Genomic DNA, 57,671 nt, shown 5'->3' on the forward strand with positions numbered 1-57,671 from the left:
TGGTGTATGACCATGCGCGTGCTAGTTCCGATCGACGGCTCACCGCAGGCGGGCAACGCGCTCGCGGAGGCGCTCGAGCTCTTTCCCGACGCGACGATCACGCTGTTACACGTCGTCGACCCGATCGACGGTGACGGCGACGAGAACGCTTCGGTGGCCGCTCACCACGAGTCACAACGCGAACGGGCAGAACGGCTCTTCGACGCCGCGAAGAGCCGGGCCGATAGCCGGGAGGCGACACTCGAGACGGCCGTCGTCGCCGGGTCCCCGTGGCGGGAGATCGTCACCTACGCCGACGACCACGACATCGACCACGTCGTCATGGGGAGCCACGGCCGAGGCGGTGCGGCGCGGTTCCTCCTCGGGAGCGTCGCCGAACTCGTCGTCCGGCGCGCCTCAGTGCCGGTGACCGTCATCAAGTGATCGAGACCAGGACCGAGACCGAAACCGAGACCGTGGACCCCACCGACGAGATCGAAGCCGCCCGCGCGAGGGCTCGAGGGAGCGACCAGCGGCTCGTGCGCATCAGCCTCGTACTCTGCGGAGTCTCGCTCGCCTTCGTCGGCGTCGCCATCGGGTCGTTCGTCGTCGCGACCACGGGAGACACAGCCGGGAGCGCAGGGAGCGTCTACGCCGCCCTCGGCGCGCTGTTCGGCGCCGTCGGCGTCGTCGGAACGGTGCTGTTCGGGGGTCTCGTCCTCCTCCGGCGAGACTAGTGGCGTTCCAAACCTAAACTGATGGGTGAAACCGATGGTGGTCGTCCGGTTTCACTCATCAGTCGACGTTTGGGATGGTACTAGCCGAGCGCCTCCGGGTCGTCGATCCCGTCGGTCTCGAGCAGGGCCAGAATGTCGGCTTCGCAGGCTTGCTGGTTCGGGTTCGTCTCGAGCGTATCGCCGAAGCCGGGCGTCGCGACCTCGATGTCCTCGAACAGTTCGACGCTGGTCACGATGGGACCGTAGGTGAACTGACCGAACTCCTCGGTGGCCGAGATGGTCCGCTCGCCCGAGACGGGACCGACCGGTTCGGTGATCGTCCCGAGCTGACCCGCCTCGCTCCACCAGATCAGATCGAGGATGACGTCGTCGAACTCGCCGACGACGCGGACGGTCTCGCAGTCGAGAAACTCGACCGTCGGGTCCGGGTCTGGGTCGGGGTCGTCAGGGTCCGGCTCTGGCTCGTCTGGCTCGTCTGGCTCGTCTGGCTCGGGGTCCGGGTCGGGGTCGTCGGCCCGTTCTCGTTTCTCCGTCGGCACTTCGTCGGTCGGCTCCTCGTCGTCAGTCTCGAGCGCGCTCACCAGGCGTGCGAACGCCTCCGTCCGCTCGTCGTCAGTTCGCCGTCCCGCCGCGAGGAGGTCGCCCGCAGCCGTCTCACAGACGCTGGTGACGACGCTCGAGCGGTCGTCCTCGAAGAACGTGCGCTCGGCCGTCCCGACCCAGCCGCGGTTCTCGCGGGCACCGCCCGCAACGAGGTCGTCACCGTACTCGAGCGCGTCGAACAGCGGCGTCTCGGGGAGGGTCTCGAGTGCCGTCTGCTCACCGGCGTCGGTGTAGGAAGCCAGGAAGCCGTCGCCGTCGATGACCGGGTCGAACGGCTGGCCGAACAGCCGCTGGCCGCGTGGGACGTTCGGGCCGGCCGCACCGACGACGGCGAGTTCGCTCTCGCCGCAGTCGCCGCGGACCAGCACGTCGTAGGCGCGCGTCGACCCCGGCGTCTCGAGGGCGAAGCGGTCGTCCCAGTGGACGTCTCCGTCCTCGTCGATGCCGACCACCCAGGCCCGTTCGGCGGTGCCAGGACTCTCGTCTTCGGGGTCGAAGTGGCCCGCGAGAGCGTAGCCGCCCGGCGTCTCTGTGATCGCGCGAAAGACGTCCTGTCTGGAGGTCTCCTCGAGGTTCCGGTCGGTCGCCGGATAGCGTCGGTGCCAGTCGACGTCGCCGTCCTCGTCGACGGAGACGACCCAGCCGGCACCACCCAGCATGATGCCGGGCGACTCGATTCCACAGAGCAGGTAGCCGTCGTCGGTCCGGACGCCGTTGGCCAGGAAGCTGTACGCCGAGGCGTCCTCGAGGTCGGCGAACGAGCGCTCCCAGAGCACCGCACCGGCCGGATCGATTCGCACGAGACGCGCGATGTAGACCGCGGTGTTGTCGAAGTAGGTCCAGCCGACGAGCAGGTAGCCGTCCTCGGGACCGCCGGAGCCAGCCTCGAGCGCGAACGCGAGACCGTCCTGTGGGATGGGACCGATGACCTCCTGCTCGAGCGCATCCTGCTGGTCGGGTGAAACGTAGCGTCTCGACCACTCGAGGTTCCCCTCGGAGTCGAGTTTCAGGGCGAATCCCTGGCTCTCGCCGCTCTCGTCTCGGGCGGTGCCGACGAGCAGCGAGCCGTCGTCGACGCAGCGTGCGCTCGTGACGGAACTGAACGCGCTGTCGTCGTCGGTCCACTCCCAGGCGGCGTCGGGAAGCGTCCGCCGGTGGGCAGTGACACCGGCTACAGATCCGAGCGCCGCGACGGTGGCTGCCGAACAGAGAAAGTGTCGCCGGTCGAGTCTCGACATGGCCCGGCGTTCGACAACCCTCGGTAAGAACATTGTTTTCGTATGCCTGAGCGTCAGGCGTTTCGAGGGGAGTAGCCGCCGACTACCGCGCGCGTCAGCTACGACCACAGCGTCCGTGACGGAGACGGCTACGGGACGGTGTGAGCGTCAGCCACCCGGTGTAGGCCGCCCATTCGATCCGAGAAACCGTCTGCCCGGGACGGGCCAGCGCTCGAAGCGGACTCGAGACGTGGCACGGAACACCGGTCGGTGACGGGTCTCGAGCGGGTACCGTCTTCTCGAAGGAGAGCCGATAGTACAGTAGTGACAGGGTACAGCATCGAACCGGCAGACAATATCAATTTTCAATACATATTAGTTCCCAGATTTTTCTCCGAGGCTGCCAGGCGGACAAAGCCCGTCACAGACCAACACAGGCCGCAGGAGCAGCGCCACACCGGCCGAGCCGGGAGGTCTCGAGGGCGGGACCGGAGACGGGACGGACACCAGTCTCGAAAGTCGGGAGTGCCCTCGAGTGGCGGACTCGGCGGTGAACAGTCACTGGAGGCGTACCGAGACAGTGATCGTGGCAGAAAGTGAATTTAGTCTGATTGGTGGTAGAAAAGAACAGTGTTCGTATGTGACCGTCGGAACCTGAGCGGCCGTCAGTCGGCGAGCGGACGGTATTCGAACGCCGTGAACCGTGCGGGTTCCTCACAGTCGCTCCCGTGACCGGTCGCGTAGAGACCGACGTAGACGCCGGTGAACCCGCCAGCGACCTCCGTAGAGAGGTAGCGCGTCGACGCGCTCGCGAGGGACGTCCGCGAGCCGTTCGCTTCGAACCCGAACCGGTACGTCTCGGGCGTTCCCTCGACGGTCAGGTCGACCGCCCCCGCCGGGCAGTCGCGGTCGGCGACGACCGCCGTCGCGTCGCCGATGCGCAGGCGGACGACGACCCGGCGCTCGCCCTCGCGGCGAGTCAGCGCGAGCGCGTAGTGGTGGCGCTCGTCGTAGAAGAGGGTCAGGCCCGCCTCCTCACCCGCCCGTGGGTCGAACTCGAGACGCGCCCGGGCGGTACACTCGAGGTGTTGCTGGCGGCGGCCGACGAACGTGACGCCGCGCTCCTCGAGCGTCTCCGGCCCGCCCTCGAGCGAGAGGACTCCGTCGCCGACGGTGTAGCGCTCGCGGGCGTAGCGGCCGTTCCACTCGGGACCGAGGTCGGTGCCAGCGAAGGGGTCGGTCGTCGTCCAGTCGGCCCTCGGCGCACGCTCGAGGTCGGTGTCGGGCACCGATAGCTCCGGCGTGATGCGCTCGCCACCGTTGACGACGGGCCAGCCGTCGACCCACTCGACGGGTGCGAGGAACGTCTCCCGGCCGAGGTGGTGCCAGCCGGGGTAGCCGCCGAACTGACGGATGCCGAGGAAGACGAGCCACCAGGTGCCGTCGTGAGCCTCGATCAGGTCGCCGTGGCCGGTCGCCTGAATCGGCGTGTACATCTCGCTCACGCCGCGGTGGCTCAGAACTGGGTTGTCCGGGCAGGGTTCGAACGGCCCGTCCGGCCGGTCCGAACGGGCGACACAGACCATGTGTCCGGTGTGGGTCCCGCCCTCGGCGACCACGAGGTAGTAGGTGCCGTCGATTTCGTAGAGGTGCGGCGCCTCGGTGTAGTCACCCGCCAGTCGGTCGGCGATGACGCGCGACTCGCCGAGCGCCCCCGTCTCGAGGTCGAGTTCAGCCTGGGCGATGCCCGCCTCGCCCTCGCGGTAGGTGACGTAGACGGTGTCGTCGTCCCAGAACAGGTCCGGGTCGATTCCCGGGGCGTCGATCCAGGTCGGTTCCGACCACTCCCCGCGCGGGTCCGTCGCGCTGACGACGAAGTGGCCGCCGTCTGAGACGTTCGTCGAGATGACGTAGTAGGTTCCGTCGTGGTACCGGAGCGTCGGTGCGAAGATGCCCTCGGAAGCGCTCGCGTTCTCGAGCGGAAGCTGTGAGGGCCGTGTGAGACAGTGACCGATCGGTTCCCAGTCGGCGAGGTTGTGGCTGTGATACAGCGGAATTCCGGGGGTGTACTCGAAGGAACTCGTCGCGAGGTAGTAGTCCTCGCCGACGCGACAGACGCTCGGGTCGGGGTGAAATCCGGGCACGACCGGATTGGAAAACTGCATACCACTGCCTTCACCGCCACCCGTATAACTGTCCCCGAGGCGGCAGTCAACGACGCTCGAGGAGACACTCACGGGTTCCGCACGACGCAGTATTCTCCAGGACAGAACGTTAGACCCCTACGGCACCTGGTCGAAGCGCCGACAGTGGACTCAGCAGGGACGCGATTACAACCGTACGAGTGTAATCCACGTCCGTACCGCCGGCACACACGAGGTGAAGGCACGTAGCCCAACGGGTACCGGGTCGGCTGTAAATCAGTAATGGGGCATGTATGTTTTCTAATACAGAATTCGATTCTGTATAGGGGTATACCCGTGGTGTGATGCAGATGGAGGGAGTCAGCGACGGCAGGGTCGCACCCAGGGGGTGGAGTAGTTGATGTTGGCCGTTCAGACTTCGACGACCGGGTTCGAGAGCGTCCCGATTTCCTCGATGGTGATGTCGACGACGTCGCCTTCCTCGAGCGTAAAGCCCTCGTCAGGCACCAGCGAGGTGCCCGTGAGCAACACCGAGACGTCGGGAACGCGGTTGTGTCGGACGAAGTACTCGACGAGTTCGTCGACGGTGCGGACCATCTCGCCGGTCGAGGTCGAGTCCTCGTAGAGGACCTCGTCGCCACGGGTGATCGTCATCGACATCTCGAGGTCGTGGGGGTCGTCGATGGCCGACGCGGAGGTGATACAGGGACCGAGCGAGCAACAGCGGTCGTACACCTTCGCCTGTGGGAGGTAGAGCGGATTTTCGCCTTCGATCGAGCGACTGCTCATGTCGTTGCCGATGGTGTAGCCGACGATCTCCCCCTGGTAGAGGACGATGCCGAGTTCGGGTTCGGGCACGTCCCACTCGGAGTCGGCGCGGATGCCGACGCCGTCGTTCGGCCCGACGGTCCGCTCGGGCGTCGACTTGAAGAACACCTCCGGACGCTCGCTCTCGTAGACGTTCATGTACATCTCCGGCATCGTACTCTCGGCCTCGCGCGCCTCCTCGCTGATCTTGTAGGTGACGCCCGCCGCCCAGACTTCGCGCGCCTCGAGCGGCGGTGGAGAGGCGCTCGTATCGGCGTCGGCGTCGGCGACCGGTGCCTCCTCGAGGAGGTCTGCGGTCAGGTCGTCGATCGGTCGGTCAGCCGCCGAGGAGGCCTCGAGCAGGTCCTCGAACGTCTCGAAGTCGGCGTTCGCTGCGGTGAGATCGTAGACAGCCCCGTCGGTCTCGGCTGCGAGTCGGAGGGAGTCCCCCCCGTTACGTTGGTAGTAACGCATGTGAGTACTGGTAGTTCCGAGCCGAGAGTATTAGTTCTACTGTCTCGGCTCCACGGCGGTCGGCGAAGGCAGGTGGAGACGAGACGGCCGGGCGGTCACCGGAAGCGGTCGCGGCGTTCGAACGGATCTTCGTCTTCGCTGATGGTGTCGATCGCCTCCAGGTCTTTGAGCCGTCGTTTGTACTCGAAGTAGCCGCCGCCGCCGAGCAGTGCGAAGACGACGAAGCCGGTCACCGGCTCGCCGCGACTCGTGAAGAACCAGAGCGCGAGGAGACCGAGCAGTAACGACACCCACATCGCCCGCCGGGCGAGTTTCCGTTGCGGTTCTGCGGTGGCCATAGCCGCAGTTGGGAGACGAGCTATACAATCGTTACGCACCGTCGAAGCCGGTCAACCGCTCCGGGTATCCTCAGCTTTTATGAGCCTCGACGCGTGGAGTCGGGTGATGTCTGACGAACCAACACTCCGTACAGCGGCCGACGAGCGTGGCTTCAACCTGGGCGCTGCGGTCGACCCGAACGCACTCCGAAACGACCCGAGCTACTGGAAGACGCTTCGCTCGTCGTTCAACGCGGTGACGCCGGAGAACGCCCTGAAGATGGGACCGCTCCGGCCCAGCCCGAACACCTACGACTTCACCGACGCCGACGCCGTCGTCAACTTCGGCGTCGCGAACGACATGTACGTCCGCGGGCACACCCTCGTCTGGCACAACCAGACGCCCCACTGGTTCCAGGCCTGGGACTACACCGACGACCAGCTCCGGGAGTTCCTGCGCGATCACATCCACACCGTCGCCGGCCGCTACCGCGCGAAGATCGACACCTGGGACGTCGTCAACGAGGCCGTCGCCGACGACGGCACGATGCGCGAGACCGTCTGGTACGACGCACTCGGCGAGGAGTACCTCGACCTCGCCTTCCAGTGGGCGAGCGAGGTCGCCCCCGACGCCGACCTCTACTACAACGACTACGGCGCGGACGCCATCAACGAGAAATCCGACGCCATCTACGACCTGCTCGAGCGCCTCCTCGAGCGCGGCGTCCCCGTCGACGGCGTCGGTCTCCAGCTACACGCCCTCGGTGACCACCCCGACCCGGAGTCTGTCGCCGCCAACATCGAGCGCTTCCAGGCGCTCGGACTCGAGGTCGAGATCACCGAGATGGACGTCTCCTTCCCGGCCGACGACGTGCCCGACGACCCACTCGAGGTCCAGGCCGACTACTACCGGTCGATCGTCGAGACCTGTCTCGAGGTCGGCTGTGAGACCGTCGTCACCTGGGGCGTCAACGACGCGAACTCGTGGGTCGCGAACTTCAAGGACTTCCCGGAGCGCTTCACCACCGAACCGTTGCTCTTCGGCGGGCGCTACGAGGAGAAACCGGCCTACCACGCCGTCAGAGACGCACTCGAGAACTGACCGCCGGCGCGGTCTGCCCCCGAGTACTGACCGACAGCGCGGCGCTCCTGCGAGCGCGCGCCACTTACCACCACACCAACCGTCAGGACTTTCGTGATCGGTGTGAAACCCCTCGGCAATGGCATCTGAAAGATACGATTCGTGCTGGCTGCGCTACGAGGCGTCGATCGACGACGAGCGCCTCGAGTCCTACCGGCGGCGCTGTCTGCACGTCTACGCCTCCGACGGCGCACCCGAACTCGGCGTCGTCCGCGAGGAACTCAGACGCGGACTCGAGGGAGTCTTCGGGCGCGAGCCACACCTCTGGCACCACCCACCGCGGTCGGCCGACGGCTTCCTCGCGGTCGGTCTTCCCGACGAGATGCGTCCGATCACAGAGAGCGTCGACGTCGAGTTCGTCCGCTCGCTCGACGACGACGGCTACCTCATCCGGGCCGTCGAGTGGGAGGAGTCCGACTGTCTCGTCCTCACCGCCCCCACGGACACCGGTCTCGTCTACGGTACCTTCCACCTGCTGCGCCTGCTCGCGACCGGCGAACCGATCGACGACCTCGAGATCGTCGAGGAGCCTGCCAACGCCGAACGGATCGTCAACCACTGGGACAACCCGTTCCGTGGCCTGGTAGAGCGCGGCTACGCCGGCCAGTCGATCTTCGACTGGGAACGGCTGCCCCAGCTCGACGAGCGCTACGCCGACTACGCGCGCTTGCTCGCCTCCGTCGGTCTCAACGGTCTCTGCGTCAACAACGTCAACACGAAGATTCCGGGCCGTGAGGGGGCCAACGAGGTCGTCTCCCAGCAGGCGGGCTGGCAGCTGCTCGAGTCGGCGAACCTCGAGAAAGTCGCCGCGCTCGCCGCCCTCTTCCGCCGGTACGGCGTCCGTCTCTACCTCTCGGTCAACTACGCCTCGCCGATGCTCATCGGCGGTCTCGACACCGCGGACCCGCTCGAGCCAGCCGTCGAGGAGTGGTGGGCCGAGAAGGTCGCCGAGGTATACGACCTGATCCCCGACTTCGGCGGCTTCGTCGTCAAAGCCGACTCGGAGGGCCAGACCGGTCCCTACGACTACGGCCGCGACCACGCCGAGGGAGCGAACGTCATCGGCCGTGCGTTCGAACCCTACGACGGGCGCGTCTGGTGGCGCGCGTTCGTCTACTCCGACCACGAAGACCGGGCGGTCCAGGCCTACGAGACGTTCGAACCGCTCGACGGCGCGTTCGACGACAACGTCACCCTCCAGATCAAGAACGGTCCCATCGACTTCCAGCAGCGCGAGCCGGTCTCGACGCTGTTCGGCGCGATGCCCGAGACCGCCCTCGGCTGTGAACTCCAGATCACCCAGGAGTACACCGGCCAGGGCGTCCACGCCTGCTATCTGGTCCCGCAGTGGAAAGAGATCCTCGAGTTCGACACCCACGCGCCGGTCGAGGGGTCTCGCGTCGCCGACCTGCTCGCAGATACCCCCGGGCAGGGCATCGCCGGCGTCGGCGTCGTCGGCGACGACCCGAACTGGACGGGCCACTACCTCGCGCAGGCGAACCTCTACGGCTTCGGACGCCTCTGCTGGGACCCCGACCTCGAGAGTGAAACGATCACCGACGAGTGGGTGGCGCTGACGTTCGGGACCGACCCCGAGGTCAGAGAGACGGTGAGCCGAATCTTACTCGACTCCTGGCAGGCGGCTATCGACTACCACACCGGCGGCATCGGTCTCATCCACATGATGTACAACGGCGAGACCGCCCTCGAGAACCACTACGACCCCTCGCCCGAGGAGTGGCCGGAGTACACCGGTGTGAGCGAAGACGGCATCGGCGTCGACCGCAGTTCGAGCGGCAGCGACTACGCGGGTCAGTACCGCGAGCCGCTGGCCTCGCGCTACGACTCGCCCGAGACCTGCCCCGAGGAACTGCTGTTGTTCTTCCACCACCTGCCCTGGGAGTACGAACTCGCCGACGGCACCACCGTCATCCAGCGCCTCTACGACGGCTGCTTCGACGGTGTCGAGCGCGTCAGAGTGTTACGCCAGCGCTGGCGCTCGCTCGAGGGACGGATCGACGAGCGACGCTACCGCCACGTCGCCGAACGCTTCGACGAACACGCACACCAGGCGGTCCGCTGGCGCGACACCCTCTGTGCGTTCTTCTACGAGTACTCGGAAATCCCCGACGAAGCGGGACGCATCCCGATCGAGGAGTGCTAGCACGCACCAGTGCGTCGCTCGACGGTGGCGCCTACTCGAGACCGAGAGCGGTGTGAAGCCGGCCGTATTTTCGTCGATCGTCGAACTCATGATCGTCGAGCAGCGACGAATTGGGATAGATTTAATGTGTCGTACCAAGTTTGGATCGCTGATGGCAACGAATCACGAGTCCGGAGACCCAACCTATCGCTGTCCGCGCTGTGGCGGCGATGTGATCCGTCGGTTCGGTTCCTGGGAGTGTGTCGACTGTACGCACGTTCCCCTCCACGGCGCAGACTAGACTCGACGATCGATCACGGCGACGTGGCCGCTCGAGCGACGGCACCGACCGTCGTTCTCTTCGGCCGGGTTGCCCCCACAGCTCGGGGCAGCGCAAGCCGGCAGCGGTACGTTTAAGCGTCGGCCCTGAGTGTTCTCCTTCGGTACCACAGACAATGACACTCACAGCCGATCAGCGTGAGCGACTCGCACAGCTGCACAGCGCGCTGGTCAACGACATCACCGACGAGATGGGGATCGAGGACAACGTGATTCCGGGGACGCGAATCCGCCCGGTCTGGAGCCGTGACCCGGTCGTCGGGACCGCCCACCCCTCCCAGCGCGTCGAGATTGGCTACGCGGAGGAAGGCTCTGGCGACCCCGAAGACTCGCTGTTCTTCCAGTACCTGGAAGCCGTCGAGGAGGGAGATTTCGTGGTCATGGCCGCGCCGAAAGACACCGAGGTCGGTCTCTGGGGCGAACTGCTGAGTACGATCGTCCAGGAAAACGGTGCCGTCGGCGCGCTGATCGACGGCCCGACGCGTGACTCACGGCTGATCGAAGACCACGGGTTCCCGGTCTGGTCGGACGGCCACAGTTCGATCGAGTCCTTCGGCCGCGTCAGCTTCCGCGAGTACGACGTGCCCGTCACCGTCCACGGCGTGACGATCAACCCGGGCGACGTCGTCTTCGCCGACTACGAATCCATCGCGATCATCGACCCCGACGACGTCGACGAGGTGCTCGAACGCGGCGAGGAGGAACTCGAGACCGAGAACAACGTCCGGGCGGACATCCGCTCGGGCGATAGCGTCTTCGAAGTCTGGGAGCGCTACGAGACGCTCTGAGCCGCGGCTCGAGCCACTGAATCGCGCTATTCGACGCCGATACTACTGACCGCGAGTGACGACAGCGAACGCAACTCGAGTGCGCGCTCGCTGTGTCCGAAGCGGGTGAACCGCGTGTGACGGCGAGGGTGCCGTTCAGACGCCGGAGTTTCTGATCCGCCAGCGTCGGAGCACCTGAGTGCTGTACTTGAGTGAGAAGAGACCGATGTAGCCGATGAGACAGATGATGAGCAGGACCATCGTGTAGAGACCGAGGAAGCCGGAGACGGTGTTGTAGCCGGCGGTTTCCGCGACGACGCCGAGACCGAGCAACACTCCCGCGATGGGAACGAGCGCCAGCAGGTACGGGTGTTCGAATCGCTCCATGTACACGTCGAGCATACTCGAGAGATTCGTATCCATCCATATCAATCATGCGGTCGGTCGCGGACACCGGCTCACGGACCGGATACGGCGAAACTAGACCGATCACTACGCTTATTGGCCGGCGTTCCGTAGGTCGGCGAAATGATCCGTCGCCCACGCAGCCTCAGTCACCAACTGTGGATAACGATGTTCGCACTCAGCGCCGCGATGCTCGCGCTGCTCGGGTGGTCGTTTCTCTACCTGGATCCGGGGACGCCGTCGTACGTGATCGCCCAGTTCACCGCGATCGTGCTCGTCGCGATGGTCGTCGGAACCGGCGTCGCGCTGTTCTCGGGCTGGACACCGTTCTGAACGAGGAGCGGCGTTACGAGGAAGCTTCGTCGACGACCGAGCCGTCGTCGGACGGTGAGGCGGTCTCGTCGCTAACGGGGTCGTCGTCGGTGAGTTCCGTGCTCTGCCAGTACTCGTGGTCGTCGACGCTGCGGAAACACTTCGTGCGGTGGTAGGCCTCGCCGGTGCCGTCCTCGTAGAGTGCGGGGGTTTGCTCGCGGCAGGTCTCGCGTGCCTCCGGACAGCGCGTGTGGAAGCGACACCCCGTCGGTGGCTTCGTCGCGTCGGGGATGTCGATCTTTCTGACCGGTGGAGACTCCCGCATCGCCTCCTGGGCCTGTTCGGGGTTGAGTTTCGGCGTCGCCCACTGCAAGACCTTGGTGTAGGGGTGTTTGGGGTCGTTGATGATCTCGTCTGCCGTACCGATCTCGACGATCTCACCGAGGTACATCACAGCGATCTTTCCGCCCGATTTCCCGGCGAGATAGCGCGCGTTCGCCAGGTCGTGGCTGATGAAGACGAAGGAGGTGTCGAAGATCTCCTGCATCTCGAGGAAGAGATCCATGACGCCGATGCGAAGCGAGACGTCGAGTGCGCTGACGGCCTCGTCGGCGAGGATGACGTCGGGTTCGACGAGCAGCGCACGGATGAGCGCGACACGCTGTTGTTCGCCACCCGAAAGCTGGTGGACGTAGCGCTCTGCGTAGTCCTCGGGTGGGCTGATGCCCGTCCGCTTGAGCATGTTGAGGATGCGCGTCCGTCGCTCCTCGTAGTTGAGGTGGGGGTGCCAGCGTTTCAGCGGGACGGCGAGGTTGTCGAGCACCGACCGGTAGGGGTTCAACGCCGAGCCGGGGTCCTGGTGGATGATCTGGAGGGCGCGGCGGATCTCTTCGAACGTCATGTCAGTGTCGGCGTTGCCGTCGCGAACGTCCCAGATGTCGTGACCCCGGTACTTGATCGCGCCGCCGGTGGGTTTCTGGAGACCGACGATGGTCTTCCCGAGCGTCGTCTTGCCACAGCCACTCTCGCCGACGAGTGCGAGGACGTCGTTCTCGCCGAGTTCTAAGTTGATGTCGTCGACCGCCTGAACGGTCGGCTGTTCCTGTAAGCCGAGTCTGTCCCCCATCCAGGAGGGAACCATCGCGTTGAGCATCGACTGGTCCTCGAAGTGGACTTCGAGGTCCTCGATCGAGATCAACGGCTCGTCGGAACTCACTGCTCGTCACCTCCGAAGTCGAGGGGGACGGCGTCTGCGGCCTCGTCCCAGTAGTGACAGCGGACCTCGTGGCCCTCCTCGACGGGGCGGAACGCGGGGTCGTCCTGTGCACAGCGTTCGTCCGCGAGCGGACAGCGCGGGTGGTACGAGCAGCCATCGGGGTGGTTGACCGGGTCGGGACTCTCGCCTTCGATCGGACGCATCTCCGAGAGCGGGGTCTCGAGGTTCGGCGTCGATTTCAACAGTGCACGCGTGTAGGGGTGAGAGGCGTTGCCGAGAACGTCGTTCGCGCGTCCGATTTCGGCGAACTCGAAGGCGTACATCACTGCCAGTCGGTCCGCGAAGCCGGAGATGATCGGCAGGTCGTGGCTGATGAACACGAGGGTGAGATCGTACTTGTCCTTGATGTCGTAGAGCAAGTTGAGGATCGACCGCTGCATCAGCAAGTCGAGTGCGGCGGTCGGTTCGTCCATCACGAGCACCTCGGGCTCGAGGATGAGACTCAGCGCGATCAACGCGCGCTGTTTCTGCCCGCCGCTGAGTTCGTGGGGGAACGACCGGAGCATCCGCTCGGGGTCGAGGTGGAGGTCGGTGAACAGCTGGCGGGCACGTTCCATGCCCTCGCCTCTGTCCCAGCCGTGAGCCTCGAGCGTCTCCTCGAAGTGTTCGCCGATGCTCATCGTCGGGTTGAAGGCGCTCATCGCCCCCTGGAACACCATCGAAATCGTCTCCCAGCGGAGTTCTCTGAGCTCCCACGGCTTGAGACCCAGTACGTCGACGGGGTCGCCGTGTTCGGGGTGGTAGCGGATCTCACCGGTGAGGATACCGGGGTCGACGACGGCGTCGAGGAGCGCGTCGGCGAACATGGACTTGCCGCTACCGCTCTCGCCGACGACGCCGAGCGTCTCGCCCCGATAGATGTCGAGGTTGACGTCGTTGAGGACCGTCGAGGAACCCTTATCCATCTCGAACCGGACGCTCGCATTCCGGATGGTGATGATGGGGTCCTCCGGCGTTCGGGAGTCGGTTCCTGACGCACTGACCGCTTGGTGTGACATAACTGATCAGCCTCCGTAGTGTCCAGCCGGTGTAACGAGTGTCGGACGAGCGAGATACTGCGTACCAGGGACAGTCGGCATTCACGTCTATATCTGGACCATCATTATAAATATCCTTCCATCGATTGCCTCGAGTGACGGACACACGTGAGGTTCGAGTGACGGACACACGTGAGGTTCGAGTGACGGACACACATGAGGTGAGACGGGCCCGCGAGCGTCTATAGTGACAACTGCAACGGTTTACACACTGATCGCCGCCCCGTCTGGCGATCAGGTGTGCACTGACTTGCAGTGGCTACGATATCCGGGAGAGCGCTCACCCGGGGAGGAGCGGACCGCGGCGATTTATTATCTCCCGGAGTAACTCCCGAATATGGACATCGAAGCGGTCCGCGCGCATCTCGAATCGTTCACACACCGCGACTGGCAGGAATCGACTGACGGAGACGGGCCTGTCCGCTTCGCGATGGTCGGACTCGGCTGGTGGACGGTCGACAAGGCGATGCCCGCCGTCGAGAACTCGACGTTCTGTGAGACGACCGTCGTCGTCAGCGGCTCGAGCGAGAAAGCCCAGGAGGTCGCCGACGACCACGAGACGGTCGAGGCGGGACTTACCTACGAGCAGTTCCACGACGGCGAGGCGCTCGAGCACTACGACGCGGTCTACGTCTGTACGCCGAACGCGCTCCACCTGGAGTTCGTCGAGAGCGCGGTCGAACACGGGAAGGCGGTCCTCTGTGAGAAACCGATGGAGGCGACGCTCGAGCGTGCCGAGCGGATGGTCGAGCGCCACCGCCGGGCGGCGGACGCCCCCATGGCGATGGTCGCCTACCGGATGCACACGGAGCCCGCAGCGAGGTGCGCACGCGAACTAGTCCGGGCGGGAGCGATCGGTGAGCCGGTACACGTCCACGGCGACATGTCACAGGGGATCGTCGGCTGGGGACGAGACCAGTGGCGACTCGACCCCGAGCGGGCCGGGTACGGGGCGAGCGTCATGGACCTCGGGATCTACTCGCTCAACACGACGCGGTTCGTCCTCGAGCGCGAACCGGTCGCGGCCCAGTCGATGATGCACTCGACACACGAGTACTTCGAAGACGTTCCCGACGAGGTCGCCGCGTTCACGGTCGCGTTCGAAGGGGACGTCTACGCGACGTGCACGGCGAGTCAGAACGCCGGCATGAACAGTCACTTACAGATCCTCGGCACCGACGGCTGCCTGACGATCGATCCGGCGTTCCACATGGGCAGTTCGTTGCAGGTGACCGTCGACGGCTCGACGGTCGACGCAGAGACCGCGTCCATCGACCAGATGGAAGAAGAGTTCGACTACTTCGCCGACTGTCTGCTCGCCGGACGGGCACCGTACGCCGACCTCGAGCACGGACTCGTCGACATGCGTGCGCTCGAGGCGATTTACGACGCGGCGGACAGCGGCGAGACGATCGACCTGTGAGTCGGTGACCGCCGAGCGGTGGGCGACACTACACACAAATAGAACTTCGTTCAGCGTGTGAAGGTTGAGTTTCGGCATTACAGAACATCGATGTGAATTACTGCGGTGTGGAGGGGCAGTTTCCCCATAATTACATTCATACGATTGTAATTTTTCGCGTGAAAAATAGTCGCGTGGTTTCGAGACCGATCCTCACAGGTGATACCGTATACCGTGCAGACGCCCAATTCCGGTCAGACTGGGGACCTGGCGCAGGTGAGTCGGCGAGAGGCAGACTCGAGACGACGGGGCTGATAGGCGTCACACGTCCGTTCTCTACGCCAGAACGAGAACGATCGCGAGCGACGGTACGGGTGTGTACTGGTCGTGCGCGTGTGCGATTCAGCGGCTCGAAACCGGTCGGTCGTCGTCTCCAGACGTTCCGGTGAGGTGGAGTATCGAAGAGACCGTGCGGTCCGAAACCTTTATCATTTATTATACTCCACTTTCAGGGGATGCCAAAGAAGCAACAGTGGCATGGAGCCATCTCTCGACGACAGGCAATCGCACTGACTGGTGCTGCAGGTGTCGGTGCGCTCGCCGGGTGTACGGGCAACGGTGACGACGACGACGAGTCCCCAGAGGACATCATCGGCAACGGTGGAGGCAACGGCAACGGTGGAACGGCCACCGACTACGACGAGGACTACGAGGACAACATGAACGAGGTGACCCCCGGGAACGACGTGAACCCGTTCGGTGGGGAGTACATCTTCAACACCTATCACACCGGCTGGAACCCCGGTGACGTGCAGGAGATGTCCTACGAGTACCTCACCGTCTACAACACCGCGACCGGTGAGTTCGTCCCACGGATCGCCGAAGACTGGGACCACGACCAGGACGCCGGTCTCACCCGGGTCTACCTCAACGACGACTACGGCTGGTCCGACGGCAGCCCCGTGACTGCCCACGACTTCGTCACCTCCTACAAGTTAGCGGCCTACCTCGACCAGGAGATCGGCAACTACGTCAACCCCGAAGACATCACCACCGACGGCGACTACGCCTTCCAGTTGCAACTGCGCGACGACTACCGAGAGCTCAACGAGGAACTCTGGTTCAACCAGTTCCTCGAGTCGCTGCTCAGCATCTCCGAAGCCGAGTACGGCGAGTTCGTCGAGCGCTTCGACGACGCCGACGGCGAAGACGAGATCAGCTCGATCCAGGAGGACGTCGCCTCGTACGACCCCCACTGGGACGATGCGCTCTTCTCGGGACCGTTCGTGTGGGTCGAAGCGAACGAACAGTTCGCCGACCAGGTGCCGAACCCCCACCACCCGATCGCGAAAGACTGGGACTTCTACCTCCGCCACGGCATGCACATCGAGGAGGCCGGCCTTCGCGCCGAAGAGGTCGACTTCGTCCACCAGGAGGCGACGCTGCAGGACCTCCCCGACATCTACGAGGAAGCGCCGGTCTCGTTCTCGGGACAGGTGTTCACCCTCCTGTTCGGTCCCGAAAACGAGTGGATCCGCGATTACCCCGAGGTCCGCCAGGCCATCGCCCACGCTGTCGACTTCGAGAACATCGTCGAGGTCGCCGCACCCGGGACGCCCGTCGACCCCTACTCCGGCGGGATCGACTCGGGCTACATCGAGCACTTCGTCCACGACGACGTGCTCGACGCGATGACCAATTACGCGCCCGCGGACACCGGCCGTGCGACGGAACTGCTCGAGGGCGCCGGCTTCAGTCTCGACGACGACGAGTGGTACACGCCCGACGACGAGCAGTTCGAACTGTTCTTCCCCGTCGGTGACTGGTTCGGAACGCCCTCGGAGATGGCGTACAACAACCTCGCGGAGTTCGGCATCGAGGTCGACTACTTCATGGAGGAGATGGGGATCTGGAACGCCGACCACGGTGATAGCCACGACTACGACATCAGCATGCACCTCAACTACGGGCAGTCGCGCCAGTACCACGCACACTCCGACCTCAACGAGGAGCTGTTCGGAACGTACCGTGGTGCCGTGACCGAACGCGAGATGTTCGACGAGGTCGTCGAGGTGCCCGAAGTCGGCAACCCTGACGGCGACATGGTGACCATCGACCTGCGCGAGAACGTCGAGGCCCTCGCCGTCGCACAGAGCGAGGACGAGGTGCTCGACCTGGCCAGCGAACTCGCCTGGGCACACAACTACCTGCTGCCCGGAGCGATGATCCACCCCTGGAGCGAGCACTACTGGGTCAACACCGGCGAGTGGGACTTCGACATCGAGTCAGACGACTGGATGACCTCGAACCGCATCACCCACTACTTCATCGAGAACGGACTACAGCCCCGCTAGACGGGGTCGCTTACTCACCCGGCTCGTCACAGCCGAACCGGTTCACTCTCTGCTTTCGTCCCCGACACCTGCTGCGTCGAGCGAGGGTTCTCCTTTCCGGAATGGGACGTTTTATAACGATAGATACGCCAGAAACGACATGGCACGTGGTATCAACGGCCGTGACGTGACGATCACGGACGTACAGACGACACGAATCGACTCGAGTTTCCACTGGACACTGGTTCGCATCTACACCGACGCGGGCGTCACCGGAACGGGGGAGGCAGTCCTCGGCCCGAAAGCCGACGAGTACATCGACTACGCCAAAGAGCTCCTCATCGGGAAGAACCCACTCGACATCGACGCCCGGTGTACCGAACTGTTCGAGCGACTGAGCTACCTCGGCGGCATGAACGGCATCGCCGTGACGGCCATCTCCGGACTCGACATCGCCCTCCACGACCTCGCCGGCAAACTGCTCGAGGTGCCCGCCTACCAGCTCATTGGCGGGAAACACAGAGACAGCGTCCGCGTCTACTGTGACACCCACGCGGGCGAACACCTCCACCGGACGGCCGAGGTCGACGACTACGATCCCTACGCACCCGAGGCGTACGCCGAGGCCGCAGAGGCGGTGCTCGCCGACGGCTTCGACGCGCTCAAGTTCGACCTCGACGGTCTCAACCGCGGCGACGAGGACCGCCGACACAAACACCTCAACGCCGAGGCGATCGAGTACCGCCGTCGGATCGTCGAAGCGGTCACCGACCGGGTCGACGGCCGGGCGGACGTCGCCTTCGACTGTCACTGGAGCTGGGGCGGCGACACCGTCCGCCGCCTCGCCGCCGCACTCGAGCCGTACCCCGTCTGGTGGCTCGAGGATACGGTCCCGCCGGAGAACCACGACGTACAGCTGTACGTCACCCACAACACGAACGTCACCATCGCCGCCGGCGAGAACGTCTACCGCGTCGAGGGCGCGCGACGGCTCATCGAGAACCACGGCGTCGACATCATCCACCCCGACGTCCCGAAGACCGGCGGCATGCTCGAGACGAAGAAGGTCGCCGACATGGCGAAAGCCTACTACATCCCGCTCGCCCTCCACAACGTCGCCTCGCCGCTGGGAACGATGGCGAGCGCCCACGTCGGCGCGGCGGCGTCGAACTTCCTCGCACTCGAGTTCCACGCACGCGACCTCGAGTGGTGGGACGACGTGCTCACCGAGTCGGACTCGATCATCCAGGACGGGCGCATCGAACTGCCCGACGAGCCGGGTCTCGGCGTCGAGGTCGACGTGGACGTACTCGAAGCCCACCTGGCCGACGGTGAGACGCTCTTCGACGAGGCATAATCCGATCTCGCTCGAGCGACGGGACCGGCGAGACGCTACTTAAACGGTCGACGAACGTCTGTCGAGGAACCAACATCGTTCCGGAAGAGTTGCGGACTGAATCGCGGATATTCGGTCGGAAGACGGAAATTTCGCCGATCGAATAGAATCCAGAGAAACAGAAATCTTATTATGGACGGCGAGTAGAACTTCAGTAGGATAATAAAGCATGACCAACTGGCTCATCAAGCGACTGGGGCAAGCAGTACTGACGGTCATCGTCGTGTTCCATCTGACGTTCTTCCTGGTCCGGCTAATGCCGGGGAACCCGTTCGACGCGATGGTTGCACAGATGATCGAGCAGTATGGAGGTGACCCCGACACCGCCCGTCGTATCGTCGAACTCAATTTGAACATCCACCCCGACGATCCGTTGTACATCCAGTACATCGACTATATGTCGGCGGTGATGACCGGTGATCTGGGCTACTCGATGTCGCAGAACGCGCCGGTGAACCAGATTCTCGCCGAAGCGGTTCCCTGGACGATCTTCTACATGTCTATCGCGATGGTGATCACGTTCGTCACCAGCATCTGTCTGGGCGCGATCATGGCCTACTACGAGGGCTCGCGCTTCGACACGGCGATGACCGCCGTGGCCGTCATCGAGAGTTCGACGCCGTACTACGTCGCCGCACTCTTGCTGTCGTTCGTCTTCGCCTACCAGCTCGGCTGGTTCCCGACCGGCGCTCGCTACCCCGGCAGAGCCACCGTTGGACTCAACCCCGAATTCATCCTGGGCGCGTTACACCACGCGGCGTTGCCGATCATCTCGCTCATCGTCACCGGTGCCGCAGCGTCGCTCAGTATGCGCGGCAACTCCATCAGCGTCCTCGGTGCCGATCACATCCGGGTCGCTCGCCTCCGTGGGCTGCCGCCGACGCGCATCGCGCTCCGGTACGTCATGCGAAACGCCCTGTTGCCGCTGTACACCGGTCTCCTGCTGACGATCGGCTTCATGATCGGCGGCTCGATCATCTTAGAGGACATCTTCAACTACCGCGGGATGGGCTGGTACATGTTCGACGGTGTCAACAACCGCGACTACCCGCTGATGGTCGGCGGCTTCATGGTCATCTGTCTCACCGTCGTGGTCGCGATGATCATCGCGGACGTCACCTACAGCCGTATCGACCCACGTGCGAAGGCCGAAGGTGACAACCTCCAGGTGTACGGCAGTTCGACCGGCGTGCCGTTCAGAACGCAGGTCAAGCGGTATTTCGACCGGCTCACCGGACGAACGGGCGGCGAGAAGCGCGCCGACGGCGGCACGGCCCAGCGCGAGTTCCTCGGCGAGGAGACGTCGGTAGAGGTCGACCGGAAAGACGTCCTCTACCGGAAGTTCGACCGGTCGGTATACGCGCCACTGAAGATCATCCTCAGCGACTGGCGTGGGTTCTCCGGCATGGTCATCATCCTCGCCTTCTTCGTAATCGGGTTCATCGGGCCGCGCTACACCCACAGCCCGACCGCGACGTTCGACACCTGGGTCTCACCGATGGACGGCAACCTCGCGCACCCGCTCGGAACGACCAACACCGGGGTCGACCTCCTCTCGCTGATGATCAACGGGACCACGCCGGTGATGATCATGATCATCGCCGGTGCCATCGCGACCGTCGTCCTCGGCGTCTCCGTCGGGACGCTCGCGGGTTTCCGCGGCGGCAACACCGACCGCATCCTGATGACGATCTGTGACATCGTCATCTCGATTCCGGGGCTGCCGCTCATCATCGTCATCGCCGCCATCGTCGAACCGCGCCACCCGGCGATGGTCGGACTGGTGCTCTCCGTCGCCGCCTGGGGTGGACTCGGGCGGTCGATCCGTTCTGAAGTGCTCAAAGTCCGCAGTCACGAGTACGTCGAGGCTTCCCGCGCGATGGGCGTCGGTACCGCACCGATCATCGTCAAGGACATCCTGCCGAACATCTGGCCGTACATCCTCATCAACCTCGCCAACCACGCCCGCGGGATCATCTTCGCCTCCGTGGCGCTCTACTACCTCGGGTTCCTCCCGATTAGCTCCCAGAACTGGGGTGTGGTGCTCAACAACGCCGAGGCCGCGGGTTCGCTGTACACCATGGGCCACTTCCACTTCATCCTCGCACCGATGATCTTCATCATCTCCCTCTCGATGGGGCTGATCTTACTCGCCCAGTCGCTCGACCGGATCAGCAACCCCCGGATCAGGGCCCGCCACGCGAAGTCCGTCGACGACGACACGCACTGAACCCCCGGTCACGATTTTCGGCCTCTCTGATTCGAATACCACCGAGCTAGCGCCTCGAGAGCGCCGCCACACGCACCGCTCGAGGCGACACGCTCCCTCATCCAGCCCTCACGCTCACGTCGGTCACGACCCCTCAGCGGTCGCTCCTCGAGCAGCGTGCGTGAAAACGAGCGGGCGAGCCGTCGGCCGGAGTCGCGTTACTCGGGTCGGTAGGCGTCGGACTCGGTGAGAACGGCGCTCCCCTCGAGATCCCAGTCCTCGAGGTAGTCCGCCTCGGCGGCGGCCAGTTCGGCGAACAGGTCGCGGGCGTCCTCGGTCTGGAGCGTCCGAACCTGCTGGTCGACGAGGAAGCCCTGGAAGGCGTGGTCGACGTCGCCGTCGCGGGAGGCCTCGACGACCGTCTCGATGGTGTCGATGTGGCCGCGGATGACGCTCCTGACCGGGCGGGGGAAGCCGCCAGCAGCGAGCGGTTTCACCTCGTTGGCGGTGACGATGGCGTTCGTCTCGACGACGGCGTCGCGCTGGAGGTCGTCACACTGGCCGACGTTCGGGAGGTTGACGTTCGTCACGTAGGTCGTCTCGCCGACGAGCGCGAGCAGGATGTCGACGAACGTCTCGTTGGATTCGGTGAGTTCGAACGCCTTCTCACCGGAGAGCCACGCCTCGACGTCGGTCGTCTGCTTCGACTCGGCCGGTGTCCAGTGTTTCGCCCGGTAGTCGCTGCCGGTTCGCTGGACACCCCAGCGGTTGAGTCCCTCCTTGCCGCCCTGCATGAACCAGGTGGCGTACTCGATGAGGTGGCGGTCACCAGCGGCGGGCAACACGCCGAACCGCCGGTAGAGTTCCCACGTCACCTGCCAGTTGTCGTCGAAGACGCTCTCGCCCTCGAGGTCGTCCCAGGTGAACTCCTGGTGGGCGACGTCGGTCGCTGCGAGGTCGTCGATCAGGGGCATGAGGTCGACACCCCGACAGCGCGCCTCGTCGACCCAGGTGAAGTGGTTGATCCCCTTGACGTTGACCGAGATGTCGGCGCGTTCGGCGTCTAACTCGAGGTACTCTCGAGCGTAGCGCGCGAGGCGGTGGCGCGTCCCGAGGACCTCGTGGCAGAGTCCGAGGACGTTGATCTCGGGGAACTCGTCGTAGAGCGCGCGCGTCACGAAGTGGACGGGGTTCGTGTAGTTGAACACCCAGGCGTCGGGACAGTACTCCCGAATCGCGGCGGCGAACTCCCTGTAGAGGGGAATCGTCCGCATCGCCCGGAAGATCCCACCGGGTCCGATCGTCGCCGCGACCGCGCCGTAGATGCCGTACTCGAGTGGAATGTCGAGGTCGTGGACGAAGGTCTCGGCCGGGTCGTACTGCGTCGAGATGATGACCACGTCCGCACCGGTGAGCGCCACCTCGAGCGAATCGGTCGCCTCGTAGGACCAGTCGGCGACGGCACCGTCTCGCTCCTGGACCCAGTTGCCGAACCGGGCGTTCTGGGCGGCGCTCTCGTGGGAGGCGTCGTAGAGGCGAACCTGGCCGCTGATCGGCGACTGTGCGAGGTCCTGAATCAGGTTCGGTGCCCACTGGCGACTGCCGCCGCCGATGTACGCGATCGTTACGTCGTCGATATCCAGTGCTGTGTCTGCTGTCGTAGCCTGCACCATCGTATGCGAGGGGTGTGTCCCTGAACGGTAAATAACTGTGGCAACGAGCAATCGTGGCTGGGAGGCGACGAACGGGAACGGCCCCCGGTCGGGACGACACGCCAGATCCCACCACACCAGAGCATCCCCATCACTCATCGTGAACAGACGCACCACAGTGGCTCGAGAAACTCGCCAGCCCGGTGTGAGAGGACGTATTTCCAAGATACTTAGAAGAATTTTCACGTCAGTTAGGTCGCCGCCGTCTCCATCCATCCAGACGTTCATATCACAGTTCGAACATTCATTGACAACCATCGCAATTACACTCCTACGGGTGTAATCGGGCCACAGCCGGAAATACCGGCATATCGTTCCGGTACGCCTGCCCCACACCTATCGGATAGCAATAACGTGTGTGCAAGAGCCACGCACGAATTTCGCGGTAGCCATTCAGCGTTACTATCAGAGATTGTGACTACTTCGGCCGGCATTTCACCGCCTCTCGAGACTGCACGAGCGACGTTACGCTGATCGGGGACGAGAACGACGACGGGAGTGGTAGGTCGCCGTTCACTCCAACAGACCGTCCAATATCGTTGGACGGTGGTGCCGGGGACCGCGGGACGTACATTCAATAGTCGTGGACGATTGAAGGGACGTATGAGTACGTCGAACCAGGAGCGGACAGGTCAACGGATCAAGTCGCTCGAGCGCGGATTCGATATCGTCGAGTGCCTGCACGAGGAGGGGGCGCTCACGGTTTCAGAACTCGCGGAGGAACGGGATATCCCCACGAGTACGGCCCACATCTACCTGAAGACGCTCGCCGACCTCGGCTACGTCGTCGGCGAGAGCGGCCGGTACGAACTCAGCTTCCGCTTTCTCGAGCACGGCGGCCACGTTCGCCAACGGTCCGAACTGTACCACCTCGCACGCTCGGAGGTCGATACACTCGCCGAGGTCACCAACGAGGTGTCCGCTCTCGGCGTGCCGGAGAACGGCAAACGCGTTCTGCTCTACAAAACGGAAGGCGCGGAGGCCGTCTACGACAACCCACCGATCGGCGAGTACACGCACATGCACTGGACCGCACTCGGCAAGGCGATTCTCTCCGAGTTCCCGCGAGAGGCAGTCACCGAAATCGTCGACCGCCACGGACTCCCCTCACGGACCCACCGGACGATCGACACCGAAGCGGCGCTGTTCGACGAACTCGAGACGACCCGCGAGCGTGGCTACGCCCTCGAGGACGAAGAGCGCTGGGACGGCATCCGCTCGGTGGCCGTCCCGATTCTCGACGAGGAGTCGGTGATCGGTGCCATCTCCGTCTCGGGACCGAAACACCGCTTCGAGCACGAGTGGGTCGAGTCGGAGCTTCTGGAACACCTCACCAGATCGAAGAACGTCATCAGCGTCCGGCTACGACACCAGTGAGGCGGCCGGTTCGAGCGGGTTCGCAACACGGAGACCACCGGCTTCGCAAGAGTTTTGCCCGGACCTCGAGAACCAGCGGGCGTATGAGCCAGACCCCGAGTACGCAGGTTACGGTCGAGGGAAAACGCGCAGTCGTTATCGGCGGCACCAGCGGCATCGGCTGGGCCATCGCCCGCGCGTTCGCCGAAGACGGGGCCGACGTCGTCGCCACCAGCCGCGACCAGGAGCGCGTCGAGACGGCCGCCGCGAGGCTCGAGGAACTCGGCGCGAAGACACGGGCGGTCACCTGCGACGTGAGCGAGACCGACTCCGTCGAAACCCTCTGGACGGAGGCAGCGGACGCACTCGGCGGGGTCGACATCCTCGTCAACTCGGCCGGCTCTGTCGCCCGCGCCCCGGTCACCGAGATGACCGACGAGCAGTGGGCGCGGGACATCGACATCAACCTCACCGGCGTCTTCCGCGCCTGTCGCGTCTTCGGCCGCGAGATGGACGGCGGGAGCATCATCAACATCGCCTCGATGTCCGCCGATCAGGCGCGCGAGGCGCGCCCCGCCTACTGCGCGGCGAAAAGCGGCGTCAACGGGCTGACTCGAGCGGCCGCTGCGGACCTCGCACCCGAGGTTCGGGTCAACGCCATCTCGCCCGGCTTCGTCATCACGCCGCTGGCGGGCGACGCCTTCGACGAAGGGACGGACGTTCGCACCGCCATCGACGAGCGGACGCCGATGGGCCGGGTCGCCGAACCCGAAGAGATCGCCGGTGCAGCGATCTACCTCGCGAGTGACGCCTCCTCGTTCACGACCGGCGAAGAGATCACCATCGACGGCGCCTACAGCGACAGCGCGATCTAGCGTCCAGAAAGGCGGCTGACTCCGCGGACAGTACGCTTATAACGGGCGCGCACGATTTCTCGCGATACATGACGGAGCAGTCGACCGAGACAGCGGCGCACACCGACGGGTTCGAAGACCTGCCGATGCGCGTCGGTCTCGGCCAGTTCATGCAGCCGACGAGGGAACGCCTGCGATTTATCGAACAGCTCGGCGTCGAGGACGTCATCCTCAACATGTACGAGACGCCGTTGCTCGCGGACAACGAGGTGCCACTCACCGGCGACGCCGAGTGGGACTTCCAGGAACTCGTCCAGTTACGCACGCGCGTCGAGGACGCCGGACTCAGACTCGCCGCCATCGAGAACCTCCCTATCAGTTTCTACGACGACGTGATGCTCGGACGCGAGGGGCGCGACGAGCAACTCGAGTGTGTCAAAACCACCATCAGGAACATCGGGCGGGCGGGCATTCCGGTGCTCGGCTATCACTGGTCGCCCAGTGGCGTCTGGCGGACGACCACCTCGAGACGCGTCCGGGGAGACGCGATTTCGACCGGCTTCGACGCCTGGGAAGTCGAGAACGCCCCGCTGAGCCACGGCCGCGAGTACACCGACGAGGAACTCTGGGCGAACTACGAGTACTTCCTCGAGGCGGTGTTACCGGTCGCCGAGGAGGCGGGCGTCACGCTCGCGCTCCACCCGAACGACCCACCGGTCGATCGGATCGGCGGCATGCCCTTCCTGTTCCGGGACTTCGAGAACTTCAAGCGGGCGATGGACCTCGTCGAGAGCGACAATCACGGTCTCGAGTTCTGTCTCGGCACCTGGTCCGAGATGGGCGAGGACCTCTTCGAGGTGATCGAGTACTTCGGCGAGCGCGACGAACTCGTCTACGTCCACTTCCGCGACGTCGAGGGGACGCTCCCGTCGTTCACCGAGACATTCATCGACGAGGGAAACTACGACGAGTTCGAGATCGTTCGCGCACTCGACGACGCCGGCTTCTCCGGCGTCATGATCCCCGACCACGTCCCACGGCTCGAGGGCGACGGCGACTGGAAACACCGCGGACGCGCCTACACCGTCGGCTACCTGAAGGGCATGCTCCGCAGCCTGTAGCGGCGTGGTTCACCGAGAGAGAACGGCGCTCACCATCTGAGAAATGAACGGCTGGAAGCGAGAACGAATTCGGTTCCGGCGACAGCTCGAGCACACCAGGCCCCGGAAACCGGTGGCTCTCGGTCGGTCGAGAGTTCCGGTGGCCGGCCAGCCCCCGCACCGTTCACTCTCACAGAACGGGTGTCGAGACCGGTCCACTCGTCGGCTCGAGACCGCTACGAGTCCACCGGGTCCGTGTGACACCGGTCTCGATCGAGGGACAATTCCTGGGAGAATCACAAGAATCGTATACCTGCACGTCCACGTCTCACCTGTGACCGAACGTTACCAGAACTACGTCAACGGAGAGTGGACCGACGCGGAAACCGGCGACACGTTCGAGACGGCCGACCCGGCCGCACCCGGAGAGAGCGTCGCGACCTACCAGCAGTCCGGCGTCGAGGACGCCGAGCGGGCCGTCGAGGCGGCCGCCGCCGCGGCCGACGAGTGGGCGACGACGCCCGCCCCCCAGCGCGGGGCGATCCTCCGCGGCGCAGCACAGAACCTCGAGTCGCGCAAGGAGGAACTCACGAACCACCTGACCCGCGAGGAGGGCAAGACCCACGCCGAGGCGGGCGGCGAGGTCCAGCGAACGATCGACATCTTCTACTACTACGCCGAGAAGACCCGCGACCTCGGCGGCGTCGTCAAATCCGCCAGCGGCGAGAACACGACGCTCTACACCGTCAACCAGCCGGTAGGCGTCGCCGCGCTCATCACCCCCTGGAACTACCCGATCGCGATCCCGGCGTGGAAGATCGCCCCCGCGCTCGCCAGCGGCACCACGCTCGTGCTCAACCCGGCGTCGGTCGCCCCCGGCGTCGCCCTCGAGATCTTCGCCGCGCTCGACGAGGCCGGACTCCCCGACGGCGTCGCGAACGTCGTCACCGGTCCCGGCAGCAGCGTCGGTGACGCCTTCGTCACCCACGACGAGGTCGACGCCGTCTCCTTCACCGGCTCCGGCCAGGTCGGCCACATGGTCTACGACGCCGCGACCGACGGCGGCAAGCGCGTCCAGACCGAACTCGGCGGGAAGAACCCGACCGTCGTCGCCGCCTCTGCGGACGTCGAGGAGGCCGCCGACATCGTCGCCGCCGGTGCCTTCGGCGTCACCGGCCAGGCCTGTACCGCCTGCTCACGCGCCATCGTCCACACCGACCTCTACGAGGAGTTCGTCGACGCCGTCGTCGCCCGCGCCGAAGCGATCGAGGTCGGTCCCGGCGACGAGTACGACATGGGACCACAGGTCTCGGAGAGTGAACTCGAGGGCACCCTCGAGTACATCGAGGTCGCCGAGCGCGAGGGCGCGACGCTCGCAACCGGCGGGAACCGACTCGAGGGCGAGCGCTACGGCGAGGGCTACTTCGTCGAGCCGACCGTCTTCTCCGATGTCGAAAACGACTTCCGCATCGCTCAGGAGGAAGTCTTCGGTCCCGTCCTCTCCGTCATCGAAGTCGAGGACTTCGACGAGGGACTCGCCGCAGCCAACGACATCGACTACGGACTCTCGGCCAGCGTCGTCACGAACGACCACGAGGAGGCCCAGCGCTTCCTCCACGAGTCGGAAGCTGGCGTCGTGAAGGTCAACGCGAAGACCACCGGTCTCGAACTCCACGTCCCGTTCGGCGGCTTCAAACAGTCCTCGAGCGAGACCTGGCGAGAGCAGGGTGACGCGGGACTCGACTTCTACACCATCGAGAAGACCGTCTACGACGGCTACTGAGCCACAGCCGGCTCTCCGCCGTCCGAGGACCGCACGCCCCCATTTTTCGCGCGACCGTCGCCAGTTCAGAACCCGTAGAGTTCCACCGGCCGGTCGTAGGCGAGGTGTGAGACGAGCCGCTGTGCTTCGGCCATCGGTAGCTGGCCGCGGTCGACTCCCCGGCCGACGGCGTTGGCGAGCGAGCGCCGGAACAGTTCGAAGCGCGAGCCGTACGAGAGCAGTTTCCGCGAGTCGCTGACCATCCCGGCGTGGTTCCAGAGGGTGTCGACCGTCCCGACGTACTCGAACTGCGACTCCATCCCGTGGGGGCTGTCGTTGAACCACCAGGCCGGGCCGACGTGGACCGACGGGAAGACGCGAGCCATCGTCGCGACAGTCGGGTAGTAGGTCGGATCCAGGCAGTAGAGGACGGTCTCGAAATCGCCGTCGAAGCGGTTGAGGAAGTACCGCAGCGTGTCGACGAACTCGACCGCCGGCGTCGAGATGTCGACCCCGGAGGCGGGCCCGAGCTGGTCGTAGACCGACTCGCGGTAGTTGCGAACCGCGCCGACGTGAAACTGGGTCGTCCAGCCCGTCTCGGCGTTCAACTCGCCCACGTACTCGAGGATGGACGCGCTCAGGTCGCTCGCCTCCGCGTCGTCAAGCCCGTCGCCAGCCGACGCAGACTCGAGCGCTCGCCGGTACAGCTTCCGGGCGCGGTCCGCCGAGACGGGCCGGGAGACCGGTTCGGTGATGCCGACGTCGGTCGCGACGCAGCCGTGGTCGGCGAAGTGGTCGTGGCTGGCGCGCAGCGCCTCGAAAAAGCCGTCGAGGTCGTCGGTCGCGACGCCGGTCGCCGTTTCGAGTTCCTCGACGAACGCGAACCAGTCGTCGGTGCCCACCGTCAGCGCCCGGTCGACACGCCAGGTCGGCAGCACGTCGACACCGTCGACCTCCTCGCGCGCTCTCGCGTGGTACTCGAGCGAGGCGGTCGGATCGTCCGTACTGCAGACGACCTCGACGCCCATCGCCGAGAGCAGCGCCTGCGGACGTGCCTCGGGCTGGGCGAGCTGGGCCTGCGTCTCCTCCCAGATCTCGTCTGCGGTCTCACTCGAGAGGCGTTGGTCGATGCCGAAGCGCCGTTTCAGATCGAGGTGAACCCACTCGTAGGTCGGATTGCCGACGAAGCGGGGGAACACCTCGGCGAGGGCGTTCCACTTCTCGCGGTTCGGCGCGTCGCCGGTGATCAGCCGCTCCTCGATGCCCTGGCCGCGCATCAGGACCCAGACGTAGTGGTCGGTCGAGCCTTCGATCTCCCAGATGTCGCTCCAGCCCTCGTTGTCGACGATCTCTTCGACGTCGGCGTGGCTGTGGGGGTCGACGATGGGCACGTCGGCGATGGCGTCGTACAGCTCGCGAGCGGCGGGCGTCTCGAGGAGGTAGTCGTCGTCGAGGAATGCCATGAACGGGCGAGAGCACGGCCGTCTGTGAGATAAAAGTATGGAATCGCTCGAGAGGCGCCGAAGGAGACACCGATGGGGAAACGGACATGCCAAACGTAAAATACTCCCGCGGGTAACGTGCGTGCGTATGCCGAACTACCGGACACTGCACGACCCGAACGCGGAATACACGATGCGCGACCTCTCGGCCGAGTCGATGGACCTCACCGACGACCGTGGGCCGCGCAACGTCGAGATCACCGACGTCCAGACGACGATGGTCGACGGGAACTACCCGTGGATCCTCGTCCGCGTCTACACCGACGCGGGCATCGTCGGCGACGGCGAGTGTTACTGGGGCGGTGGCGACACCGCGATCATCGAGCGCATGGCGCCGTTTATCATCGGCGAGAACCCACTCGACATCGACCGCCTCTACGAGCACCTGATCCAGAAGATGTCCGGTGAAGGCTCTATCTCCGGGAAGACCATCTCTGCGATCTCCGGTATCGAAATCGCCCTCCACGACATCGCGGGCAAACTGCTCGAGATTCCGGCCTACCAGCTGGTAGGTGGGAAGTACCGCGACGACGTGCGCATCTACTGTGACCTCCACACCGAAGACGAGGCCAACCCCGTCGCCTGCGCCGACGAAGGCGAGCGCGTCGTCGAAGAACTCGGCTACGACGCCATCAAGTTCGACCTGGACGTCCCCTCGGGCCACGAGAAAGACCGCGCGAACCGCCACCTCCGCGGTCCCGAGATCGACCACAAAGTCGAGATCGTCAAGCAGGTCACCGAGCGCGTCGGCGACCGCGCGGACGTCGCCTTCGACTGCCACTGGTCCTTTTCCGCAGGCTCGGCGAAGCGCCTGGCCCGCGAACTCGAGGAGTACGACGTCTGGTGGCTCGAGGACCCCGTCCCGCCGGAGAACCACGACGTCCAGCGCGAGGTCACCCAGTCGACGGTGACGCCCATCGCGACCGGTGAGAACGTCTACCGGACCCACGGCCAGCGCCGCTTACTCGAGAACCAGGCGGTCGACATCATCGCCCCCGACCTCCCGCGCGTCGGCGGGATCCGCGAGACGGTCAAGATCGCCAACCTCGCGGACCTCTACTACGTCCCCGTCGCGATGCACAACGTCGCCTCGCCCATCGGGACGATGGCCTCCGCACAGGCTGCCTGCGCCATCCCCAACTCGCTCGCCGTCGAGTACCACAGCTACCAGCTCGGCTGGTGGGAGGACCTGGTCGAAGAGGACGACCTCATCGTCGACGGCCGCATGAAGGTGCCCGAGAAGCCCGGTCTCGGCCTGACGCTCGACCTCGACGCCGTCGAGGAGCACATGTGCGAGGGTGAGGAAGTCTTCGACGAGGCCTAAGCCACGTCGGGCCAGCACCGACTCGAGTCGCTCTATTCTGTGGAAGCTACGCAACCAGACACAGTGGCGATACCGGAGATAACCCACGCCAGAGGACCTCCCACGCTCAGCGGCCACCCACGCCCGGCGGCAGCGTTCCGGCCGGTTGCCATCAGCGCCTCCGGACCACAGCTCGTCACCGTCGGCCGAAGCCACCGTCTCAGAGCTAACGAGGAGACCGAACGATTGACGCGACGAAGCCCAGTCGCTCTCCCGATACATTTATAATAGTGAGCATATACAACGAATGTACGAGGTAGTATTCGGCAATCGACGAACAGGCAGCGGCCGTCGAGTGTCGGTCACACGCCTCGCGCACCGTTCCCTCGAGCCACCGAGGCTCCAGTGAGACGTCAGCCACGACCCGGCCGGAACTCGTAACTCATGCACACCCTCCTGGCCGGGTTTCCTCGAACGTATCTAGCGACGGCTCGGCCAGGGTCGCCGAGGGCGACGGCTGCCGCGAAGACGGGCCAGCGTGAGCCACCGCGTCGGGGAGTACCGTCTCGAGTGAGCCGACAGCTACGCCGTCGTCACTCCTCCTGGGCGTCGACGACGGCGACGGCGGCGAGGTTGACGATGTCTTTGACCTCGTCGTCGCGCTGGAGGACGTGGACCGGCCGTTTCATCCCGGTGAGCATCGGCCCGACGGTCTCCGCCCCGCCGAGACGCTGGAGGAGTTTGTAGGTGATGTTGCCCGCCTCGAGGTTGGGGAGGATGAGGACGTTGGCGGGCTCCTCGAGCGTCGAGAACTCGTAGGTGCCAGAGAGGAGGTCGTCGACGACGGCGGTGTCGGCTTGCATCTCACCGTCGACGGGGAAGTCGACGGCGGGGTCGGCGTGGAGCGCGTCGACGGCGCGGCGAATCTTTCGTGTCCCCTCGGTGTCGACGCTGCCGAAGTTCGAGTACGAGAGGAGGGCGGCACGGGGTTCGACGTCGAAGCGGCGGGCGAGCGCGGCGGTGTGGCGGGTGACCTCCGCGAGGACCTCCTCGTCGGGACTCAGGTTGACCGTGGTGTCGGCGACGAAGACGACCCGGTTCTTGAACGTCAGCATGTAGACCCCGGCGGCGTAGGTCGACCCCTCGGCGGTGCCGATGACCTGCAACGGCGGGCGTAGCGCCGACGGGTAGTGGTGGGTCAGCCCCGTCAGCATGGCGTCGGCGTCGCCACAGGCGACCATGACGGAGGCGAAGTAGGTGCTGTCGGTGAGCATGCCCGCCGCCTCGTTGCGGGTGACGCCCTTGCGCTGGCGGCGCTCGTAGAGGTGGTCGACGTAGCCGTCGTTCCCCTCGGGCGTCGCCTCGACGACCGTCGGCTCGAAGTCGAGTCCGAGCGCTCGCGCCGTCTGCGTGATCGCCGCCTCGTCGCCGATCAGCACCGGTTCGGCGAGCCCCTGTTCCTCGAGCTGGTAGGCCGCGCGGATGATCTTCTCGTCGCCGCCCTCGGCGAGGGCGACGCGTTTCGGATCGCTCCGGGCTTTGTTGAGCACGATCCGCATCATCTCGCGGGACTTCCCGAGGCGCGCCTCGAGCCGCTCGACGTAGGTGTCGACCTCGAGCGACGCGCGGGCGACGCCGCTCTCCTGGGCGGCGCGGGCGACAGCGGGGGCGACGGTGAACAGCACGCGCGGGTCGACCGGTTTCGGGATGATGTAGTCGGGACCGAACTGGAGCGGGTCGTCGCCGTAGGCTTTGACGACCGCGTCGGGGACGTCCTGGCGGGCGAGGTCGGCGAGCGCGCGGGCGGCGGCGACTTTCATCTCCTCGTTGATCTGGCTCGCGCGGACGTCGAGCGCGCCACGGAAGATGAACGGGAAGCCGAGGACGTTGTTGACCTGGTTGGGGTAATCAGAGCGGCCGGTAGCGACGACGACGGTGTCTTCACGCGCCTCCTTCGCCTCCCAGTAGCTGATCTCGGGGTCGGGGTTGGCCATCGCGAAGACGATCGGATCGTCGGCCATCGAGCGGACCATCTCCCCGTCGACGATGCCGCCCGCGGCGAGACCGACGAAGACGTCCGCGCCGACCATCGCGTCGGCGAGGTCGCCCTCGGGAACGTCTCGAGCGAAGGCGTGACAGTAGGGGTGGGCGTCGTCGGCCTCGGCACGCGCCGTCGTGAGGATGCCGTCGATGTCACACATCGTGATGTGCTCGCGCTCGACGCCGAGAGAGACGTAGAAGTTGGCGGTCGCGACGGCGGCCGCACCCGCTCCGGCGAAGGTCACCCGCAGGTCTTCGAGGTCCTTCCCGACGATGTCGGCCGCGTTGAGCAGCGCCGCACCCGAGATGATCGCGGTGCCGTGCTGGTCGTCGTGAAACACGGGAATGTCCATCCGATCACGCAGGCGCTCTTCGATGTGGAAACACTCGGGGGCGGCGATGTCCTCTAAGTTGATGCCGCCGAAGGTCGGCTCGAGCGCGGCGACCGACTCGACGAAGGCGTCGACGGTGTCGTGGTCGAACTCGAGGTCGAAGACGTCGATGTCGGCGAAGCGTTTGAACAGCACGCCCTTGCCCTCCATGACGGGTTTCGACGCCTCCGCACCGATGTCACCGAGACCGAGCACGGCGGAGCCGTCGGAGACGACGGCGACGAGATTCCCCTTCGCGGTGTAGGTGTAGGCGTCGTCGGGATTCTGGGAAATCTCGCGGCAGGGAGCGGCGACGCCCGGTGAGTAGGCGAGTGAGAGGTCCCGCTGGGTGGTCGTCGGCTTCGTCGTCCCGACCTCGATCTTTCCGGGTGGGTCGGCTCGGTGGTACTCGAGTGCGTCCTCGTCTAGGCTCATACTCGAGCTAGTGGCGTCGACCCTAGATAACGTTCCGTATAAGGACATATAAGGTGTGGATTCGAGAGACGGTGGCGTGTCGGGTGTGACCAACGCGGTCATTCTCCGGGCGAGACTTCAATGATAAACCGATCGGATTCCTGTAGATTTATTAGCTCTAGCATACCACAGTGGACAACGCGTGGGGATCGAACTCACGAACAGACAGATGACAGCCACCGATACAGAAGCTGACGAGCGGGAGGGGGATCACCGAGAAGTACCGGACGGCGTCCGAGCGGGCGCGCTCGAGCGACGCCGCTACTTGCAGTTGCTCGGCGTCGCATCGCTGCTCGGCGGGGGCGTCGTCGGCTCGGCCGCCGGGGAGGAGACGGGCTGGAACGAGGGACCGACCGTCGAGCTGAGCGAGGTCGACCGCGACGCGACGGCGTGGGAGGACGCCGCAGACGAACGGATCGAGACCCATCGAACCGCACCGCTGGCCGTCGACGTGACCGACAGCGAGGGGCGAGCGCTCGAGGGTGCCGAGGTAGAAATCGAGATGCAGGCGCACACCTACGGTTTCGGCACGGCGGTGAACGCCCCGCTGTTGCTCGAGGACTCGGCCGACGCCGACACCTACCGCGAGTACGTCCCGGAACTGTTCAACAAGGGCGTCCTGGAGAACCACCACAAGTGGCGCTTCTTCGAGGAGAACCAGGAGACCGCGGACGAGGCGACCGAGTGGCTCCTCGAGCGCGGCCTCAGACTGCGCGGGCACACCTGTCTGTGGGCGAACGTCGACGCCTACGCGGTCCCCGCCGACGTCGAGGAGGCGCTCGAGGAGGGCGACGGCGAACACGTCCGCGAGCGGACGCTCGAGCACATCGAGACGATCATCGCCCACTACGGCGACGACATCGAGGAGTGGGACGTCGTCAACGAGGCCATCCACGAGACGTCGTTCATCACGGCGGTCGACGGCTCGGTCAACCCGGTCGAGGCTCCGATCCTCGCCGAGTGGTACGAGACCGCCGAGGCGGCTGCCGCCGAGGAGGGCGTCTCCATCGCGGTAAACGACTACAACGTCCTCGTCGGCCCACACACCTCGACGCGCAACAGCTACAAAAGCCAGATCGAGTTCCTCCTCGAGGAGGGCATCGACCTCGGCGCCATTGGTCTCCAGAGCCACTTCGGCACCGCGAGTCGTCTGAGTCCCGACGAGGTACTCGAGGCGCTCAACGAGTACGCAGCCTACGGCATCGAGATCAAATCGACCGAGTTCGACACCTACCAGGGAAGCTGGGACTCCTCGGAAGCGCAAGCAGAGTTCTTCTACGAGTTCCTGAAGACGTTCTACAGCCACCCCGCCACGGCGGACTTCCTCATGTGGGGCTTCTGGGACGGCGAGCACTGGGGCGACGACGCGCCGCTGTTCTACGAGGACTGGACGCCGAAACCCGCCTACGACGTCTGGATGGAGCTGGTCTACGACGAGTGGTGGACCGACGAAGCCGGTGAGACGGACGGCGAGGGAACCTACGGGACCCAGGGGTTCCACGGCGAGTACCAGATCACCGCGAGCTACGACGGGGAGACGAGAACGGTCGAGACGACGCTCGAGGAGGGCGGGACGACGGTGACGGTCGACCTCGACGTCGAGACCGAGAGCGAGAGCGACGACGCAACCGATTCGGTACCGGGCCTGGGCATCGTCTCCGGTCTCGTTGGCATCGGTGCTGGAGTCGGGTACGCCCTCGCGAAGCAGGTCCGAACGGCAGACGCAGACGAGGAGCATACATAGCACACACGCGTTCCATATCACAGAAAATCATTCCCTATTTTCGAAGAGGTGTGTTCTATTACCGTCTCCCAACGCACCGAGCGCGAGCAGCCCTGCTCTTCGAGCAGAGGATTACAATCGTATGCTTGTAACTGATGTGGCCGACTCCCGCAGCGACCGCGCTCGAGGTTCTAACCGCCCGGACGAGAGGGGTCTCGACAGGAATACGCCCCCAGACAGTGGCGGCTGATCCACTCATAGAGAACGGGTGACGAGCGCTCGGCCGGGCCGGCACGCACCGCTCTCGGGAGCAAGTCCCTCGGTCCGCGACTTCCGCCTGACGCGTGCGCGCGCTACCGATGTCAGAACTACTATTACGTCCGATCACGAGCGTTCAGGCGTGACACGAGAATCTAGCGAACCCAGGTACCGGGACGAGACGGCGTCGACGGAGGCACGCGTCGAGGACCTGCTCTCGCGGATGACGCTCGAGGAGAAGGCCGCCCAGCTCGGCTCGGTCAACGCCGAGCGCGTACTCGAGGGAACCGAGGTCGACCGAGAGGCCGCAAAAGAGTGGCTCGAGCACGGCATCGGCCACTTGACGCGTATCGGCGGCGAGGGTGGACTCTCGCCGACCGACGCGGCGCGCGTGACCAACGAGTTACAGGAGCTACTCGCCGAAACCCGCCTCGGCGTACCCGCCATCCCCCACGAGGAGTGTCTCAGCGGCTACATGGGGCCGGAGGCGACGACGTTCCCACAGATGATCGGCATGGCGAGCACCTGGAACCCCGACCTCCTCCAGGAGGTCACCCAGACCATCCGCGGCGAACTCGAGGGCATCGGGACGGTTCACGCGCTCTCACCCGTCCTCGACGTCGCCCGTGACCTCCGCTGGGGCCGGGTCGAGGAGACCTTCGGCGAGGACCCCTACATGGTCGCCGAGATGGCGCGCTCGTACGTCACTGGTCTCCAGGGCGAGGGCCGAGACGACGGCATCACGGCCACGCTGAAACACTTCGTCGGCCACGGGGCGACCGACGGCGGGAAGAACCGTTCCTCGCTCAACGTCGGCATGCGCGAACTGCGTGAGACGCACCTCTTCCCCTACGAGGCCGTCATCAGCGAAGCGAACGCCGAATCGGTGATGAACGCCTACCACGACATCGACGGCGTCCCCTGTGCGAGTTCCGAGTGGCTCCTGACGGACGTCTTACGCGGCGAGTTCGGCTTCGACGGCACTGTCGTCTCCGACTACTACAGCGTCCGCCACCTCGTGACCGAACACGGCACCGCGAACACCAAACGCGAGGCGGGCGTCGCCTGTCTCGAGGCCGGCCTCGACGTCGAGTTGCCCTACACCGAGTACTACGGCGAGCACCTCGTCGAGGCCGTCGAGGCGGGCGAACTCACCGAAGAGACGCTCGACGCGTCCGTCCGGCGCGTCCTCACCGAGAAGATCGAGAAGGGCGTCTTCGACGACCCCGAAATCGACGCCGAGGCGGCCGCAGACGCCTTCCACACCGACGCGGCCCAAGAGGTCAACGCCCGCGCCGCCCGCGAGTCGATCGTCCTCCTCAAAAACGAGGACGACCTCCTCCCCCTCGACGTCGGCTCCGTCGCCGTCGTCGGCCCGAAAGCCGACGACAAGAAAGAACTCATGGGCGACTACGCCTACGCCGCCCACTACCCCGAAGAGGAGTACGAATCCGACGCCATCACCCCGCTGGCCGCACTCGAGTCGCGCGACGGGCTCGAGGTCCACCACGAACTGGGCTGTACCATCTCCGGCCCCTCGACCGACGGCTTCGACGCGGCGCTCGAGGCGGCAGAAGGCGCGGACGTCGCACTCGCGTTCGTCGGCGCTCGCTCGGCCGTCGACTTCTCCGACGTCGACGAAGAACAGCGCAAGAAGCCGAGCGTCCCCACCAGCGGCGAGGGCTGTGATATGACCGACCTCGGCCTGCCGGGCGTCCAGGAGGAACTCGTCGAGACGCTCGCCGAGACCGACACCCCGCTCGTCGTCGTCATCGTCAGCGGCAAGCCACACGCGATCGAATCCATCGCCGAGCGTGCCCCCGCCATCGTCCAGGCGTGGCTCCCCGGCGACGACGGCGGTCCCGCGATCACCGACGTGCTCTTCGGCGCGTACAACCCCGGCGGGAAACTCCCCGTCTCGCTGCCGAAGTCCGTCGGCCAGCTCCCGGTCTACTACAACCGCAAGGCCAACACCGCCAACAAAGACTACGTCTACACCGACGCAGCGCCCGTCTACCCGTTCGGCCACGGTCTGAGCTACACCGAGTTCGAGTACGCGGACGTCGAACTCTCCGCCGACGCCATCACCCCGCTCGAGCGCGTCACCGCGAGCGTCACCGTCACCAACACCGGCGACGTCGCCGGCGACGAGATCGTCCAGCTCTACACCCACGCGGCCAACCCGAGCCAGGCCCGCCCCGTCCAGGAACTCCGGGGCTTCCAGCGCGTCTCGCTCGAGCCCGGCGAGTCCGCACGCGTCTCCTTCGACCTCTCGGCGACGCAGCTCGCCTTCCACGACCTCGACATGAACCTCGCCGTCGAGACCGGACCCTACGAGGTCCGCATCGGCCGCTCGGCCGCCGACATCGTCGAGACGCTCGATCTCGAGATCACCGACTCGAAGGTCGTCCCGAAGACCGCACGCACCTACTACACCGAGACGAGCGTCGAACCGCTCGAGTGAGCCGGCGCTCGGGATCGTGTTCTCTCGACGCATATTGTGTCGATCGTGTTCTCACAACACATATTGTGCCCTAACTAGTGGTCGTCGGGACGAGTCAGCGATACGTCGGCCGTCGCGCCGCTGGATCTTCTCGAGAGGGGGAAATCAGCCGTCGGTCGGATCACGAGCCGACGAGTGGACGTGCGAGAGAAGTGACGGGGCGCTGAACTATCCGCCACAGTACAGTCTTTCGAACAGGTCGAAATGGACCGAGGTATCGCCTTACGCCACGCCGAGAGCGAGCGTTTGGTCGTGACCAAATCGGAGAGGAACGCCCCCTTTCGTACGGAGGTGAACGCCCAAAATGTGACAGGCCTACGTCTGTAACGATTCGTCGCCCGCCCAGCAGAAACAGTCGTATTTCTGTACATTCGTTTGCTATGGCCAAACGGACGCAGCTCGGTCCGTCTCGGGAAGCGAAGAATCAAACGACGAACCCGTGAGCAGCCTTCCGAGCGGTTCAGTCGAAAGGAGGTATAGATAATACAATACAGACAGAATAAAACTTATCAGTCCTGTCGAGAATCGTAGGTCGGTGTCCGAGTCATGAGACAGAGCAGACGGACGTTTATCAGAGCCGTCGGTGCCAGTAGTATCGGGGCCATCGCCGCGAGCGCTGGCGCGACGACGGCGACGAGCGAGGTGTCGGTGACAGGCGGCGGGAGCGACATCTGGGACGAAGCTGACGAGTTCCACTACTACTTCGCCGAGCTCGAGGGTGACTTCGACGTCGTCGTTCGCGTCGACGACCAGGAGCACACCGACGAGTGGGCGAAAGCAGGGCTGATGGCCAGGGCGTCGCTCGCCGACGACGCGGCGAACGTGCTGGTTCGGACGACCCCCGGACACGAGACCTCGGTACAGTGGCGGCCGGCAGCGGGTGCGGAGGCGCGAAGCACGACATCGGAAGCCGGCGAAGGTATCAGCGCGGTCGACGGCGGAACGCTCGACGTCCGGTGGCAACGGCTGGTTCGCACCGGTGAGACGGTCCGTGCCTACGGCAGCGAGCATCCCGGCGAGTGGACGCTGCTCGCAGAGCTACCGGGCGACGAACTCGAGTTGCCCGGGGAGCTACTCGTCGGACTCGCGGTCACGAGTGCCGCCTCCGGTACACGCAACACGACGACGTTCTCGGACCTGAGCGGGGTTTCACCGACGCACAACGGAGACGTTGGGTCGGTGTCGGCCGCCGGCAGCGTCAGTGATCCCGAGAGCCAGCCAGTCGAGCCAACGCCGCCGCCAGCGGAGACGCCCGCCGTCGACGATGGCCAGGTTCTCATCAACGACGTGAGCGCGCTCTCGCCGAGTTCACCCATCGCGGTCAGCGACGGCTTCGCAGACCTCGAGTGGCTGACCGAGGGACCGCTCGCCGTCGTCCGCGTGACGAACCTGAACGCCGACGGCGAGGGGTCGTTCAAGTGGGCCTGTGAGGTCGGCTACGACGAACTCGAGAACGGAGACGCGGGTCGGCGGATCATCGTCTTCGAAGTGGGTGGCGTGATCGACCTTGCAGACACCGACATCCAGGCCGAACGGAAGCACATCTACGTCGCCGGTCAGACCGCCCCACCGCCGGGGATCACGATCGTCCGGGCGAGCAAGCCGGGTCTCGAGTTCGACGAAGAGAACCAGATCGTCCAGCACATCCGTTCGCTGCCGGGCGACGAGATCAGCGACCCTGCGGACGCGATCGTCGCGGGCGACAACGCACACAACGTCGTCTTCGACCACTGTACCGCCCTCTGGGGGACCGAGGAGTCGATGTCCGTCAACGCGGGGTCGGTCAGCGAGAACTTCACGTTCTCGAACAACCTGCTCGCCGAGCCGCTGTTCGATTCGCCGGTCCACAGCAGCGACGATACCCGTGCCTACGGCACCCTCCTCGGGAACGACGCCGACCGACTCGCGCTGCTCGGCAACCTCTACGCACACACCTGGAGTCGCAACCCGCGACTCAAAGGCGGCACCCAGGCGACGGTCGCGAACAACGTCTGGTACAACTTCGAACGCGGGAGTTCCCTCGGCGGAGACGTCGACGCGCCGAACTACGTCAACTACGTCGGCAACCGCTACATCGCCGGCGACGCCTCGGACACGGGTCGTCCGATCGTCTACACCTACCAGAGCGGCGGTCCCGACCTCAACGTCCACGTCGGGGAGAACTACCTCGACGAGGGCTACACCATGCTCGAGGAGCACAGCGGTCCCTTCGTCGTCCACGACGACCCCATCGAGACCTACTGGCCCGACGGCTTCACCCCGCTCGAGGGCGACCCCTACGAACAGGTGCTAGCCAACGCAGGTGCCCGCCCGGCCGAGCGACTCGAGGTCGAAGAACGGATTCTCGCATCCGTCGAGAACCGCACCGGTTCGATCGTCGACAGCCAGGCAGACGTCGGCGGCTACCCCGATCTCGAGCCGACCTACCGGGCACTCGAGATTCCCGACGGGGACATCAGTGGCTGGCTCGCCCAGCACACGCGGGCGGTCGAACGCGGGGAGGTCCCGCCCGGCGAAGAGCCGCCGGAACCCGACGCACCGGACGTCACCGGCGACGGCAACCCGGCCCAGGACCTCACCGGTGACGGCCGCTACGAAGACGTCACCGGCGACGGCCAGTTCGGTTTCAACGACGTCGTCACCTTCTTCGACGAACACACGGGCGAAACCGTCCAGAACAACGTCGAGTACTTCGACTTCAGCGGCGATGGACGTGTGGGCTTCACCGACGTGATCGCCCTCTTCGAACGCCTGTAGGGGTTCGAGCCACCGGCGGCTTCTCGGGGTGTAGAGCGGGTTCGCTCGAGCGCGTCGGAACAACACGGAGAGGAGAGGTCTAGTCGACGGTCACTGCCCGTCGAAGCGTGCGGGTCGCGGCCGCCGGATCGTCCGCAGCTGTGATCTCACTGATAACTGCGACACCTGCCGCCCCGGCTTCGACCACTGGGCGCGCGTTCTCGGCGGTGATCCCGCCAATGGCGACGACGGGGATCGACACAGCCTCGGCGACCGCCTCGAGTCGTTCGAGTCCGATCCCGTCTTTCGACTCGTCGACGGCCTTCGACGTGGTGCCGTAGACTGCCCCGACGCCGAGGTAGTCCGCGCCGTCGGCTTCTGCACGGGTCGCCTCCGCCACCGTGGACGCCGAACAGCCGACGACCGCGTCGGCCGGCAGGAGGTCGCGTGCGACCGCCACCGGGAGGTCCGTCTGGCCGAGGTGGACGCCGTCGGCGTCGATGGCCAGCGCGAGGTCGACGCGGTCGTTGACGACGAGGGCCACGTCCGCCGCTCGAGTCAGCTCCCGGAGTTCGAGACCGAGTTCGTAGCGGCTCCGTGCGGCAGTGTCCTTCTCGCGCAACTGAACGACGTCGACGCCGCCGTCGATGGCCGCTGCGACGATCTGTGCACTCGAGCGCCCGGCGGCGAGCGACGCCTGGGTGACGAGATAAGTCCGCCAGTCCGTGGGATTCATGCGTGGTACAACCCGGAGAACCCGATTAATCGCTTCGGTTCGCTCGAGCGGCGGTGAAAACGGGACGTCTCGAACGCGTGGTACACGAGAGTCACCACACATACCAGGTCAATACACATGGACTCAAAGCAATATGTCTGCTCGAAGAAGGGCGTTGTATGACTCACCATCTCGGGATACACCGTCCAGTACTGCCGGCCGCCCAGGTACAGCCACGACCCCACAGTCAACGGCTAGCGTGGTCTATCGATCGGGAGGAGTGGGAGTCGGCGTACGGCAGGAATCGACCGAAGAGAAGGGGAAAGCGCTCGGTCGAGACAGCTCCAGTCGTGTCTGTTGGACGGACTATGAGAAAATAATATAGCGGCATGTCATTACCTCGAGTGTACTAGGCAGGGTAGCCACTCCGATAATTCGAGTGTTGGCACCACTAATACGTCGCCCAATTTATCAACGAAAGTACTGTGGTTTTATCACCAGCCACGAACGTACTGTGAGCGTGTGTAATCAGCGATGTCTCGGCTGAGATATTACGTTCCGATGCGGACGGAGCTGCGGGCGCTCGAGCGGACGGTCAGACATCGGTCGTATCGACGTGCGTACCAGCCCGAATCACTCGCTGACCGGTGGTCGGGACCCGATCAGGTACTCGTCGACCTCGTGGACGAACCGTTTACGGAGATCGACGACGTGTACGATCGGTTGGAGGCAGCGGAGTCACACCTCCGCGAGCAGTGTGATCGCCGGTCGGTGTTTCTCACCATCTACGCCGAGATGACCGATGCCGTCCGCAAGGACCTCGACAACGACGTGTTCAACGATCCGGAGTGGGTGCGTGCCTACCTCGTCGAGTTCGCAGACTGGTACCGAAGAGCGCTACTCGCGTACGAGACTGGGCGGTTCGAGGAAGTGCCACACCCGTGGCGAGTCTCGTTCGAAGCCCCGGCCAACGAATCGACGCTCTACGTACAGGACGCGCTGTTGGGAATCAACGCACACATCAACTACGACCTCGCGTACACGCTGGCAGCGGTCGGCTTACAGCCCAACCGACGGGAGAAACTCGAAGATCACAACGAGATCAATCGGACACTCAACCGGCTGATCGACGTCGTCCTCGCCGAACTGGCGAACGTGTACGCGGCGGACGGCTACGCCCGCGTGAGCGAGGTTCTTGGGTCGCTCGATCACGCGTTCGTCCTACTCAGTATGGCGGAGAGTCGACGGCTCGCCTGGCAGAACGCCGTCTCGCTCGTCGATACCGACTGGGCTGTCGTCGAACGAATCGTCCGCTGGCGCATCGGCGCCGTCTCGAGCGGCGCTGCCTACTTCATCCTGACGCCGAGTACGAACCCACCGCTCATCGACACCCTCCGAACCGTCGAGAGTAGCGACCTTCCCAACGCCGACTTACATCGGGCGTGTCAGTACTGGATCCGCGAACGCGGAGACTGAACCGACGCCTCGTGTTCGAAGGATCGAAGTGAATCAGTCTCACTCCTCGGCCGGTTCGGGCGTGAGCGCACCCGACTCGACCAGATCGTGCAACGGATTGTCGTCGATCTCGAGTGGCAGGTCGACCCGGCCCCGTCGCCGGGCGGACTCCCAGATGCCGAAGATGACTTCGGTCGCGTTGAGTGCGTTCGCTGCGCCGATGGCCGGTTCCTCACCGGTCTCGAGACAGTCGACGACGTGGGCGACGGCGTCGCCCACCGGGTCGGTCCAGCGGCCCTCCTCGACCGTCCGGCGGGTCCAGGACGATTCGCCCTGACGACGCCAGCGGAGCGTGTTCGTCCCCTCCGCGTCCGCGGGGGCGACCTCGAGGACGCCCTCACTGCCGGAAAAGCGCATGCTCGCCGGAATCAGGTCCGCTCCGGGACCGGTCGATACCACCGTGACGACGCCGTTTTCGTGCTCCCAGAGGGCGTAGGCCTGGTTCTCGTTGTGGGCGCCGAACCAGACGTTCTCCTCGCGGTAGTCGATCTGTCCGATCACCCAGCGGGCGGGTGACTCGTCTGCGACGCCGAACGCGAAGTCGATCTCGTGGGTCCCACCGTCGTAGACGTTTCCCGGCGAGAGTTCGATCCGCTCGAGGTCGCCGATGGCTCCCGACCGGACGCGTTCACGCGCTTCGACCCAGGTCGGTTTGAACCGCCGCATGTGGTTGAACGTGAGCTGGACGTCCTCCTCGTCGGCGACCGCAGCCATCCGCCGCGCGCCGCCCCAGGTGAGGGCCATCGGCTTCTCACAGTGGATCGCCTGGACGCTCTCGGTGCGCGCACAGTCGACGACGACCTCGGCGTGAAGCTCCGGCCAGACGGAGATCGAGACGATGTCGGGTTCGGTCTCCGCGAGCAACTCGCCGTAGGTCTCGTAGGTGTGTGCGGCGTCGATGTCGAACGCCTCGGCGAACGCCGCCGCCCGCTCGGGGACGACGTCGGCACACGCGACGAGGGCACAGTTCTCGAGCGCCTCGTAGCCCTCGGCGTGGTAGTAGTTCATCGCGAACCCGCTGCGGTTCGGGTTCTCGAGATCCTCGGTGCTGCCAGTCCCGATGAACGCGACGTCGTACGAAGCCATACACACCCGTGTGGACGGGACCGGTTAGCTGTTCGCCTCGTGGAAATCTACGCGACGGCGGACAGCGTCCCGATCGGGTCAGCGAACGTGACCGATGATAGCGCTATACGCGCGGGAGACGTGTGTACAGCCAGGTGTGTCATGTACGAGACCATCCTGATCCCGACCGATGGGAGCGAACACGCAACGCGCGCCGTCGACGAAGGACTCGAGCTAGCCACGGCGGTCGGCGCGACGGTACACGTACTGTTCGCCGTCGAACCGATCCCCCTCGGCGGTGCCATCGCGGGAGCCACGGCGGCGAGTCGAGAGTGGAGTGACGTGATCGACCGTCAGTACGAAGCGGGCGAGGAGACCACCGCCGCCGTCGCCGACGCCGCTCGAGCGGCCGACCTCGAGACCGTCGAAGCGATCCGACACGGCAAGCCGACCGACGAGATCCTCGCGTACGTCGCCGAGAACGACATCGACGCGGTCGTGATGGGGACCCACGGCCGCTCGGGGGCGAACCGGGTACTCGTCGGCAGTGTGACCGAGCAGGTCGTCCGGCAGAGTCCGGTCCCCGTCCTGACGATCAGAACCGGCGTCGAGTGATCACGGCGGGGTGGTGGAAGCGGGACCTACGGTCTCGTCGCCGTCTGCGTCGTCTCGAGCCGCCGCCGCGACCTCCTCGGCGACGTGACAGCGCGAACGGGCGTCGCCGACACGTACGGCCGGCGGTTCCGTGCGGACGCACTCCTCGGTGGCGTGTGGACAGCGCGGGTGGAACGCACAGCCACCCGGCGGGTCGGCCAGACTCGGCGGCTCACCCGCGAGACCGCGCGCCCGTCCGTCGCCGTCGAGCGCCGGAATCGCCTCGAACAGCGCCTGCGTGTAGGGGTGACTCGGCCGGTCGACCACCGTCTCGACCGGGCCGCGTTCCATCACCTGTCCCGCGTACACCACCAGGAGACGGTCGGCGACGTGGGAGACGACCTCGAGGTCGTGCGAGACGAGGACGTAGGCGAGACCGAGACGCTCCTGTAAGTCGAGCAACAGCGAGAGCACTTTCGCACGAATCGAGGCGTCGAGTGCGCTCACCGGCTCGTCTAACACCAGGAGGCGAGGCTCGAGCGCCAGCGCGCGGGCGATGGCGACGCGCTGGAGTTGTCCACCAGAAAGCTGGTGTGGATAGCGCGAGCGGTGTTCGCTCGAGAGGTCGACCAGGTCGAGCAGTTCGTCGACGCGTCGGTCGCGCCGGTCGGGGTCCCAGCCGCGTTCACACATCGGCTCGGCGAGCGCCTGCGCGACCGTCTGGCGCGGGTTGATGCTCGCACGCGGGTGCTGGAAGACGACGCCGACCTCGGTCACCTGGTCGGCGGTGCGCTCGCCGACGGTCCCGACGGGGTCGCCACCGAGCCTGACGGTCCCCGCAGTCGGCTCACAGAGACCCGTGAGTACGCGTGCGAGCGTCGACTTCCCGCTCCCGCTCTCGCCGACGATGCCGACCGTCTCACCCGGCCACACCGACAGCGACACGTCCTCGAGCGCGCGGATCGAGCGGTCGGTCCCACGGAGCTGCTCGAGGATCGAACCTCGCATCTCGAAGGTCTTCGAGACGCCCTCGAGTTCGACGAGGGGGTCCGCACTGAACGCGAGCGCCCGGTCCCCACCGCCGGAACCGTCTCCGTCGTGCCCGTGGGAGACCTGGCCGTCGGACCCACCAGCGGTCCCACCGGTGTGCTCGAGCGAACTCGAGTCGGGTCGCAACGGTGCGCCCTGGACCGCCTCGAGTTCGCTGCAGGCGACGCGGCGCTCGGCGTCGAGACCGACGGTCGGTGGGTCGACCGTCCGACACTCCTCGGTCGCGTGCGCACAGCGCGAGGCGAACGGACAGCCGGGATCGGGATCGATCCGAGTCGGGACGACGCCACCGATCGTCGGCGGACGCGCCTTTCGGGACAACCCACCGAGCAGACACTCGAGCAAGCCCCGCGTGTAGGGGTGAGCCGGGTCCGCGAGCACCTCCTGGGTCGGTCCCGTCTCCATCACCCGCCCGCCGTAGAGGACGACGACCCGGTCGCAGGTCTCGGCGACGACCCCGAGGTCGTGGGTGATGAGGACGACGGCGGTCCCGAACTCGTCGCGAAGCCCGCGAATCTGTTCGAGGAGCTGTGCCTGCGTCGTCGTGTCGAGCGCGGTCGTCGGTTCGTCGGCGAGCAGGAGCCGCGGATTCGACGCCAATGCCATCGCGAGCACCACCCGCTGGCGTTGGCCACCGGAAAGCTGGTGTGGGTAGCTCTCGAGGCGATCCGCGGCGTCCGAAATGCCGACGGTCTCGAGCAAGTGGGCCGCCTGCTCGCGATACTCGCCCCACGCCCGACGGCGACGGAACGGTGGGACGCCGAGGAACTCGGGCAGCGAGACCCGCTCGGGTGCGTCCGCGAGCGCGACCGCCTCCGACAGCTGTTCGCCGACGGTGAACGACGGGTTCAACGCGCCGTGTGGGTCCTGGAAGACGGTCGAAATCTCGCTCGCGCGCAGGCGTCTGTGTGTCGCCTCGCTCGCGGTCGTGAGGTCGGTCCCGTCGAACGTGATCGAACCCTCGACCACCTCGCCGGGCGACTCGAGACCGACGATCGAACGCGCCGTCACTGACTTGCCGCTGGCGCTCTCGCCGACGAGACCGACGATCTCACCCTCGTGGACGGTGAACGACGCGCCGTCGACGGCGTGGATCGGGCCGTCGGGGGAGCGAAACCGGGTGTGGAGGTTCTCGACCGAGAGGAGTGGATCCACGAGTCACACCTCCTCGAGCCGTGACTGCTGGTGTGGGTCGAGTGCGTCGCGCAGGCCGTCGCCGAGGAGGTTGAAGCCGAGGACGGTGAGCACGATGGCGAGACCGGGTGCGTTGACGAGCCACCAGGCGCTCCTGAGGTAGTCGCGGCCGCCAGCGAGCATGGTTCCCCACTCGGGCGTCGGTGGCTGTGCGCCGAGACCGATGAACGAGAGACCGGCGGTCGCGAGGACGACGGTTCCGAGGTTGAGCGTCGCGAGGACGAGCACGGGGTTGAGGACGGCTGGCAAGAGGTGGCGTCTGGCGATACGCCGCGGCGGCGTCCCGAACAGGCGTGCGGCGTCGACGTACTCGCGCTCGCTCACCGAGAGGACGGTCGCACGAACGACCCGGGCGTAGGTCGCCCAGCCGACGACGGCGAGCGCGAGCATGACGTTTCGCAGGCTCGGACCGAGGATACCCGCGACGACGAGCGCGAGGACGAGCCCCGGGAAGGCGAGTTGCACGTCGACCAGCCGCATCAGCGCCTCGTCGACCCAGCCACCGGCGTAGCCCGCGACGACGCCGACCGTGGTGCCGACGACGACGCGGATGGCCGTCACCGCCAGCGCGATACCGAGCGAGAGACGAGCGCCGTAGACGAGCCGCGTGAGTACGTCGCGGCCGAGCTGGTCGGTCCCGAGCGGGTGGGCTGCCGACGGCGGCTGGAGGCGGTTCGGCAGGTCCTGGGCCGTCGGGTCCGTGGTGAGCACCACCGGCCCGACGACGGCGACGAGCGCGAGCGCGGCGACGATGAGCGCCCCCGCCAGCGTGAGCGGGTTCCGCCGGAGGTCACCCAGCAGCCGGGAGAACGCGGGGTGTCGCGACTGACCGGCGAGCGAACCGCCCTGCTCCTCGGGGTGGCTCACGACGGGACACCTCCGAGCCGGATCCGCGGATCGAGGTACCGGTAGGAGAGGTCGACGAGCACGTTCGTCACGACGAACGCGACGGCACCGACGAGCACGACCCCCTGGACGACCGGGTAGTCACGCGCGAAGACGGCGTCGACGAGGAGCATCCCGAGTCCGGGCCGCTGGAAGACGATTTCGACGACGACCGCACCGTTGAGGACGAAGCCGAACTGGAGTCCGACGACCGTCACGACCGGCAACAGGGCGTTTCTGAGCGCGTGTTTGTAGATCACGACCCGCTCTGAGAGACCCTTCGAACGGGCGACCTCGACGTAGGTAGCGTCGAGCACCTCGAGCATCGACGTTCTGACGAGGCGGGTCACGATGGCGGCCATGCCGGTGCCGAGGGCGACGGCGGGCAAGAGGAGGTGTGAGAGACCGCCGCTTCCGGCGACCGGTAACAGACTCAGGTGCAACGAGAAGACGATGATGAGCAGGTAGCCGAGCCAGAAGTTCGGCATCGAGACGCCGACGAGCGCGGCGAGTTGGCTCGCAGCGTCGAGGCGTTCCCCGCGGTGGACGGCGCTCAATACCCCGGTCGGGAGCGCGATGGCGAGCGCGACGAGCATCGACGCGGCCGCGAGTTCGAGCGTCGCCGGAACGTGCTGGACGATCAACGCGGCGACGTCTCGGCCGCTGTAGTACGACTGGCCGAGGTCGCCGCGTAGGGCGCTCGAGAGCCACTCGAGGTACTGGATCGGGATCGGCTCGTCGAGACCGTGTTCGGCGCGGAAGGCGTCGATCTGTGCCTGTGAGGGGTGCTGGTCGGTCTGCTGGATCAGGATCGTCTCCGCCGGATCACCCGGGGTGAGGTAGATCAGCCCGAACGTGAGTACCGAGACACCGGCGAGGACGACGAGCGCCGTCGCCAGCCGGTACAGAATGTAGGAGCCGAACCGGCCGCTCACACGTCGCCTCCCCCGTCGACAGCGAGCCTCGAGAGGTCGACGAGTTTGTCGATCGGGTGGAGGGCGAGGTCCTCGACGCCGTCACGAACGCCGACGGCGTACTCCTTGTAACAGATGGGGAGGACGACTGCGTCCTCGACGATCAGGCGCTGGGCCTCGCGGTAGGCCGCCTCGCGCTCGTCACCGGCGGAGCGGTGTCCACGGTCGATAAGCGCGTCGACCTCGTCGCCGAGGTTGTAGAGACCGGTGCCGTCGCGCTCGTAGTTCGCACGGTTGTTCACCCCGTCGGTGTGGAAACTCTGGTAGATTCGGTAGTCCGCACCCGCGTTGTTCGAGCCGTAGTGGAGCAAGGAGAGGTCCGCGTGGTCCATCTCGTCGAAGAAGGCCGCCCGTTCGGTCCGGCGAACCGAGACCTCGACGCCGACCTCGGCGAAAGCAGCCTGCATCGCCTCGGCGATCAGGTCGCCGTCGACGACGACGTCCGTACTGACGAGCAACTCGAGCGTCTCGCCGTCGTAGGCCGACGCATCGACCAGGTCGCGAGCGCGCTCCGGATCGTACTCGTAGCGAGTGACCTCGTCGTGGGCGCTCCAGGAGATCGCCGGCGAGATCGGTCCGCGGGCTGGCTCACCGAGTCCGTCGAGGACGGTGTCGACCAGCGACGGCTGGGAGATGGCGTGGTTGAGCGCGCGTCTGAGCCGCCGGTCGTTCGTCGGCTCGCTGTAGCGGTGGATACCCGCGTAGACGACGTGCGGTGCGAGCGAGCGCTCGACGCTGAACCCGTCTTCCGACGCGAGCGGTCCCACGCGCGAACGGGGCAGTTCGAACGCGAGGTCGGCATCGCCGGACTCGAGCGAGAGCGCCCGGGTCGAGTCGTCCTGGACGACGCTGAAGGTGAGGTCGTACGTCGGGACGTCTCCCCAGTAGGAGTCGAACGGCTCGGTTGCGACGGTGCCCTGCTCGCGCTCGGTGACGGCGAACGGTCCGGTCGCGACGACCGCTCCGGGGTCACCGGGGTTCCGGTGAATTGCGGTGAGTGGGTGGGTGATGGCCTCGGGAAACGCCGGAAACGGCTGGCTCGTCGTGAACTCGACGGTGTGCTCGTCGAGCGCGCGCGTCGCGTCGGAGTCGAGGTGCAGCCAGGAGTACGAGCCACGCTCGAAGAGGGTATCGAAACTCGAGACGACGTCAGCCGCGGTCAACGCCTCGCCGTCGTGAAACTGGACGTCCTCGCGGAGGGAAAATTCCCAGGTGGTCTCGTCGGTCGCCTCCCAGTCCGTCGCGAGCCAGGGTTCGGTCCCCATCTCGGGGGTCGCCCGCACCAGCGTCTCGTAGACGTTGGTGAAGTACGGACTCACCCCGCCGAAGCCGGTCGTCCAGGTGTCACTCGTCACGTCCCAGGAGAGCGCGACCGTCAGCTCCGGGTCGGCGTCGTCGCTCGCGGCCAGACAACCTGCCGAGAGACCGAGTGCGGAGACACCGAGCGCCGTTCGGAGGTAGGCGCGACGCGAGTACGGACCGGTCATCGGGAACACCCCACGGCGTCCGCCGCTGCGAGCGACCCCGCCACCCGGTCGCGCTCCCAGGAGATGACCGCCACGGGGAGCGTGTAGCGATACCGCCAGCCATCCTCGCTCTCCTCGAGCCAGGGAGCGAGCGCGTCGGCGTAGGCGGTCGGCTCCTCGCGGTCGGGGAAGAGCGTCTCGAGCAACGCCTCGCGCGTCGGGGCACGCTGCTGGCGGGTCTTCGACTCGAATCGTACCTCCGGGTAGACGCCACGGTCGGCGAACAGCCCGCAGTAGTAGGCGTGACGCGGTGGCATCGCGAGCGCGTCACCGGCCGCGACGGCCGGGCGGCGGTGCGGCGGGAGACACCCCGGCGTGTCGATCAGGACGAATCCCTTCCGGGCGGTCTCGAGCAGCGTCTCGAGCGCCGCCTCCACGTCGGCCTGTCGGTAGAACGACCACGCGGCGAGGACCACGTCGTGGGGGTCGACGTCGGCGTCTTCCCACGCTGTGGGGACCACCGTGACCGACTCGCGGAGGCCCGCCCGCTCGAGGTTCGAGACGAGTTCCCGGCGCATCGCGGGGGCGTCCTCGACCGCGGTGACGCGGGCGGCCCTGCGAGCGAGTTCGCGGGTGTAGCGGCCGGTTCCGGGACCGATCTCGAGCACCGAGTCCGTCCCGTCGACGAGCGCGTCGATGGCGGCGAGTCCCTCGGGGTCGCCGACGAACCGCGCTTCGTAGTCGGCGGCGTGGTCGTCCCAGAACGCGTAGTCGTCTTCGGGGTCGCTCCAGCGGTTTCGGTCGTCGGTGACGACCGCCCGCCACGCGTCGGCGAACTCGAGTGAACCGCCGGGTGCGACCGTCGGAAGCGAGGAGTCCTCGCTCATCACTCGTCACCCGTCCGGGAGAGTCCGCTCCAGTCGACCATCTTGTCGATCGGGTGTGGGTCGATACCGGTCACGTCCGCCTGGGCGGCGATCACGTAGACGATGTAACACACCGGAATACAGACCGCCTCCTCGACGATCCGTACCTGGGCTTCACGGTAGGCGTCGGCCGTCTCCTCGAGATCACGGGAGCGGTAGGCGGTCTCGATCAACTCGTCGACCTCGCCGCCGAGATTGTAGAGGCCGGTCCCCTCCGCCTCGTACGCCTGAATGTTGTTGATACCCTCGGAGTGAAAGTTCTCAAACATGATGTAGTCCGCGGCAGCGCTGTTCGATCCCGAGGTCCGCAGGCCGAGGTGTGGGGCGTCCTCACGGACGACGTCGCTGTAGGAACCGCTGTCGACCAGCCGGATGTCGGTCTCGACGCCGATGTCGGCGAACGACCCCTGGAGGGCCTCCGCGACGAGGTCGGCGTTTGTCACGCCACCGTGGACGACGAACGAGAGAGCCTCGCCGTCGTAACTCGAGCTCTCGACCAGTTCGCGGGCGTGCTCGCGGTCGCGCTCGTAGGTCGGTACGTCGTCGTGGGCGCTCCAGGAGACGATCGGTGAGATCGGCCCTCGCGCCGGATCGTCGACACCCTCGAGGACGGTCTCGGTCAGCTCCACCTGAGAGACCGCGTAGTTGAGCGCGCGCCGGAAGTCCGCCTCGTCCGTCGGCGACCGGTACAGGTTGAGCGGGGCGAACATCGTCCGCGGCGACTGCTGGGCGAGCACCGAGACGGTCGGATCCGCCTCGTAGGAGCTAACCCGGCTCCGCGGCGGATTGAAGATCACGTCGACGTCGCCCGCCTCGAGCGAGAGCGAACGCGTGGTCGCGTCGTCGAGGACGGCGAACTCGACGCCCGTCTCCATCCGGTCGCCCCAGTAGTCGTCGAACGGTGTCGTCTCGACGGCGTCGCCGCGTTCGACCGACGTGACCTCGAGCGGTCCGGTCCCGATCGTACCCAGTTCCTCGTCGGCGCTGTCGGGGTGCTGGACGCAGACCATGTTGTGTGCGATGGTGCCGGGAAAGGCCGCGAACGGCTCCGTCGTGGTGAACTCGACGGTGTGGTCGTCGACGGCGACGACGTTCTCCGGGGCGAGGTGGAGCCAGCCGTAGACGAAGTCGCCGCGGTCGAACAAGCGCTCGAACGACCAGACCACGTCCTCGGCGGTCAGTTCCTCACCGTTGTGAAAGCGCACGCCTTCCCGCAGGCTGAACTCCCACGTCGTCTCGTCGAGCGCCTCCCAGTCGGTCGCCAGCCACGGAACCGTCTCCATCGACTCGCTCGCCCAGACGAGCGGTTCGACGACCTTCGTGTAGTACGGCGTCGCGTAGCCGTAGGTGTCCCAGGTGTCGGCCGTCGGATCGTCCTCCAGCGCGACCGACAGCTGCTCGCGGTCGGTACTCGAATCCGCTTCCGGCGGGTCGACGCCGTCGTCACTCGTGAGACCGCCGAGACAGCCAGCGAGCGCGGCCGTTCCCGCCCCAGTCATCCCACCCAGTACCCGCCGTCGCGTGAACGTCGTGTGCATTCTGGTTAGTAACACAAAATCCACTCGTATTAATTCTTGCTAAAGTAGAGATAATAGTTGTTAATTCTGGATTGGGTGGCAGCCGGTCGGTCAGTGCTGGCACAGCAACGCACTCGCTCGGGACCGAGCAAACACCGGAGCGGTGAACGCCGACAGAGAACTGACCCGTCAGCCGAAAACGAGCGTCAGTCCCCACGCGAGGACGACCGCGAAGCCACAGGCCGCAACCGCCTGGCGGGCGACCATCCCCAGCGCCCAGCGCGGGGAGACCTCTCGAGCGACCGTGAGGACGGTCACGAGACACGGCAGCAGGACGCCCGCGAGGTAGACCGCGACGAGCACCTGGACGGGCGAGAGCGACACGGCCGCTGAGTCCGCGCTCAACAGGGCGATCCCGTCTTTCCTGACCGAGGCGAGCACGAGCATGAGTGCAGCGTCCGCCGGGAGGTCGAAGACCGCCATCGCCGGGCCGAGAACGCCACCGAGTCGGTCGATGACACCACCCTCGTCGAGCGCGGCGGCGGCGACCGTGATGAGGACGAACACCGGCAGCGCCGTCACCACGAACGCCCGAATCGCACTCCAGGCCTCTCGAGCGACCGCACGCGGGTCGGGGCGCTCGAGGAACGGCCGACGCTCGATGATCGGCGTCGACTGGCGGGCCGCAGGCGGGGCGATCAGCCTGACGTAGATCAGCGTCGTCACCGCGAGCACCAGGAGGTACGGGCCGACGAGCCAGCCCATGCCGACGGCGGCGAACACCGCCAGCGTCGCGGGAAACTGATAGGAGCAGGCCGAGCCGAACGAGATGGCCGAGATGGTCGTACAGCGGGTGCAGTCCGAACACGAGCGGGTGTTGACCACCGCCGGAACGTTACAGCCAAAGCCCATCACGACGCGGACGAGGTCCCGGCCGGTGAGGCCTACCCGACGCATCGTCGGGTGCAACGAGAGCGTCATCCGTGTCACCAGCCCCGAGGTCTTGTAGACGCCGAGGACGACCGCGAAGATGAGCATCGTCGGTCCCGCCCAGACGAACAGGAACGGTCCCATCGAGAGGAAGCCGTACTCGCTCGCGAGCAGCGTCGAGAGCGGTGCGGGAAGCGTCGCCGCCCACGCGACCGCGGGTTCGAACAGCGACCCGACGAGCGGGTCGAGTTCACCGGCGACCGAGTTGGCGAACCAGACGGCGAGCGCCGCCGGAACGAGCAACAACAGCGCGCTACAGAGCGGGCCGACGTACGGCCACTCGAGCACCGAGACGGGCGGTTCGATTCGCCGACCGATCCGGTGGCGTGCCCGATCCGGGAAGACACCCGGTTGCTCGAGCGCGCGCACGATGCGACCGTACTCGTCGTCGACGGCGCCCCGACCGCCGTCGGTCACCGGCCGCGAGAGGTTTCGGGCGTCCGTCGGGACGACCGGCACTCCGAGGTCGGCGCTCAACTGCTCGAGGTCACGCTCGAGCGCCTCGGTCTCCTCGACTTTGTCCCAGAAGGTGATGACCACGAGTCCCAGCCGGCCCTCGACCAGCGGGAGGAGATCCTCGAGGTCGGCGTCGACGTCGGTCGCCGGGACGACGAGGACGACCGGTTCCTCACCCTCGAGTCGAGAGAGGGCGTCCCGGGTCGCCGCGGTGTCGGCGTCGAGGACGAGTCCCGGCGTGTCGACGAAGACGCGCGCTCGGGTCTCGTAGCGTTCACAGCCGACCGTCGTTCCACGAAAATTCCCGCTCGTCGGCCGGTCACCGGTGAGCGAGGCGACGAGCGCCGACTTCCCGACGCTCTCTTTCCCGACGACCACTACCGTCTCGCGCTCCTCACGTAGGTGCGACGGCGGCGTGTGTTCGACAGACATCTCAACAGCCACACATATCCGGCTCACAACAGCTGAGGTCTTCGAGGAACATCCCCTGTTCGCGATACTCCTCGAGTGGGCCGAGATCGACGCCGAGGCGCTCGCCGACCGCCTTCGCGACGACGGCGAAGCGGGTCCGGAACTTGTAGATGAAGCAGAACTGGACGCCGTTGTGCGTCACCGCCGGTCCCGAGAGGAACAGCCCCGGCGTCGTCGGCGACTCGTCGACGTCGGTCAGTGAGACGTGGCCGTCCTCGAACGGGAAGTACTCGGCGACCGGGCCGAGCGTCGGCTCGAACCCCGTCGCGAGAACGGGCTGCGTGGGGACGGTGAACGTCCGAGTCTCACCGTCGCTCACCGCACGGGTGCGCACCTCGAAACAGCCGTCGTCGGTCCGGCGAACCCGCTCGACGTCGACGCCACCGACGAGGTCCAGCCGATCACTTCCCTCGACGCGCGCCAGTCGCTCGAGCGTGTACGGGGCGAGCGTCTCGCTCGGGTCGGGGTCGCGACGCGCCCAGGGCAGTCCCCGGTCGAGGACCGTCACCGAACAGCCAGCATCGACCAGCGCGACGGCCGCGTCGATACCGCTCTCGTATCCGCCGACGATGAGGAACTCGCGGGTGCTGCTCGCAGCGGCGTGATCGGCCCACGAGCGAACCGAGCTCGAGTGCACGCACAGGTCCGTGCCATCGAAGAGGTCCCCCCGGGGCGTCGAGAACTGGCCGCCCGCCCAGACGACGAAGCGCGCGTAGACCGACCCCGCCGAGGTCTCGAGGACGAAGCCGTCTCGCACCGACGCGTCGAGTGCCGTTCCACCGTCGACGGCGTGACCCGCACCGACCTCCTCGATGTCCTCGTCGGGGGTCTCCTCGAGCGGGGTCACTCCCGTCACGTCGACGCCGGTGACGACCGAGAGGTCGTGGAAGTCGACGACGGCCTCGAGGTAGTCGGCGTACTCCTCGCCGCTCGGCTGCTGACGCTCGAGCGTGTACGCAGGAGAGGTCCGCGGCGTCACCGCGTTCAGGTCGGTCAGTCCGAAGCTGTTGCTCGGAAACGACGGCGTGATAAAGCGCATCTCCGCGGGCCACTTGCGGAACGTCGCGCCGACCTCCTCGCGGTCGAGGACGACACACTCGAGGTCGAGCCTCGAGAGCGCGGCGGCGGTACCGACGCCCGCAGCACCGGCACCGACGACGGCGACGTCGACGGCGGAGGGGAGCGTCATCGCCCACCCGTCGAACGGGACTCACTCGCGGAGGCAGACGAAGGCGAGCGCGTGCCGGTCGCACCCGCACCCAATCGTCCGCTCGCAGGGTTAGTTCGTACGTACGAGGCGAGCGCGAGCAGCGACGCGTAGAGGAGCGCGCCGACGGCGAGCGTGAGCGTCGCGGCGACGAACGCCTGGACGTGCGTCGGCCCGCCAACGGTGAACGCGGTGGCGACGCCGACACAGCCCCCGACGAACAGCGTCTTGCTCGCGACGTGGGCCCTCGCAACCGGGCCGAACGCGAGCGGATCACGTCCCGACAGTGTGTTCTCGAGCATGTTGCTAACTATAGATTCGATCTTAATAAGTGCTACTAACACAGGATTAGTCGATAGTAAGACGTGGTACTCGAGAGGTGGATAGACGCTACAGAGACCACACGAACCCACGAGTGGCCGTGTTCCGGCAATCGTACGGCGACACGGCTGATCCGGGGCGACCAAAATTTATAAATTCGAAAGGTTTCTTGGCCTGAATCGAAGACTTCGTTCCCGAAGTAGACAATCTTAATAGGCAAAGGCAGCAATTGCTCGGTGATGAACGGGCCAGACCACGATTGGTGGCCGAACCAGTTGAACGTGGACATCCTCGACCAGAACGCCCGCCCAGTCGACCCGATGGGCGAGGCGTTCGACTACGCCGAGGAGTTCCAGTCACTCGACCTCGACGAAGTCAAAGCGGACATCGAAGCGGTGATGACCGACTCTCAGGAGTGGTGGCCAGCCGACTACGGCCACTACGGACCGCTGTTTATTCGGATGGCGTGGCACAGCGCCGGCACCTACCGCACCAGCGACGGCCGCGGCGGTGCCTCAGACGGAACCCAGCGCTTTGCCCCCCTCAACAGCTGGCCCGACAACGTCAACCTCGATAAGGCGCGCCGACTGCTCTGGCCTGTCAAACAGAAGTACGGCCAGAAGCTCTCCTGGGCCGACCTGCTGGTCCTGACCGGAAACGTCGCCCTCGAGTCGATGGGCTTCGAAACCTACGGCTTCGCCGGCGGCCGTGAGGACGCCTTCGAACCCGACGACGCCGTCTACTGGGGACCAGAAGACGAGTGGCTCGGCTCCGAACGCCACGACGACGATGGCACGCTCGAGGAGCCACTCGGCGCAGACCACATGGGCCTGATCTACGTCAACCCCGAAGGGCCAAACGGCGAGCCAGACCCGCTGAAGGCCGCTGAGTACATCCGCCAGACGTTCGACCGCATGGCGATGAACGACGAGGAGACGGTCGCACTCATCGCCGGCGGCCACACGTTCGGGAAGACCCACGGCGCGGCCCCCGACGACGCCCTCGGGCCCGACCCCGAAGGAGCTCCCATCGAACAGCAGGGTCTCGGCTGGGAGAACAGCCACGGCAGCGGTGTGGGCGAGGACACGATCACCAGCGGTCTCGAAGGCGCGTGGACCGACGCACCCATCGCGTGGGACAGCGGCTTTCTCGAGAACCTCTTCGAGTACGAGTGGGAACTCGAGCAGAGTCCCGCCGGCGCCTGGCAGTGGCGGCCGACCGACGAGTCCGCCGACGACGACGTGCCCGACGCACACGACCCCGACGAGAGCCACCCGCCGATGATGCTCACGACGGACCTCGCGCTCAAGGAAGACCCCGACTACCGGGAGATTGCAGAGCGCTTCTACGAGAACCCCGACGAGTTCCAGGAGGCGTTCGCGAGGGCCTGGTACAAACTGACCCACCGCGACATGGGTCCACCGGAGCGCTTCCTCGGTCCCGAGGTCCCCGACGAAGAACTGCTGTGGCAAGACCCCCTCCCCGAGGTCGACCACGACCTGATCGGTGACGACGAGATCGACGAACTCGAGGTCGCAATCCTCGAGTCGGACCTCTCGGTCTCACAGCTCGTGAAAACCGCCTGGGCTTCCG

General features: G+C 65.8%; 43 protein-coding genes (1 of these 43 only partly in view). 22 read left to right on the plus strand and 21 right to left on the minus strand.

Annotated features, from left to right (window positions below; all coding sequences use genetic code 11):
- The first annotated feature begins 6 nt into the window (after nucleotides 1-6).
- The gene (locus tag N0B15_RS10635) at nucleotides 7-423 is read left to right on the plus strand and encodes a universal stress protein (RefSeq protein ID WP_263019684.1); all 417 of its coding nucleotides are present in this window, start codon (nucleotides 7-9) and stop codon (nucleotides 421-423) included.
- Nucleotides 420-716 (plus strand): hypothetical protein, encoded by a 297-nt coding sequence (locus N0B15_RS10640; RefSeq protein WP_263019685.1) that lies wholly within the window; start codon nucleotides 420-422, stop codon nucleotides 714-716. Before N0B15_RS10635 ends, N0B15_RS10640 begins: the two co-directional genes overlap by 4 nt.
- 80 nt (nucleotides 717-796) lie before the next feature.
- On the opposite strand, the gene N0B15_RS10645 is transcribed toward N0B15_RS10640, so the two are convergent.
- The 4 genes from N0B15_RS10645 to N0B15_RS10660 all read right to left on the minus strand — a co-directional run bounded on the left by N0B15_RS10645 (nucleotide 797) and on the right by N0B15_RS10660 (nucleotide 6,299).
- The gene (locus N0B15_RS10645) at nucleotides 797-2,557 is read right to left on the minus strand and encodes a hypothetical protein (RefSeq protein ID WP_263019686.1); all 1,761 of its coding nucleotides are present in this window, start codon (nucleotides 2,555-2,557) and stop codon (nucleotides 797-799) included.
- Between the two features lie 644 nt (nucleotides 2,558-3,201).
- On the minus strand, nucleotides 3,202-4,701 hold the full coding sequence (locus tag N0B15_RS10650; RefSeq protein WP_263019687.1) for a glycoside hydrolase family 43 protein: 1,500 nt from the start codon (nucleotides 4,699-4,701) through the stop codon (nucleotides 3,202-3,204).
- A gap of 390 nt (nucleotides 4,702-5,091) precedes the next feature.
- The gene (locus tag N0B15_RS10655; protein WP_263019688.1) at nucleotides 5,092-5,961 is read right to left on the minus strand and encodes a fumarylacetoacetate hydrolase family protein; all 870 of its coding nucleotides are present in this window, start codon (nucleotides 5,959-5,961) and stop codon (nucleotides 5,092-5,094) included.
- Between the two features lie 95 nt (nucleotides 5,962-6,056).
- A complete protein-coding gene (locus N0B15_RS10660) occupies nucleotides 6,057-6,299 on the minus strand; it encodes a hypothetical protein (protein WP_263019689.1) in 243 nt (80 codons plus the stop codon).
- 106 nt (nucleotides 6,300-6,405) lie between these two features.
- Between N0B15_RS10660 and N0B15_RS10665 the strand changes: the two genes are divergently transcribed.
- The 4 genes from N0B15_RS10665 to N0B15_RS10680 all read left to right on the plus strand — a co-directional run bounded on the left by N0B15_RS10665 (nucleotide 6,406) and on the right by N0B15_RS10680 (nucleotide 10,689).
- Nucleotides 6,406-7,380, plus strand: coding sequence for an endo-1,4-beta-xylanase (locus N0B15_RS10665; RefSeq protein ID WP_263019690.1), 975 nt, complete (start codon nucleotides 6,406-6,408; stop codon nucleotides 7,378-7,380).
- Nucleotides 7,381-7,498: 118 nt separating this feature from the next.
- Complete coding sequence (locus N0B15_RS10670; RefSeq protein ID WP_263019691.1) at nucleotides 7,499-9,583, plus strand: alpha-glucuronidase family glycosyl hydrolase; 2,085 nt, start codon at nucleotides 7,499-7,501, stop codon at nucleotides 9,581-9,583.
- 151 nt (nucleotides 9,584-9,734) lie between these two features.
- Nucleotides 9,735-9,863 (plus strand): hypothetical protein, encoded by a 129-nt coding sequence (locus N0B15_RS10675; RefSeq protein ID WP_263019692.1) that lies wholly within the window; start codon nucleotides 9,735-9,737, stop codon nucleotides 9,861-9,863.
- A 154-nt stretch (nucleotides 9,864-10,017) separates the two neighbouring features.
- Nucleotides 10,018-10,689, plus strand: coding sequence for an RraA family protein (locus tag N0B15_RS10680; RefSeq protein ID WP_263019693.1), 672 nt, complete (start codon nucleotides 10,018-10,020; stop codon nucleotides 10,687-10,689).
- 135 nt (nucleotides 10,690-10,824) lie between these two features.
- Here the strand turns inward: N0B15_RS10680 and N0B15_RS10685 are convergent, their stop codons facing one another.
- Nucleotides 10,825-11,070, minus strand: coding sequence for a hypothetical protein (locus N0B15_RS10685; RefSeq protein WP_263019694.1), 246 nt, complete (start codon nucleotides 11,068-11,070; stop codon nucleotides 10,825-10,827).
- A gap of 171 nt (nucleotides 11,071-11,241) precedes the next feature.
- Here N0B15_RS10685 and N0B15_RS10690 point away from each other — a divergent pair, with 171 nt between their 5' ends.
- Complete coding sequence (locus tag N0B15_RS10690) at nucleotides 11,242-11,406, plus strand: hypothetical protein (RefSeq protein ID WP_263019695.1); 165 nt, start codon at nucleotides 11,242-11,244, stop codon at nucleotides 11,404-11,406.
- 13 nt (nucleotides 11,407-11,419) lie between these two features.
- Here the strand turns inward: N0B15_RS10690 and N0B15_RS10695 are convergent, their stop codons facing one another.
- The gene (locus N0B15_RS10695; RefSeq protein ID WP_263019696.1) at nucleotides 11,420-12,601 is read right to left on the minus strand and encodes an ABC transporter ATP-binding protein; all 1,182 of its coding nucleotides are present in this window, start codon (nucleotides 12,599-12,601) and stop codon (nucleotides 11,420-11,422) included.
- Nucleotides 12,598-13,659: an ABC transporter ATP-binding protein gene (locus tag N0B15_RS10700; RefSeq protein ID WP_263019697.1), complete on the minus strand. Its 1,062-nt coding sequence runs from the start codon at nucleotides 13,657-13,659 to the stop codon at nucleotides 12,598-12,600. The genes N0B15_RS10695 and N0B15_RS10700 overlap by 4 nt, the downstream gene beginning before the upstream one ends.
- Before the next feature lie 376 nt (nucleotides 13,660-14,035).
- Here N0B15_RS10700 and gfo6 point away from each other — a divergent pair, with 376 nt between their 5' ends.
- From gfo6 to N0B15_RS18255, 4 genes are all read left to right on the plus strand, one after another.
- On the plus strand, nucleotides 14,036-15,121 hold the full coding sequence (gfo6, locus tag N0B15_RS10705) for a D-xylose 1-dehydrogenase Gfo6 (RefSeq protein ID WP_263019698.1): 1,086 nt from the start codon (nucleotides 14,036-14,038) through the stop codon (nucleotides 15,119-15,121).
- Between the two features lie 494 nt (nucleotides 15,122-15,615).
- Nucleotides 15,616-17,454, plus strand: a complete 1,839-nt coding sequence (locus N0B15_RS10710; protein WP_263019699.1) for an ABC transporter substrate-binding protein — start codon at nucleotides 15,616-15,618, stop codon at nucleotides 17,452-17,454.
- 139 nt (nucleotides 17,455-17,593) lie between these two features.
- On the plus strand, nucleotides 17,594-18,790 hold the full coding sequence (locus tag N0B15_RS10715; RefSeq protein WP_263019700.1) for a mandelate racemase/muconate lactonizing enzyme family protein: 1,197 nt from the start codon (nucleotides 17,594-17,596) through the stop codon (nucleotides 18,788-18,790).
- Between the two features lie 208 nt (nucleotides 18,791-18,998).
- On the plus strand, nucleotides 18,999-21,059 hold the full coding sequence (locus N0B15_RS18255) for an ABC transporter permease subunit (RefSeq protein WP_317618599.1): 2,061 nt from the start codon (nucleotides 18,999-19,001) through the stop codon (nucleotides 21,057-21,059).
- Nucleotides 21,060-21,256: 197 nt separating this feature from the next.
- On the opposite strand, the gene N0B15_RS10730 is transcribed toward N0B15_RS18255, so the two are convergent.
- Nucleotides 21,257-22,711 carry a family 4 glycosyl hydrolase gene (locus N0B15_RS10730; RefSeq protein ID WP_263019701.1) on the minus strand — a complete coding sequence of 485 codons (1,455 nt, stop codon included), beginning with the start codon at nucleotides 22,709-22,711 and terminating at the stop codon, nucleotides 21,257-21,259.
- 642 nt (nucleotides 22,712-23,353) lie between these two features.
- Between N0B15_RS10730 and N0B15_RS10735 the strand changes: the two genes are divergently transcribed.
- The 4 genes from N0B15_RS10735 (at nucleotide 23,354) to xacF (ending at nucleotide 27,843) form a co-directional block, all read left to right on the plus strand.
- Nucleotides 23,354-24,127, plus strand: coding sequence for an IclR family transcriptional regulator (locus N0B15_RS10735; protein WP_263019702.1), 774 nt, complete (start codon nucleotides 23,354-23,356; stop codon nucleotides 24,125-24,127).
- Nucleotides 24,128-24,210: 83 nt separating this feature from the next.
- Entirely contained in the window at nucleotides 24,211-24,981 is a 771-nt protein-coding gene (locus tag N0B15_RS10740; RefSeq protein WP_263019703.1) for an SDR family NAD(P)-dependent oxidoreductase, read from the plus strand.
- Between the two features lie 68 nt (nucleotides 24,982-25,049).
- Nucleotides 25,050-26,081 carry a mannonate dehydratase gene (locus tag N0B15_RS10745; protein WP_263019704.1) on the plus strand — a complete coding sequence of 344 codons (1,032 nt, stop codon included), beginning with the start codon at nucleotides 25,050-25,052 and terminating at the stop codon, nucleotides 26,079-26,081.
- Nucleotides 26,082-26,394: 313 nt separating this feature from the next.
- On the plus strand, nucleotides 26,395-27,843 hold the full coding sequence (gene xacF / locus N0B15_RS10750; RefSeq protein ID WP_263019705.1) for a 2,5-dioxovalerate dehydrogenase: 1,449 nt from the start codon (nucleotides 26,395-26,397) through the stop codon (nucleotides 27,841-27,843).
- Between the two features lie 65 nt (nucleotides 27,844-27,908).
- Here xacF and uxaC read toward each other — a convergent pair whose 3' ends face one another.
- The gene (gene uxaC / locus N0B15_RS10755) at nucleotides 27,909-29,285 is read right to left on the minus strand and encodes a glucuronate isomerase (RefSeq protein ID WP_263019706.1); all 1,377 of its coding nucleotides are present in this window, start codon (nucleotides 29,283-29,285) and stop codon (nucleotides 27,909-27,911) included.
- A gap of 127 nt (nucleotides 29,286-29,412) precedes the next feature.
- Here uxaC and N0B15_RS10760 point away from each other — a divergent pair, with 127 nt between their 5' ends.
- Nucleotides 29,413-30,648: a mandelate racemase/muconate lactonizing enzyme family protein gene (locus tag N0B15_RS10760; RefSeq protein WP_263019707.1), complete on the plus strand. Its 1,236-nt coding sequence runs from the start codon at nucleotides 29,413-29,415 to the stop codon at nucleotides 30,646-30,648.
- 572 nt (nucleotides 30,649-31,220) lie between these two features.
- On the opposite strand, the gene N0B15_RS10765 is transcribed toward N0B15_RS10760, so the two are convergent.
- The gene (locus tag N0B15_RS10765) at nucleotides 31,221-33,473 is read right to left on the minus strand and encodes an NADP-dependent malic enzyme (protein ID WP_263019708.1); all 2,253 of its coding nucleotides are present in this window, start codon (nucleotides 33,471-33,473) and stop codon (nucleotides 31,221-31,223) included.
- Nucleotides 33,474-33,654: 181 nt separating this feature from the next.
- Between N0B15_RS10765 and N0B15_RS10770 the strand changes: the two genes are divergently transcribed.
- From N0B15_RS10770 to N0B15_RS10780, 3 genes are all read left to right on the plus strand, one after another.
- The gene (locus tag N0B15_RS10770) at nucleotides 33,655-35,256 is read left to right on the plus strand and encodes an endo-1,4-beta-xylanase (protein ID WP_263019709.1); all 1,602 of its coding nucleotides are present in this window, start codon (nucleotides 33,655-33,657) and stop codon (nucleotides 35,254-35,256) included.
- A gap of 460 nt (nucleotides 35,257-35,716) precedes the next feature.
- The gene (locus N0B15_RS10775; RefSeq protein WP_425494227.1) at nucleotides 35,717-37,957 is read left to right on the plus strand and encodes a glycoside hydrolase family 3 N-terminal domain-containing protein; all 2,241 of its coding nucleotides are present in this window, start codon (nucleotides 35,717-35,719) and stop codon (nucleotides 37,955-37,957) included.
- Nucleotides 37,958-38,542: 585 nt separating this feature from the next.
- A complete protein-coding gene (locus N0B15_RS10780) occupies nucleotides 38,543-40,753 on the plus strand; it encodes a hypothetical protein (protein ID WP_263019711.1) in 2,211 nt (736 codons plus the stop codon).
- A 79-nt stretch (nucleotides 40,754-40,832) separates the two neighbouring features.
- Here N0B15_RS10780 and thiE read toward each other — a convergent pair whose 3' ends face one another.
- Nucleotides 40,833-41,468 carry a thiamine phosphate synthase gene (gene thiE, locus N0B15_RS10785; RefSeq protein WP_263019712.1) on the minus strand — a complete coding sequence of 212 codons (636 nt, stop codon included), beginning with the start codon at nucleotides 41,466-41,468 and terminating at the stop codon, nucleotides 40,833-40,835.
- A gap of 540 nt (nucleotides 41,469-42,008) precedes the next feature.
- Between thiE and N0B15_RS10790 the strand changes: the two genes are divergently transcribed.
- Complete coding sequence (locus N0B15_RS10790; RefSeq protein ID WP_263019713.1) at nucleotides 42,009-42,923, plus strand: DUF5995 family protein; 915 nt, start codon at nucleotides 42,009-42,011, stop codon at nucleotides 42,921-42,923.
- Nucleotides 42,924-42,962: 39 nt separating this feature from the next.
- On the opposite strand, the gene N0B15_RS10795 is transcribed toward N0B15_RS10790, so the two are convergent.
- A complete protein-coding gene (locus tag N0B15_RS10795) occupies nucleotides 42,963-44,048 on the minus strand; it encodes a Gfo/Idh/MocA family protein (protein WP_263019714.1) in 1,086 nt (361 codons plus the stop codon).
- Nucleotides 44,049-44,189: 141 nt separating this feature from the next.
- On the opposite strand from N0B15_RS10795, the gene N0B15_RS10800 reads away from it, so the two are divergent.
- Nucleotides 44,190-44,642 carry a universal stress protein gene (locus N0B15_RS10800; RefSeq protein ID WP_263019715.1) on the plus strand — a complete coding sequence of 151 codons (453 nt, stop codon included), beginning with the start codon at nucleotides 44,190-44,192 and terminating at the stop codon, nucleotides 44,640-44,642.
- On the opposite strand, the gene N0B15_RS10805 is transcribed toward N0B15_RS10800, so the two are convergent.
- The 9 genes from N0B15_RS10805 to N0B15_RS10845 form a co-directional block, all read right to left on the minus strand.
- The gene (locus N0B15_RS10805; RefSeq protein WP_263019716.1) at nucleotides 44,643-46,826 is read right to left on the minus strand and encodes a dipeptide ABC transporter ATP-binding protein; all 2,184 of its coding nucleotides are present in this window, start codon (nucleotides 46,824-46,826) and stop codon (nucleotides 44,643-44,645) included.
- 3 nt (nucleotides 46,827-46,829) lie between these two features.
- Nucleotides 46,830-47,732, minus strand: coding sequence for a nickel transporter permease (nikC, locus tag N0B15_RS10810; protein ID WP_263019717.1), 903 nt, complete (start codon nucleotides 47,730-47,732; stop codon nucleotides 46,830-46,832).
- The gene (gene nikB / locus N0B15_RS10815; protein WP_263019718.1) at nucleotides 47,729-48,685 is read right to left on the minus strand and encodes a nickel ABC transporter permease; all 957 of its coding nucleotides are present in this window, start codon (nucleotides 48,683-48,685) and stop codon (nucleotides 47,729-47,731) included. Before nikB ends, nikC begins: the two co-directional genes overlap by 4 nt.
- Nucleotides 48,682-50,211, minus strand: coding sequence for an ABC transporter substrate-binding protein (locus N0B15_RS10820; RefSeq protein ID WP_263019719.1), 1,530 nt, complete (start codon nucleotides 50,209-50,211; stop codon nucleotides 48,682-48,684). Before N0B15_RS10820 ends, nikB begins: the two co-directional genes overlap by 4 nt.
- On the minus strand, nucleotides 50,208-51,077 hold the full coding sequence (locus N0B15_RS10825) for a class I SAM-dependent methyltransferase (protein ID WP_263019720.1): 870 nt from the start codon (nucleotides 51,075-51,077) through the stop codon (nucleotides 50,208-50,210). Before N0B15_RS10825 ends, N0B15_RS10820 begins: the two co-directional genes overlap by 4 nt.
- Nucleotides 51,077-52,654 carry an ABC transporter substrate-binding protein gene (locus N0B15_RS10830; protein ID WP_263019721.1) on the minus strand — a complete coding sequence of 526 codons (1,578 nt, stop codon included), beginning with the start codon at nucleotides 52,652-52,654 and terminating at the stop codon, nucleotides 51,077-51,079. The genes N0B15_RS10825 and N0B15_RS10830 overlap by 1 nt, the downstream gene beginning before the upstream one ends.
- Nucleotides 52,655-52,822: 168 nt before the next feature.
- A complete protein-coding gene (locus tag N0B15_RS10835; protein WP_263019722.1) occupies nucleotides 52,823-54,511 on the minus strand; it encodes a nucleoside recognition domain-containing protein in 1,689 nt (562 codons plus the stop codon).
- 1 nt (nucleotide 54,512) lies between these two features.
- Nucleotides 54,513-55,739, minus strand: coding sequence for an NAD(P)/FAD-dependent oxidoreductase (locus N0B15_RS10840; protein ID WP_263019723.1), 1,227 nt, complete (start codon nucleotides 55,737-55,739; stop codon nucleotides 54,513-54,515).
- The gene (locus N0B15_RS10845; RefSeq protein ID WP_263019724.1) at nucleotides 55,736-56,059 is read right to left on the minus strand and encodes a hypothetical protein; all 324 of its coding nucleotides are present in this window, start codon (nucleotides 56,057-56,059) and stop codon (nucleotides 55,736-55,738) included. Before N0B15_RS10845 ends, N0B15_RS10840 begins: the two co-directional genes overlap by 4 nt.
- Nucleotides 56,060-56,317: 258 nt before the next feature.
- Here N0B15_RS10845 and katG point away from each other — a divergent pair, with 258 nt between their 5' ends.
- A protein-coding gene (gene katG / locus N0B15_RS10850; RefSeq protein ID WP_263019725.1) for a catalase/peroxidase HPI crosses the window boundary here: on the plus strand, nucleotides 56,318-57,671 show its 5' portion. Its footprint extends 785 nt past the window's final position; 1,354 of the gene's 2,139 nt are visible here — the first part of the coding sequence; the start codon lies at nucleotides 56,318-56,320; its stop codon lies off the right edge, out of view.

This window comes from Natronobiforma cellulositropha (assembly GCF_025629245.1).
GTDB lineage: Archaea > Halobacteriota > Halobacteria > Halobacteriales > Natrialbaceae > Natronobiforma > Natronobiforma cellulositropha.

Bases quoted from the DNA above. Each gene is read 5' to 3' on its own strand.
- N0B15_RS10635 (WP_263019684.1), top strand. From the start codon at position 7: ATGACCATGCGCGTGCTAGTTCCGATCGACGGCTCACCGCAGGCGGGC.
- N0B15_RS10645 (WP_263019686.1), bottom strand. From the start codon at position 2,557: ATGTCGAGACTCGACCGGCGACACTTTCTCTGTTCGGCAGCCACCGTC.
- N0B15_RS10650 (WP_263019687.1), bottom strand. From the start codon at position 4,701: ATGCAGTTTTCCAATCCGGTCGTGCCCGGATTTCACCCCGACCCGAGC.
- N0B15_RS10655 (WP_263019688.1), bottom strand. From the start codon at position 5,961: ATGCGTTACTACCAACGTAACGGGGGGGACTCCCTCCGACTCGCAGCC.
- N0B15_RS10660 (WP_263019689.1), bottom strand. From the start codon at position 6,299: ATGGCCACCGCAGAACCGCAACGGAAACTCGCCCGGCGGGCGATGTGG.
- N0B15_RS10665 (WP_263019690.1), top strand. From the start codon at position 6,406: ATGTCTGACGAACCAACACTCCGTACAGCGGCCGACGAGCGTGGCTTC.
- N0B15_RS10670 (WP_263019691.1), top strand. From the start codon at position 7,499: ATGGCATCTGAAAGATACGATTCGTGCTGGCTGCGCTACGAGGCGTCG.
- N0B15_RS10675 (WP_263019692.1), top strand. From the start codon at position 9,735: ATGGCAACGAATCACGAGTCCGGAGACCCAACCTATCGCTGTCCGCGC.
- N0B15_RS10680 (WP_263019693.1), top strand. From the start codon at position 10,018: ATGACACTCACAGCCGATCAGCGTGAGCGACTCGCACAGCTGCACAGC.
- N0B15_RS10685 (WP_263019694.1), bottom strand. From the start codon at position 11,070: ATGCTCGACGTGTACATGGAGCGATTCGAACACCCGTACCTGCTGGCG.
- N0B15_RS10690 (WP_263019695.1), top strand. From the start codon at position 11,242: ATGTTCGCACTCAGCGCCGCGATGCTCGCGCTGCTCGGGTGGTCGTTT.
- N0B15_RS10700 (WP_263019697.1), bottom strand. From the start codon at position 13,659: ATGTCACACCAAGCGGTCAGTGCGTCAGGAACCGACTCCCGAACGCCG.
- gfo6 (WP_263019698.1), top strand. From the start codon at position 14,036: ATGGACATCGAAGCGGTCCGCGCGCATCTCGAATCGTTCACACACCGC.
- N0B15_RS10710 (WP_263019699.1), top strand. From the start codon at position 15,616: ATGCCAAAGAAGCAACAGTGGCATGGAGCCATCTCTCGACGACAGGCA.
- N0B15_RS10715 (WP_263019700.1), top strand. From the start codon at position 17,594: ATGGCACGTGGTATCAACGGCCGTGACGTGACGATCACGGACGTACAG.
- N0B15_RS18255 (WP_317618599.1), top strand. From the start codon at position 18,999: ATGACCAACTGGCTCATCAAGCGACTGGGGCAAGCAGTACTGACGGTC.
- N0B15_RS10730 (WP_263019701.1), bottom strand. From the start codon at position 22,711: ATGGTGCAGGCTACGACAGCAGACACAGCACTGGATATCGACGACGTA.
- N0B15_RS10735 (WP_263019702.1), top strand. From the start codon at position 23,354: ATGAGTACGTCGAACCAGGAGCGGACAGGTCAACGGATCAAGTCGCTC.
- N0B15_RS10740 (WP_263019703.1), top strand. From the start codon at position 24,211: ATGAGCCAGACCCCGAGTACGCAGGTTACGGTCGAGGGAAAACGCGCA.
- N0B15_RS10745 (WP_263019704.1), top strand. From the start codon at position 25,050: ATGACGGAGCAGTCGACCGAGACAGCGGCGCACACCGACGGGTTCGAA.
- uxaC (WP_263019706.1), bottom strand. From the start codon at position 29,285: ATGGCATTCCTCGACGACGACTACCTCCTCGAGACGCCCGCCGCTCGC.
- N0B15_RS10760 (WP_263019707.1), top strand. From the start codon at position 29,413: ATGCCGAACTACCGGACACTGCACGACCCGAACGCGGAATACACGATG.
- N0B15_RS10765 (WP_263019708.1), bottom strand. From the start codon at position 33,473: ATGAGCCTAGACGAGGACGCACTCGAGTACCACCGAGCCGACCCACCC.
- N0B15_RS10775 (WP_425494227.1), top strand. From the start codon at position 35,717: ATGACGCTCGAGGAGAAGGCCGCCCAGCTCGGCTCGGTCAACGCCGAG.
- N0B15_RS10780 (WP_263019711.1), top strand. From the start codon at position 38,543: ATGAGACAGAGCAGACGGACGTTTATCAGAGCCGTCGGTGCCAGTAGT.
- thiE (WP_263019712.1), bottom strand. From the start codon at position 41,468: ATGAATCCCACGGACTGGCGGACTTATCTCGTCACCCAGGCGTCGCTC.
- N0B15_RS10790 (WP_263019713.1), top strand. From the start codon at position 42,009: ATGCGGACGGAGCTGCGGGCGCTCGAGCGGACGGTCAGACATCGGTCG.
- N0B15_RS10795 (WP_263019714.1), bottom strand. From the start codon at position 44,048: ATGGCTTCGTACGACGTCGCGTTCATCGGGACTGGCAGCACCGAGGAT.
- N0B15_RS10800 (WP_263019715.1), top strand. From the start codon at position 44,190: ATGTACGAGACCATCCTGATCCCGACCGATGGGAGCGAACACGCAACG.
- N0B15_RS10820 (WP_263019719.1), bottom strand. From the start codon at position 50,211: ATGACCGGTCCGTACTCGCGTCGCGCCTACCTCCGAACGGCGCTCGGT.
- N0B15_RS10825 (WP_263019720.1), bottom strand. From the start codon at position 51,077: ATGAGCGAGGACTCCTCGCTTCCGACGGTCGCACCCGGCGGTTCACTC.
- N0B15_RS10830 (WP_263019721.1), bottom strand. From the start codon at position 52,654: ATGCACACGACGTTCACGCGACGGCGGGTACTGGGTGGGATGACTGGG.
- N0B15_RS10835 (WP_263019722.1), bottom strand. From the start codon at position 54,511: ATGTCTGTCGAACACACGCCGCCGTCGCACCTACGTGAGGAGCGCGAG.
- N0B15_RS10840 (WP_263019723.1), bottom strand. From the start codon at position 55,739: ATGACGCTCCCCTCCGCCGTCGACGTCGCCGTCGTCGGTGCCGGTGCT.
- N0B15_RS10845 (WP_263019724.1), bottom strand. From the start codon at position 56,059: ATGCTCGAGAACACACTGTCGGGACGTGATCCGCTCGCGTTCGGCCCG.